The sequence below is a fragment of the Kitasatospora sp. NPDC056731 genome, assembly GCF_040687675.1.
Taxonomy (GTDB): domain Bacteria; phylum Actinomycetota; class Actinomycetes; order Streptomycetales; family Streptomycetaceae; genus Kitasatospora.
Window position 1 is genome coordinate 56235 of sequence record NZ_JBFBNR010000021.1, and the last position, 57671, is coordinate 113905.

Annotated in this window: 47 protein-coding genes and 2 pseudogenes (2 of these 49 cut by a window edge); 23 read left to right on the forward strand and 26 right to left on the reverse strand. The window is 72.5% G+C overall.

Going from position 1 to position 57671, the window contains the following annotated elements; translation table 11 throughout:
• Nucleotides 1-1903 carry the 5' portion of a PIG-L family deacetylase gene (locus tag AB0R04_RS22490; protein WP_363373842.1) on the reverse strand. It extends 32 nt beyond the left edge of the window, so the window shows 1903 of its 1935 coding nt (coding positions 1-1903); its start codon is at nt 1901-1903; the stop codon falls past the left edge of the window.
• A gap of 506 nt (nt 1904-2409) precedes the next feature.
• Between AB0R04_RS22490 and AB0R04_RS22495 the strand changes: the two genes are divergently transcribed.
• From AB0R04_RS22495 to AB0R04_RS22510, 4 genes are all read left to right on the forward strand, one after another.
• The gene (locus tag AB0R04_RS22495) at nt 2410-3264 is read left to right on the forward strand and encodes a phytoene/squalene synthase family protein (RefSeq protein ID WP_363373844.1); all 855 of its coding nucleotides are present in this window, start codon (nt 2410-2412) and stop codon (nt 3262-3264) included.
• Nucleotides 3265-3389: 125 nt separating this feature from the next.
• The gene (locus tag AB0R04_RS22500) at nt 3390-5609 is read left to right on the forward strand and encodes an MMPL family transporter (RefSeq protein ID WP_363373846.1); all 2220 of its coding nucleotides are present in this window, start codon (nt 3390-3392) and stop codon (nt 5607-5609) included.
• A 48-nt stretch (nt 5610-5657) separates the two neighbouring features.
• A complete protein-coding gene (locus AB0R04_RS22505; protein WP_363373847.1) occupies nt 5658-6326 on the forward strand; it encodes a hypothetical protein in 669 nt (222 codons plus the stop codon).
• 31 nt (nt 6327-6357) lie between these two features.
• Complete coding sequence (locus tag AB0R04_RS22510; RefSeq protein ID WP_363373848.1) at nt 6358-7413, forward strand: YncE family protein; 1056 nt, start codon at nt 6358-6360, stop codon at nt 7411-7413.
• 126 nt (nt 7414-7539) lie between these two features.
• On the opposite strand, the gene AB0R04_RS22515 is transcribed toward AB0R04_RS22510, so the two are convergent.
• The 4 genes from AB0R04_RS22515 to AB0R04_RS22530 all read right to left on the reverse strand — a co-directional run bounded on the left by AB0R04_RS22515 (nt 7540) and on the right by AB0R04_RS22530 (nt 12841).
• Nucleotides 7540-8841 (reverse strand): nucleotide disphospho-sugar-binding domain-containing protein, encoded by a 1302-nt coding sequence (locus tag AB0R04_RS22515; protein WP_363373850.1) that lies wholly within the window; start codon nt 8839-8841, stop codon nt 7540-7542.
• A gap of 227 nt (nt 8842-9068) precedes the next feature.
• A complete protein-coding gene (locus AB0R04_RS22520; RefSeq protein ID WP_363373852.1) occupies nt 9069-11141 on the reverse strand; it encodes a glycoside hydrolase in 2073 nt (690 codons plus the stop codon).
• A gap of 211 nt (nt 11142-11352) precedes the next feature.
• Entirely contained in the window at nt 11353-12099 is a 747-nt protein-coding gene (locus AB0R04_RS22525; protein ID WP_363373854.1) for a tRNA-dependent cyclodipeptide synthase, read from the reverse strand.
• Between the two features lie 196 nt (nt 12100-12295).
• Complete coding sequence (locus AB0R04_RS22530; RefSeq protein WP_363373856.1) at nt 12296-12841, reverse strand: hypothetical protein; 546 nt, start codon at nt 12839-12841, stop codon at nt 12296-12298.
• Nucleotides 12842-13659: 818 nt separating this feature from the next.
• Here AB0R04_RS22530 and AB0R04_RS22535 point away from each other — a divergent pair.
• From AB0R04_RS22535 to AB0R04_RS22565, 7 genes are all read left to right on the forward strand, one after another.
• On the forward strand, nt 13660-14304 hold the full coding sequence (locus tag AB0R04_RS22535; protein WP_363373859.1) for a sensor domain-containing protein: 645 nt from the start codon (nt 13660-13662) through the stop codon (nt 14302-14304).
• Nucleotides 14301-16232, forward strand: coding sequence for a DNA/RNA non-specific endonuclease (locus tag AB0R04_RS22540; RefSeq protein WP_363373861.1), 1932 nt, complete (start codon nt 14301-14303; stop codon nt 16230-16232). The genes AB0R04_RS22535 and AB0R04_RS22540 overlap by 4 nt, the downstream gene beginning before the upstream one ends.
• A gap of 53 nt (nt 16233-16285) precedes the next feature.
• On the forward strand, nt 16286-17362 hold the full coding sequence (locus tag AB0R04_RS22545) for a hypothetical protein (protein ID WP_363373863.1): 1077 nt from the start codon (nt 16286-16288) through the stop codon (nt 17360-17362).
• A 230-nt stretch (nt 17363-17592) separates the two neighbouring features.
• On the forward strand, nt 17593-17856 hold the full coding sequence (locus AB0R04_RS22550; protein WP_363373866.1) for a hypothetical protein: 264 nt from the start codon (nt 17593-17595) through the stop codon (nt 17854-17856).
• 80 nt (nt 17857-17936) lie between these two features.
• Nucleotides 17937-19382 carry an NADP-dependent phosphogluconate dehydrogenase gene (gndA, locus tag AB0R04_RS22555; RefSeq protein ID WP_363373869.1) on the forward strand — a complete coding sequence of 482 codons (1446 nt, stop codon included), beginning with the start codon at nt 17937-17939 and terminating at the stop codon, nt 19380-19382.
• Between the two features lie 134 nt (nt 19383-19516).
• Complete coding sequence (locus tag AB0R04_RS22560; RefSeq protein ID WP_363373872.1) at nt 19517-21244, forward strand: amidohydrolase; 1728 nt, start codon at nt 19517-19519, stop codon at nt 21242-21244.
• 321 nt (nt 21245-21565) lie between these two features.
• The gene (locus AB0R04_RS22565; protein ID WP_363373874.1) at nt 21566-22129 is read left to right on the forward strand and encodes a hypothetical protein; all 564 of its coding nucleotides are present in this window, start codon (nt 21566-21568) and stop codon (nt 22127-22129) included.
• 229 nt (nt 22130-22358) lie between these two features.
• On the opposite strand, the gene AB0R04_RS22570 is transcribed toward AB0R04_RS22565, so the two are convergent.
• Both AB0R04_RS22570 and AB0R04_RS22575 read right to left on the reverse strand, forming a co-directional pair.
• On the reverse strand, nt 22359-23954 hold the full coding sequence (locus AB0R04_RS22570; RefSeq protein WP_363373876.1) for an alpha/beta fold hydrolase: 1596 nt from the start codon (nt 23952-23954) through the stop codon (nt 22359-22361).
• Between the two features lie 215 nt (nt 23955-24169).
• Nucleotides 24170-24268: pseudogene (locus AB0R04_RS22575) on the reverse strand (oxidoreductase); the annotation flags it as partial.
• Between the two features lie 211 nt (nt 24269-24479).
• Between AB0R04_RS22575 and AB0R04_RS22580 the strand changes: the two are divergent.
• Together AB0R04_RS22580 and AB0R04_RS22585 are read left to right on the forward strand one after the other, a co-directional pair.
• Nucleotides 24480-25151, forward strand: coding sequence for a hypothetical protein (locus tag AB0R04_RS22580; protein WP_363373879.1), 672 nt, complete (start codon nt 24480-24482; stop codon nt 25149-25151).
• Between the two features lie 34 nt (nt 25152-25185).
• Entirely contained in the window at nt 25186-25596 is a 411-nt protein-coding gene (locus tag AB0R04_RS22585) for a PPOX class F420-dependent oxidoreductase (protein ID WP_363373882.1), read from the forward strand.
• A gap of 172 nt (nt 25597-25768) precedes the next feature.
• On the opposite strand, the gene AB0R04_RS22590 is transcribed toward AB0R04_RS22585, so the two are convergent.
• Entirely contained in the window at nt 25769-25948 is a 180-nt protein-coding gene (locus AB0R04_RS22590; RefSeq protein WP_363373884.1) for an FAD-dependent oxidoreductase, read from the reverse strand.
• Between AB0R04_RS22590 and AB0R04_RS22595 the strand changes: the two genes are divergently transcribed.
• Nucleotides 25921-26400, forward strand: a complete 480-nt coding sequence (locus tag AB0R04_RS22595) for a cytochrome P450 (protein WP_363374021.1) — start codon at nt 25921-25923, stop codon at nt 26398-26400. The genes AB0R04_RS22590 and AB0R04_RS22595 overlap by 28 nt on opposite strands.
• 56 nt (nt 26401-26456) lie before the next feature.
• On the opposite strand, the gene AB0R04_RS22600 is transcribed toward AB0R04_RS22595, so the two are convergent.
• Genes AB0R04_RS22600 through AB0R04_RS22610 form a run of 3 tightly spaced genes read right to left on the reverse strand, consistent with a single transcriptional unit; the run spans nt 26457 to nt 28918 of the window.
• Nucleotides 26457-27107: a dihydrofolate reductase family protein gene (locus AB0R04_RS22600; protein WP_363373887.1), complete on the reverse strand. Its 651-nt coding sequence runs from the start codon at nt 27105-27107 to the stop codon at nt 26457-26459.
• Between the two features lie 51 nt (nt 27108-27158).
• Nucleotides 27159-28019: an NAD(P)H-dependent oxidoreductase gene (locus tag AB0R04_RS22605; protein WP_363373890.1), complete on the reverse strand. Its 861-nt coding sequence runs from the start codon at nt 28017-28019 to the stop codon at nt 27159-27161.
• A complete protein-coding gene (locus AB0R04_RS22610) occupies nt 28016-28918 on the reverse strand; it encodes an EamA family transporter (protein ID WP_363373893.1) in 903 nt (300 codons plus the stop codon). Before AB0R04_RS22610 ends, AB0R04_RS22605 begins: the two co-directional genes overlap by 4 nt.
• A gap of 69 nt (nt 28919-28987) precedes the next feature.
• On the opposite strand from AB0R04_RS22610, the gene AB0R04_RS22615 reads away from it, so the two are divergent.
• Nucleotides 28988-29893, forward strand: a complete 906-nt coding sequence (locus tag AB0R04_RS22615) for a LysR family transcriptional regulator (RefSeq protein ID WP_363373895.1) — start codon at nt 28988-28990, stop codon at nt 29891-29893.
• 58 nt (nt 29894-29951) lie between these two features.
• On the opposite strand, the gene AB0R04_RS22620 is transcribed toward AB0R04_RS22615, so the two are convergent.
• On the reverse strand, nt 29952-31217 hold the full coding sequence (locus AB0R04_RS22620; protein ID WP_363373898.1) for an SMI1/KNR4 family protein: 1266 nt from the start codon (nt 31215-31217) through the stop codon (nt 29952-29954).
• On the opposite strand from AB0R04_RS22620, the gene AB0R04_RS22625 reads away from it, so the two are divergent.
• Entirely contained in the window at nt 31216-31464 is a 249-nt protein-coding gene (locus tag AB0R04_RS22625; protein ID WP_363373900.1) for a hypothetical protein, read from the forward strand. The two genes, AB0R04_RS22620 and AB0R04_RS22625, sit on opposite strands and share 2 nt — an antisense overlap.
• A gap of 72 nt (nt 31465-31536) precedes the next feature.
• Here AB0R04_RS22625 and AB0R04_RS22630 read toward each other — a convergent pair whose 3' ends face one another.
• Complete coding sequence (locus AB0R04_RS22630) at nt 31537-32166, reverse strand: TetR family transcriptional regulator (protein WP_363373902.1); 630 nt, start codon at nt 32164-32166, stop codon at nt 31537-31539.
• A gap of 68 nt (nt 32167-32234) precedes the next feature.
• Between AB0R04_RS22630 and AB0R04_RS22635 the strand changes: the two genes are divergently transcribed.
• The 3 genes from AB0R04_RS22635 (at nt 32235) to AB0R04_RS22645 (ending at nt 35991) form a co-directional block, all read left to right on the forward strand.
• A complete protein-coding gene (locus tag AB0R04_RS22635) occupies nt 32235-33716 on the forward strand; it encodes an FAD-dependent monooxygenase (RefSeq protein WP_363373904.1) in 1482 nt (493 codons plus the stop codon).
• A 172-nt stretch (nt 33717-33888) separates the two neighbouring features.
• Nucleotides 33889-34467: a TetR family transcriptional regulator gene (locus tag AB0R04_RS22640; RefSeq protein ID WP_363373906.1), complete on the forward strand. Its 579-nt coding sequence runs from the start codon at nt 33889-33891 to the stop codon at nt 34465-34467.
• A gap of 144 nt (nt 34468-34611) precedes the next feature.
• Entirely contained in the window at nt 34612-35991 is a 1380-nt protein-coding gene (locus AB0R04_RS22645) for a hypothetical protein (RefSeq protein ID WP_363373908.1), read from the forward strand.
• Between the two features lie 68 nt (nt 35992-36059).
• Here AB0R04_RS22645 and AB0R04_RS22650 read toward each other — a convergent pair whose 3' ends face one another.
• From AB0R04_RS22650 to AB0R04_RS22660, 3 genes are all read right to left on the reverse strand, one after another.
• On the reverse strand, nt 36060-36839 hold the full coding sequence (locus tag AB0R04_RS22650) for an SDR family NAD(P)-dependent oxidoreductase (RefSeq protein ID WP_363373911.1): 780 nt from the start codon (nt 36837-36839) through the stop codon (nt 36060-36062).
• Nucleotides 36840-36989: 150 nt separating this feature from the next.
• A complete protein-coding gene (locus AB0R04_RS22655) occupies nt 36990-37682 on the reverse strand; it encodes an SDR family NAD(P)-dependent oxidoreductase (protein WP_363373914.1) in 693 nt (230 codons plus the stop codon).
• A gap of 100 nt (nt 37683-37782) precedes the next feature.
• Nucleotides 37783-38619, reverse strand: a complete 837-nt coding sequence (locus AB0R04_RS22660; RefSeq protein WP_363373916.1) for a helix-turn-helix transcriptional regulator — start codon at nt 38617-38619, stop codon at nt 37783-37785.
• Nucleotides 38620-39500: 881 nt separating this feature from the next.
• Here AB0R04_RS22660 and AB0R04_RS22665 point away from each other — a divergent pair.
• The 3 genes from AB0R04_RS22665 (at nt 39501) to AB0R04_RS22675 (ending at nt 48009) form a co-directional block, all read left to right on the forward strand.
• A complete protein-coding gene (locus tag AB0R04_RS22665; RefSeq protein WP_363373918.1) occupies nt 39501-45704 on the forward strand; it encodes a hypothetical protein in 6204 nt (2067 codons plus the stop codon).
• A gap of 220 nt (nt 45705-45924) precedes the next feature.
• Nucleotides 45925-46893 (forward strand): thioredoxin domain-containing protein, encoded by a 969-nt coding sequence (locus AB0R04_RS22670; RefSeq protein ID WP_363373921.1) that lies wholly within the window; start codon nt 45925-45927, stop codon nt 46891-46893.
• 237 nt (nt 46894-47130) lie between these two features.
• Nucleotides 47131-48009 carry a thioredoxin domain-containing protein gene (locus AB0R04_RS22675; protein ID WP_363373923.1) on the forward strand — a complete coding sequence of 293 codons (879 nt, stop codon included), beginning with the start codon at nt 47131-47133 and terminating at the stop codon, nt 48007-48009.
• Between the two features lie 48 nt (nt 48010-48057).
• Here AB0R04_RS22675 and AB0R04_RS22680 read toward each other — a convergent pair whose 3' ends face one another.
• On the reverse strand, nt 48058-48525 hold the full coding sequence (locus tag AB0R04_RS22680) for an STAS domain-containing protein (RefSeq protein WP_363373925.1): 468 nt from the start codon (nt 48523-48525) through the stop codon (nt 48058-48060).
• A 166-nt stretch (nt 48526-48691) separates the two neighbouring features.
• Nucleotides 48692-49021, reverse strand: coding sequence for a helix-turn-helix domain-containing protein (locus AB0R04_RS22685; protein ID WP_363373927.1), 330 nt, complete (start codon nt 49019-49021; stop codon nt 48692-48694).
• Between the two features lie 368 nt (nt 49022-49389).
• On the opposite strand from AB0R04_RS22685, the gene AB0R04_RS22690 reads away from it, so the two are divergent.
• Nucleotides 49390-51549 carry a catalase gene (locus AB0R04_RS22690; protein ID WP_363373930.1) on the forward strand — a complete coding sequence of 720 codons (2160 nt, stop codon included), beginning with the start codon at nt 49390-49392 and terminating at the stop codon, nt 51547-51549.
• A 109-nt stretch (nt 51550-51658) separates the two neighbouring features.
• Here the strand turns inward: AB0R04_RS22690 and AB0R04_RS22695 are convergent, their stop codons facing one another.
• The 8 genes and pseudogenes from AB0R04_RS22695 to AB0R04_RS22730 all read right to left on the reverse strand — a co-directional run.
• Nucleotides 51659-52450, reverse strand: a complete 792-nt coding sequence (locus tag AB0R04_RS22695; protein WP_363373933.1) for a YhjD/YihY/BrkB family envelope integrity protein — start codon at nt 52448-52450, stop codon at nt 51659-51661.
• A gap of 262 nt (nt 52451-52712) precedes the next feature.
• Entirely contained in the window at nt 52713-53138 is a 426-nt protein-coding gene (locus tag AB0R04_RS22700) for an ATP-binding protein (RefSeq protein WP_363373936.1), read from the reverse strand.
• 144 nt (nt 53139-53282) lie between these two features.
• Complete coding sequence (locus tag AB0R04_RS22705; protein ID WP_363373939.1) at nt 53283-53648, reverse strand: hypothetical protein; 366 nt, start codon at nt 53646-53648, stop codon at nt 53283-53285.
• A 136-nt stretch (nt 53649-53784) separates the two neighbouring features.
• Nucleotides 53785-56094, reverse strand: coding sequence for a SpoIIE family protein phosphatase (locus AB0R04_RS22710; protein WP_363373941.1), 2310 nt, complete (start codon nt 56092-56094; stop codon nt 53785-53787).
• The gene (locus tag AB0R04_RS22715; RefSeq protein ID WP_363373943.1) at nt 56091-56657 is read right to left on the reverse strand and encodes a response regulator; all 567 of its coding nucleotides are present in this window, start codon (nt 56655-56657) and stop codon (nt 56091-56093) included. Before AB0R04_RS22715 ends, AB0R04_RS22710 begins: the two co-directional genes overlap by 4 nt.
• 169 nt (nt 56658-56826) lie before the next feature.
• Nucleotides 56827-57204 (reverse strand): STAS domain-containing protein, encoded by a 378-nt coding sequence (locus AB0R04_RS22720; protein ID WP_363373945.1) that lies wholly within the window; start codon nt 57202-57204, stop codon nt 56827-56829.
• Between the two features lie 37 nt (nt 57205-57241).
• Nucleotides 57242-57382 (reverse strand): annotated as a pseudogene (locus AB0R04_RS22725) (mandelate racemase); the annotation flags it as partial.
• Nucleotides 57383-57503: 121 nt separating this feature from the next.
• Nucleotides 57504-57671, reverse strand: partial view of a SigB/SigF/SigG family RNA polymerase sigma factor gene (locus AB0R04_RS22730; protein WP_363373948.1) — the final stretch only. Its footprint extends 807 nt past the window's final position; only the last 168 of its 975 coding nucleotides appear in the window; its start codon lies beyond the right edge, outside the window; it ends in the stop codon at nt 57504-57506.

Genomic DNA, 57671 nt, shown 5'->3' on the forward strand with positions numbered 1-57671 from the left:
TGGTGGGCGTCGTGCCCGCGCGGTAGTAGACGCGGCCGTCCGAACCGATCGCGAACACGTGGAGGACACCGCCGCCGTCGACGAGCGCGGCCGGGTAGTCGAGGACGGTGCCGCCGAGGTCCTGCCAGGTGCCGTAGCCGGAGTTCGGGGCGGTCTGGGCGGTGGTGCTCACGCCACCGCCGCGGTTGCGCTCGAACAGGACGACCCGTCCGCCGGCGGTGGCCGCCGCCGGCTCGCCCACTCCCCCGTCTCCGCCGAGGGGGGCCGGGGACTGGCTCCACTCACCGCCGGGCCGGGTCTGGTAGCTGACCAGCATCGCGCCGGTGCCGGCCTCGCGGTAGGCGAGTTCGATCCGGCCGTCCTGGTCGAGCGCGGCCTTGGGCGGGCTGGCCGGCCGGGCTCCGGGGATCGGGCCAGGGCCGCCGAAGGCGCCGTTCGGGGCGCCCTGCCGCCAGCCGAGGACTGCGGTGCGGGTGCTGGCGAACACTTCGATCGCCCCGACGCCGTTGCGGATCGCGGTGACCGGGTCCTGGAGGTCGGTGCCGCCCAGGTCCGTCCACGTGCCCGTCCACACCCCGCCCGGGGTGGTCTGCCGGATGCTGCTGAGGCCGCCCCCGCCGTTCTTGACGAACAGTTCCAGCCGCCCGTCCTGGTTGCCGGCCACCACGGGCACGCCGACCTGGTCCTCGTTGCCGAGTCCGGTGTTGGGGTTGCCGTGGTCGGCCCAGCTGTTCCACCACCAGCCGTTGGGCGCGCCCTGGGGCAGGGAGATGATGTGGTGATCGGTCAGGCGGCGGGCGAAGACCTCCAGCCGGCCGTCGGCGTTGGTGCCGACCGCGATGCCCGGCGCCAGTCGCCCGCCCGGGTCGGCCATCCGCACCGGACCGCCCCAACTGCCGTCCGCCTGACGCCAGTAGGTGTAGAGGGCGCCGGCCCGGACGACGAAGACCTGCGGTCGGCCGTCCTGGTTCAGCCCGGCCCAGGAGGTGCCCCGCGACCAGCGGTAGTACATCCGGGAGAACCAGGCGTCGGAGTAGTTCCCCGAGTGGTCGTGGCTCGCGTACTCGGAGACGAACACGCCCTTGGCGCCGGTCGTCGCCGGGTCGAGGTTCACCGGGGAGTCGCTGATGTTGTAGTCCCGGTAGTTCACCTGGATCAGCGGGCCGCCGTACAGCAGTGCCGCCTGGCCGGCGAACTTCGCGGCGGAGACGTGGTCCGAGTGGTCGCCCGAGTAGCGGCTGTCCGGGAGTTCGTCCTGGGCGCGGAGCACGGTCGGCTGGTACGTCACCATCAGCTGCCGCAGCACCTCGACGACGTCCGCCGCCGTGTAGGTCGACGGCCCGGACAGCGGGCTGCCGACCGGGACGACCGTGGTGTCGGTGCCGCCGGCCAGGACGGCGCCGAGCCCGGCATCATGCAGGTTGAGGAAGATCAGGTGCACCGGCCGGCCCTTGAGGACGTACCGTTCGACCTGCTTGCCCGCGACCGTCCACGCCTCGGCCGTCCAGTGCCCGACCTCGTCGGTCGCCGGGTCGGTGTCGCCGACCCCGGTCATCCGGGAGTAGGCGTTGATGGCGCCCATCTGGCGGTTCCAGGTGCGCAGCGGCTCGCCGGCGGTGTCCCAGCAGGACGTGGCGCACGGGTCGCCGGTCGCGTTGCCCGCGGTGACGAACACCGTGACGGACGGGGTGCCGTTGGCGATCGCGTTGGACAGGTCCGGGTTCATGAACAGGATGTCGTCGTCCTCGTGCGCGACGACCTGCAGGAACAGCGGCCCGGAGGCGGCGGCCGGGGCCGCCCCCACGGCCGCGGCCGCGCGGGTCGCGGTCCCCTTGGCCAGGACGGGCGCGGCGAGGGCGGTGAGCGCGACGGAGGTGAGGAGTTGCCGTCGTCCGATTGCCATGTGATTCCCCCCAATTCGAGATCGGCATGTGATCACGCCAAGGCGAGGTTAGCGCATTGTCGGGCAGGCAATGCCATGGGCCGCATTGAGCAAATCACCGGAGGAAAAAGTCAATTGACGCACAATCACGTCACTTCGTTCACTTCCTGCCCATTGGGCGCATTTCCGGAAGAGCCCGTTCCTGCACAGGTGAAATCGGACCAGCGGGCGATAACACGAAAAACTGAATCCAGCTCTGTGCAGCCGAGTGGGGGAAGGCCGGTCGCGTGATATGACGGCGTGTCACCAAATCCACGCCGATCGACCTGCGCGACGATGAGCCCGCTTCGGCGCCCCACCTGCGGGGCCACGCCCGGACGGCCCTTCAGGAGATGTGCGGCCGCCGGCTCGGAGCGGCAGTCCGACCACTCGCCGTAGGAGTTCCGTTGTATTTGGACCGCTGGTCATTGGACCGGGCCGGGATCACCGATCACACGTTGCGGGAATCGTACGAGTTCTGCCGTCGCATGTTGATCTCGGTGGACGGGCGGGCCTACTGGGCGGCGAGCTGCTGCGCGCCGCAGGCGGTGCGCCCGCACCTGTGGGCGGCGTACGCGTTCGGCCGGCACGCCGACCAGCTGGTGGACGGGGGTGACCGGCCGGGCCGGGCCGAAGAGTTCGAACGGTGGGCCGAACACCTCACCGCAGCTCTCGAAGACGGTGGCGACAGCAGCAGCAGCGCGGGAGATCCGATCACACGTGCGCTGACGCACACGGTGCACAGCCGTGGCATCCGCGTCGAGGACCTGATGGCCTACGTGGACGGCCTGCGGATGGACCTGTCCCCGGCCCACTACCCGACGTTCGCCGAACTCCGGCCCTATCTGCGGGCCGTGGGCGGCGCCCCGGCCCGGATCCTGCTCCGCGTCTTCGAGGATCCTTCACCCGCCGCCGAGCAGGCGATGACCCGGCTCGGGGAGGCCGCGCAGTTCACCGACATCGTGTGCGACATCGCCGAGGACCTGCGGATGGGCCGGCTGTACCTGCCGCTGGAGGACCTGGAGCGCTTCGGACTCACCCGCGACGACATCGCCTCGGAGCACAGCAGTGCCGCGGTGCGCGAGCTGCTGCGCTTCGAGGTCTCACGGGCACGGGAGCTGTGGGAGGAGGGCCTCGACGCCCTCGACCTGGTGCACCCGACCAGCCGTGCGGCCTGGCAGGCCGGAGCGGCGCTGCTGCGCGCGCCCCTGGACCGGGTCGAGCGTCGCGGCAACCAGGCGGTGGGCGCCAAGGCCTGGACCACGGCACCGCGCACCGCGGCGATCCTGGTCCGCAGCCTGCTGCACCCGCCGGTCGGCGCCGCAGTTGCGGCACGCCCGTGAGCGCCCACGAGGTCACACTCCCCACCCAGCCCGCACCCACCCACCCCGTACCCACCCAACCGGCACCCGCGCCGCCGCAGGCGCCGGGCCCCCTCTCTCGGCCTCCCCTCCTGTACCGGCTGGGCGTGTTCTCGGCGCGCCGGCGGGGGCTGGTCTGCGGTGTCTGGCTGCTGGTGGTCGCCGCGTCGATCGGGCTGCTGCCGCACTTCCTGTACTCGCTGCGCGCCCCCGTCGTCCGCGTCGACGGATCGGAGTCGGTGCGGGCGGACGGGTTGGCCGCCAAGGGCTTTCCGCTGCTGGGATCCGAGCAGCTCCTGCTGGTGTTCCACTCCGAGCAGCTCGATGCCACCGATCCCCGCTACGCCGACACGGTCGCGTGGACCGCGGCCGCGCTGCGTCACCAGCACGGCGTCCGGGCCGTGGCCGTGCTCCCGACCGCCGAGCAGGCGGCCGCCTCGCCCCCCGCGGACGATGTCGGCGCGCTGATGGCCGCCCTCTCGCGGCTGCGCCACGATCCTCACAACGCCTACGCCCTGGTCGGGCTGGGTGGCGACGAGAGCAGACGCCAGGAGCGGATCGGCGCCCAGCAGGCCCAGGTGGGGCGGGTGGCGCAGCACTTCAGCGACGGCGCGATCAGCGCCGCCCTGGTCGGCAGGACGCCGGTCAACGACGACCTGCGCTCCGTCGAACTCGCCGATCTGCGCGATGTCGAGGGCGTCGCCGTGATCCTGGCCCTGGTGGTGCTGCTGCTGGGCCTGGGCACGGTGGGCGCGGCCCTGGTCCCGGTGGTGCTGGCCGGCGCCGCCATCGCGCTCACCTTCGGTCTGATCGCCGCGGTGGGGCTGATCGACCCGACGCTGCGTCCCGACACCCTGCTGGTGACCGTGGTGACGGTGGTGGGGCTCGGCATCGGCATCGACTACGCGCTGTTCGTCGTCGTCCGCTTCCAGGAGGAGATCGCCGCCGGCGCCCCGCCGGAACAGGCCGCCGGCCGGGCGCTGGCCACCAGCGGCCGGACGGTCTGCTACTCCGGCGCGGTGGTGGCGGCCGCCGCGACGAGCATGCTGCTGCTGCCCTCCCGGGTCTTCCGCGACCTCACCGCCGGGACCTGCACCGTGACGGCCGTGGTCCTGGCCGCGACGCTGACCCTGCTGCCCGCCGCCCTCGCCGGGGCCGCCCCCTGGCTGGGGCGCGGCGCGCTGCCCGGCCGCCGTCCGGCCCGCCAGGACGTCGGCGATGCGGAGGGGCAGCCGTGGGCCCGCTGGGCGCGGCGCCTGATGCGGCGTCCGGTGCCCTACCTGCTGGTCGGCCTCGCCCTGCTCGGCGCTGCCGCGGCCCCGGCCCTGGGCCTGCGCCTGGGCGTCGACTTCGGACGCCACGCACTGGCCGGCACCCCCTCCGGCGCGGCTTTGGCGGTCCTGGAGAGCGACGCGCTCGCCGGAGCGGCGGGCCAGGTGACGGTCATGGTCCCGCACACCGCCGCCGGGCCCGCCCCCCAGCTGCCGGCGCTCCTGGATGCCTTGCGCGCGCAGCCGCAGGCGGCCGTCGTCCAAACCGTCGACAACGGCCGCGACCTCACCATGGTGGTCGTCGTCCCGGCCGTCGCCCCGGACTCTCCGGCGGGCGTCGAACTGGTGCGTCGCATCAGGGAGTTGACCGAGCCGCTGCGCCAGTCGGGCACCCCGGTCGCAGTCGGCGGGTTCGGCGCGCTGCTGCTGGACATCACGCGGGAGGTGTCCGCGACGGTGTGGTGGGTGATCGGCTCCGTGCTGGCGCTGTCCCTGTGCTACCTGGTCTTCGTGTTCCGCAGCCTGCTGTTGCCGCTGAAGGCCGTGGCGATGAACCTCCTGGCCACCGGGGCGAGTTACGGCCTGACGGTGGCGGTGTTCCAGCACGGCTGGGCCCAGGGCCTGCTCGGGTTCACCTCGACGGGCCGCGTGCAGGCGTATCTGCCGGTGATCGTCTTCGCCGTCCTGTTCGGACTGTCCATGGACTACGAGGTGTTCCTGGTGCGCCGGATCCGGGAGGAGTACCTGGCCACCGGCGACAACACCCGCGCCGTGGCACTGGGGCTGCAGCGCACCGCGCGCCCGATCACCACCGCCGCGCTGGTGATGGTGCTGCTCTTCGCCGGCCTGCTCGCCGACCGGGCGCTGGAGATCAAGGAGATCGGGTTCGCGCTCGCCGTGGCCGTCGCGCTCGACGCCACCGTCGTCCGCCTGCTGCTGGTACCCACCGTCATGCGCCTGCTGGGGGAATGGAACTGGTGGCTTCCGGCTCCTCCGATCCGGTTCCGCACCCGCGCGTCGCGCAGGGATGACGGCGCATCCAAGCACGGCCTGTGAGTATACGAACGATAATTGCCCCGCACTTCCCTCGAACCAGGAGACAGCATGCGCACCGGTCGATATGTACTGGCCCTTTCCGCAGCCGCCGTGGCGATCACCGTGGCCGGCCTGACCGCGCCGCCCGGCACCTTCGACTCCCACGCCTCGGCGCAGGCCCGCGCCGCCGCTGCCGCCGAGCAGGACCTCGCACTGTCCAACGGCCAGGCAGACGTCGAGCTCACCGGTCGCGCGCGCCTGACGCTGGACCAGGCCGGCATCCAGGAGAACCAGAAGGGCGGGGACACCACGGGGCTCGTCGAGGACGAGACCCACTGCTCCGGCGCCGGCGGCACCGCGAACCTGATGCCCGACGGCTCCCTCACCGGCACCGTCAGCTGCCAGGACGACGTCGTCTTCACCCCCACCGACGAGGCCGGTGCGGACAACGGGACCACCGGCCAGCAGGTGGAGGTGACGCAGATGACCGAGAACCTGGCCACCGGCGAGGTCGACGTGACGCTCGACGGCAAGAAGGTCCCCCTGCTCACCTGCCCCGACCGCTCCTCCGACGTCACCGTCAGCGGATCGAGCGCGCAGACCGACGACGTGGGATGCGACGTCACGCCCGGCGCCGCCGACACCTTCAACAAGAAGTTCGGGGTGAGCGTCTTCGAGCCGGGTGACGAGATCGCCCACGGCACCGGCAGCGCCACCGCGAAGACCACCACCAAGTGATCCGCACTCCCGACCCCGAAAGGCCCCCGCCATGACCGACCCGAGCACGGCCGACGACTCCCCTCGACCACACCGCTCCCGGCCACGACTGCGCCGCGCCACTCTGATCACCGCCGCCTTCACCGCCGCGGCCGTGGTCGCAGCCCTGACCTGGGGACGGCAGACCTCCGCCCAGGCAGCGGACGTCCCCATCGCCTACACCTACGACATCGACAACAGCCTCATCTACAAGTTCAACACCAAGGACCGCACCCTGGTCGGCGACCCGATCAGCACCGCCAAGTACGGCAGGGACATCGCCGTGACCAAGGACGGCAAGTACGCCGTGGTGTTCCTCTCGGTGGACCGCACGGTCGTCCGCTACGACGTGAAGACCGGCAAGCAGGCCGGGGACCCGATCAAGGTCGGCAAGGTCAGGGGGATGGTGATCAGCCCCGACGACAGCACCCTCTACGCCGCCGGCTTCAGCAACCAGATCACCCGGATCGACCTCAACGCCTGGACGGTGGGCACCCCGATCGGTGGGCTCGCCAGTACCGGGGACATGCGGCTGGCCATCAGCCCGGACGGCAACCGGCTCTACCTCACCTACACGTTCCGCCACCTGATCGAGGCCTTCGACACCACGACCGGCGCCAAGGTCACGCAGCCCGTCGACCTCAAGGACGAACTCGGCCGCCCGGTGGTCAGTCCGGACGGCAAGTACCTCTACGTCCCCATGATCCGCGCGGGCTCGGTGCTGGTCGTCGACGCCGCGACCGACCAGCCCGTCGGCAAGCCCATCAGCGCCTGCGACGGCCCGGCCTACATCGCCCTGAACTCCGACGGCAGCCGCGGCTACGTCTCCTGCTCGTCAGGAGACGCCATCGCCATCGTCGACACCCAGAAGGCCGTCCGGATCGGCGACCCCGTCAAGGTCACCCGGGACCCCCTCGGCTCCGCACTCACCCCCGACGGCAAGAAACTGTGGATCGCCCACGGCTTCGGCCACGCCGTCAGTGTCCTGGACACCACCACCAACACGATCGACGGCGCCCCGATCGACTTCCCCAAGAGCCGCGCCATGGTGGGCATCAACATCCGCTGAGCCCATACGCACACGCGCGCAGTCGGGATCGGTGGCCGCCCGGGCGACGAGATCGCCCCCGGCCGGGGCGGGCGGCTTCCCCCGGCCGGTCGACCTCCCCGAGCGCCCGGCGGCACCCCGCAGCGGTCAGCCGAGCGAGTCCACCAGTTCGGCGATCGCCGTCAACGGCTGGTGGGCCGCGAGTTCGGCGGCCAGGTCGGCGGCGTTGGCGCGGTAGGCCGGGTCGGCCAGGACCCGGTCGACGGCCTCGCGCAGCTCCGGCTCGCCCGGGCGCCCGGTGCGCAGGTCGACGCCGACACCGCGCCAGGCCACCCGGGCGGCCACCTCGGGCTTGTCCTCGCTGCCGCCCGCGACCACCAGCGGCACCCCGAAGGCCAGCGCGGTGTGGACACCGCCGTAGCCGCCGTTGCTGATCAACACGTCGGCGTGCGGCAGGAGCCGGTCGAACGGCAGGTAGCCGGCGGCCCGCACGTTGTCCGGCAGGCCGCCGAGCGCCTGCGCCAGCAGCTCGGGCCCGTCCGGGCGGACCGTGGCCGCGACCACCAGCAGGTCGGGGCGGTCGGCCAGCGCCCGCACCGCGGGGACCAGCAGCTCGGTCAGGTCGTCATTGGCCAGGGTGCCCTGGGTGACCACCACGACCGAGCGGTCGGACGTCAACTCCGGCCACCACTGCGGCAGTTCAGCCTCGACCCGGCTCTGCGGAGCCAGCGCGCCGATGTAGCGCAGCGAGGCCGGCGCGTCACTGCGCGGGTACTCGAACCCCGGGACGGTCAGCTGCAGGTAGTGGTCGGGCCCGGTGACGGCGGCGTTCGCCCGTGGCCCCGGCGGCAGTTCGGCCCCCACCCCGGCGAAGACCTCGGCCGCGTACTGCCGCAGCGGCTCGCCGCGCAGCGCCGCCTCGGCGTTCAACTCCCGGTTGCGGGCCAGCCCTTCCGGTCCCGCCTGGGGCGCCAGCGCGAGGCCGAAGGGCGCCGTGTCGACACTCTGCAGCATCGGCGGGGACACCCCGATGCCCACCACGGCCGGCCGCTCCTCGCGCGGATGGGCCAGCGCCAGAGCCACCGCGCCGTGGAAGAAGCAGTCACCGAGCACGACCGTGGCCGGGAACTCCGCCAGCAGCGCGCGCAGCGCCCGGTACTGCGCGGGCACCGGGTCGATGAAGATGTTCCGGGCGTCGAAGGCCAACCGCTGCGGCCCGGGCGGCAGTTCGGCCCGGCCCGGGAAGGAGTCGTTGATCCGGCGGTCGTCGAAATCCGCCTCCGCCGGCAGGGCGACGAAGCGCGCCCCGGCCTCCTCGGCGGCCCCGGCGAACCGCGCCCCGCCGAGGAAGACCACCTCGTGCCCGCGCGCCACCAGATCGGCGGTGATCGCCAGCAGCGGCGCGGTGTGCCCGTGCGCGGGCATGGCGGCAGTGATGATCCTGGACATGTGAAGCCCCCCAAATTCGTTCGTCGGCCGGTCCGTGCGCACCCCGTGGTCGTCCCCGCGCACCCGGCCACAGCGCAGGCTAACCCACCACGCCGCGTCCGCCCGACACCGGCGGGATGGCGGCGGGGCGCGCGGGGCGGCGGGCGGCGAGACCAGGCGGGACGGGCGGGGCCGCCCGTCCCGCCGGCCGTCAGCTCGTCAGCTCGTCAGCTCGTCAGCCACGGTCGTCAGGAGACCACGTCACCCGGGCAGAGCCGCTGGGTGCCCGGGCGTCCGCGCACGGTGGCGTCCACGCAGCCGCCCGGCAGGCCGTCGTGGACCGTGGTGCCGAAGTTGGCGGTGACGGTCAGCGTGCCGTCGCCGAAGACGGTCCGCTGCACCAGGTGGTCGCCGGTCAGCCAGCGGAAGGAGGTCAGCTGCCGGGTGCCGGCCGCCTGGTGCAGCGGCGCGAAGTACTGCTGCAGGGCGGCCAGTTCCCGCAGGTTCTGCCCGTCGCGCGGGTCCTTGTCGCTGAGCACGAAGTTGAGCGGGGTGTTGTCGAGCATCGCCAGCAGCGCGCGCGTGGTCTTCTGCTCCGGCAGTTTGCCGAAGGGCAGTTCCCAGCGTTCGACGTTGACCAGCGAACCGTGCAGCGCCGTCTCGTACAGCGGCACCCGGTACCGCGGGTCGTACATCGCCTTCAGGGCGGCGGCCACCCGGGCCTGGTGCTCGGGCTTGAAGTCCGTGGTCCGCACCGGCTTGAAGAAGGTGGCGGCGGCCTGTTCCGGGGCGTAGCCGCCCCAGGCGCCGTCGTCCTTGGGGTCCTGCGGCCCGTTGTCGAAGTGCCCGGACTCCATCGCCCACAGCCGCCCGTCCACCGGGGTGCCCGAGCCGTGGTCGAAGGCCAGCACCTGGTTGGCCCAGGAGCCGGCGGACTCCGAGCCCAGGACCAGCGGGGCGGGCCGGCCCGTGGACGCGTCGTACGAGCCGTCCGTCAGGCGCCGCATCCGGGCGAGCCGGTTGGCGCGGTCCTCGTCCATGGTCATCGCGTGGCCGGGGTCGAAGTCCCGGAAGAGCTCGCCCGCCGCGTCCACGTCGAGGAAGTAGCTGTCGGCCCCGTTGGCGACCAGCGAGCGGGTGCGGTTCGCCAGGTAGTGCTGCTGCGGCTCGGCCTGCTCGAACGCCTGCGAGCTGAGGTAGCAGCCCTTCTTGTGGAAGCCGGGTTGCGGCGTCCCGTCGGCCCTGAGGACGCAGAACCGGGGGTAGACGTCGTCCGGCCAGACGGAGTTGGGGGAGGAATCGTCCGTCTTCTGCTGGCCGTTGGCGAAGGAGTCGTACGGTCCGACCAGGTAGCCGGCGGCCTCGGCGGCCTTGACGTCCTCGCTCGTCATCGGGGAGTCGTCGGAGTCGTAGCCGAGCCAGAGCCGGGAGACGCCCAGTTCCTTGAGCCGGTCGAGGTAGGCGGGCCGGCGGGCGCCGCCCCAGGCGTAGGCGTGGAAGGCGCCGAGCAGCTTCGCGGTCTGCGGGTTCTGCTTGATCTTCTCGCTCAGGCTTCCCAACTGCCCGTGCTCCGCAAGCCAGTTGCGGTAGTCCACGGCCGGGGCCACCGGGGAGCCGTCGGTGAGGGAGAAGGCCACGGTGTACGCGCCGGTGCCGTTCCCGGCCGCGAACCCGTGCTCGGCCGTGGCCCGCAGCCGGCCGTCCTGGGAGGCGAACGTCAGCGACGTGCCGATGTCGGTGGGGACGATGTAGCTGACGCCGGCCCGGCCGGCGCGGAGCGTGTAGCCCCACATCGGCATGGACAGCTGCGAGCTCAGCTCCTGCTCCTCGCCGACCAGCGCCCCGTCGGAGGAGTTCCAGAACGGGTCGTCGACGGGAACGGACAGCCCCTCGCCGCGCGGGAGCTGGACCTCGGCGGCGGCCGGATCGGCGGCGGTCACCGGCCACCGCACCGAGGTGTCGCCGCCGCTCCCGGTGGGGGCGGTCCCGGTGAGGGCGGTCCCGGTGAGGGTGACCAGCAACCGGCCGTGATCGGCGCGGACTTCGGCCCGCAGGCCCTTCTCCGGGTACGACCAGGCCGCGCCGCTCGCCGTCCTGACCGGGTCGCTCGCCCTGCCCAGCCCCTGGTCGGCCGGAGCGGACAGCAGGACCACCCGCCCGTCCTCGGTCCGGGCCTCGGCCCGCAGCGTGGCCGCATCGATGGTGGCGGTGCCGCCGCGTACCGGCACGTCGACGCGCCCGTCATGGACCCGCACCCGCAGCTGCGAGGCGGAGCTGGCGCTGGCGCTCGCCACGGTTCCGGACACCAGCGCGGTGGCCACGGCGAGGACGAGAACAGCGCGCGGAACGTGCCGGCGGGCGGGGCCCGCAAAGGATGACGCATGAGTACCTGTGTGCATGACACAGTGATACGAAGGACTCCTAAGAAGTCCTTAAGAAACGACCCTTGACCACCGGTCATGCTGACGGCACCCGAGCTTGGACAGCTGCCCCGGCGGTCCGGCAGAGCGCCCGGCGGGATGAGGGGCGCCGTCAACGCCTCCGCAGATCGAGCGAGACGACGGTCAGCCGACGCAGTTCCTCCGGTGCGTCCGGGTGCCGCCCGTCGGTGATCTCGGAAAGGGTGCCGAACGAACCGGGGTAGACCATGACGGAAAGGCCTTCCTGGACAAGACACGCGAATATCGCGGACTCCTCCAGAAAGTACTGTGCGGACATTTCGACCCGCCTCTCCAGTTCTGCCTCGGCAAGCTGGCCGGAATACCTGGCATGAAAGCGTCGCCCGAACGCATCGACGGACTCCCGGAAGTTCCGGTCGGCCCGGCGGTAGTCGGCGAGGCCTCGATGGTGCTTTGCGTAGGAATCCCACCGCTGCACTTCGGAGCAGCGCAGGAACGTGAATTCGGTCCGCTCGCGTTCGGCCGCGAACAGGGCCCGGGTGTCGGCGATGAAGCGGTCGCCCAGGGCCAGCGCCCGGGAGAGCGCCTCGTCCTCCGGCAGTCCCTGGGTGGACGCCAGGGTGATCCGGTGGATGCTGTCCCCGACCAGCACCGTGCAGCGGGGGAACCGCCCGGCTATCCAGCGGAGCATCGCGGCGAGTTTTCCCGGAGCGAAGTTGCCGTTCTCCAGGCTGACGCCGAGGAAGCACTGGCCCCGGTCCGCCAGTCCGGCCCGCCGGGCCGGAGGGGAGACCAAGTCAACACTCGCCTTGTAGGAGGTTTTCGGCCGATTCTCGGAGATTCCTGATATGCCGACAGAAGTCTGTTCGTAAGGAGGCACGCGAAAACCCCTCCGGGCCATCGAACGAGTGAGCGATGATCGGTACGGGATCGAAGTTAGGTTTCGTCCGATCAACCGTCAAATCGCTTCAACTCGCCCACAGCACAGTGGCCGGGCCCGGAATGGACCGTGACTCCATCGGCCCGATGGCTTGAGGCCTCATGAGTCTGACGGTGTGTTGCTCGCCCGAGTTTGTTCAGTGTTCGGCAGCGCTGCGGAACTGCAGGGCGATCGCCCCCGCCTGGTGGATGTCCGTGATGCCGAGGACCGCGACGGAGCCCACCGTCGAGGCGTCGCCCCAGCGGCACACCACAGCTCCTCTGCCGATCTGGTGCCCGCACTGCATGGCTCCGCCGAGCGGGCCGGCGTCGACGTCCTGGGGGTCCTCGATCTTCGCGCCCGCGAAGAAGTTGGTGAGGCCCCAGGAAAGCGAGTGCGTGGCGTTTTCCCGGGCGAGCTTGGGATCCCACTGCGTAGTGGAGGCGTTGAAGACGAGGCTCGGCCGGGTGCCGTCCGGCGTGTCCGTATAGAACCAGTAACGCTCGGGGGTCGCGCCCGGCACCCGGGCCGACAGGCCGACTGCGGCCTCACCGGTGATCAGGTGGTAGCCGGCGACGGTTGCCGGAGCGTCGATGGTGCGCCCGGCCGGGCCTGACCGGGCCGCAGGGCCGTAAGAGGAGTCCGAACCCGCCTCCACGACCACTGCGATCACCCCGGCGCCGACGAGGAGGAGAGTCGCCACAATGCTGACGCTCCTGCGCCTTCTCCGCACCGCGGCGACGCGGGGCGCCTCTTCGAGGGTGCGGGCGACGGGGTTTCGCCAGGTGCCGGTGAACCGCCAGGCGAGGAGGACAGCGATCAGAGCGGGTATACCCCACGTCCCCATGGACTGTCCGATTTGGTACGCATGTGAATGCGTGTCAACAGCGAGAAGCACGTGGCGCATCGTAGCGGGCCCACTCGGCCTCGGGAGCAGGCGGCTGCCCTCCGTCCGTGGACGGACAAGCAGGCTGTACGCCTGCTCCGGGGGCCCGGCCTCCTACCTCCGAGCGATCCTCGGAGTCCGGTGGTCCTCCGGGCGTCCTGGCTCTTCACCGCCGAGGGTTCCGATCCGTCGGCCCTGCGCGGCACGGCACGGGTTGATCCAACTCTGACGCGCTGACTGGCAGTTGGTGGTTTCGGCGAAATGCTCAGACGGTCCTCAAATCCGACCGGAAGGTCTTGCCCCGCTGCGCTGGATGAGTGACGGTATGTCCCGGCTTCGTTTACAGAACGCAACCTGAGTCGCCCGGATGGCGGCGTGTCGTGGGGGAGATCAGCGTGGCCGAAGACGCCGACTACATCATTCCGCCGCCGTCGGGCCCAGGTGGTGATGGCCCGTCAGGCGCTGGGGCGGCCCGTCCTGCTGGGCCGCCTTCGGCATCCGGCGCGGCGCCGTCGCCGCAGTCGCAACCGCCGTCGCCGCGGCCGCCGGTTCCGCAGCACGCGCCGACGGCAGGCCCGGGGAGGCCCCGGCTCGCTCGGGTACCGCGCCACTGGCAGCTGATCGTGGCCGCGGTCGTGCCCTGCCTCGTCCTGGCCGGCATCGGGTGGTGGCTCTGGCCGCAGCAGCCGACGAGCCTGCCGCCGCACGTGGCCGCGGGTACGGTCCAAGCGGACCTCGTGAGCCCTGACGGCGTCAGTCGGCTGGCCGGGACGACGCTGGTCGCCGGCCCGCAGTCGGACCGGCCGCACGCCCCGCTCGCCGTGTCGCCGTCGGAATGCGCCGTCGCGGCGGGACCGACGACCCAGTCGGTCTACGGGCAGGCGTGGACCGCGTTCCTGTCGGCGACCTACCAGGACGCAGGGGCCACGGGCGCCTACACCGTGAACCAGGTCATCGGCGTGTTCCCGGACAGCGAGAAGACCGGCGCGGCCTTCCAGGCGCTCACCGACGGCCTCACCAAGTGCCCGTCCTCGACGGTCACCGACCAGGCAGGTCGTACCGCGAAGTGGGCCTACACGGCCCACCCTCCCACCGAGGTCGCCGTGGCGTGGACGGCGGCGCAGGACGGCGCACAGGACGGCGGCGCGCAGTGGGCCTGCCACCACCAGGCGCGGGTGAAGGGCACGAGTCTGGTCCAGGTCGCCGTCTGCCAGGCGGGCGACGGCCAGCCGACCACCGCGAAGCTCGCCGACGAGCTCACCGGGAAGGTGAGCGGATGACCGTGTCCCCGTACGGGCCGGCCGCCCGCCGCCGGCGAACCGTACGGACGACCGTGCGGACGGCCGTACGGACCACCGCACGGCGCGTCGTTCTCCTGGTGCTGGCGGCCGTGCTGGTGCCGGTCGTCGGCGCGGGAGCGCCCGCGTTCGCGGCCACCGGCGCTGCGGCCGTCGCGGCCCAGTCGGGCGCCGTCGCTGTCCTGGTCCCGTCCGGGGACGTCGCGGCCGCCTCGGCGGACCTCATCCGGGAGATCGAGGACTTCAACCGGCAGGAAGCGGAGATCGCGCAACAGGGCAAGGCCGTGGTCGCCGAGGCGGAGCAGATCACCAAGGATGCCGCCGCCCTGCGCAACGACACCGCGGCGTTCGAGAGCAAGGCCGCTGCCGCGAAGCAGAAGGCCGGCAGCTTCGGGACGCGCGCGGCGGCCTTGGCCTCCAGGATCGATGCCCACAACAACAAGCCGCACACCTTCCAACTGCCCGCGCAGGCCGCCGCGTCCAGCGCGTACGACGCCGAGGCGAGCGAACTGAGGGCCGAACAGGCCCAGCTCCAGGCCGAGAAGGGCAGCCTGGAGAGCGAGCAGTCCCAGCTCGGGCAGGAGGAGTCCAAGCTCAGTTCCAGGCAGTCCCAACTCACCACCGCCGCCAAGGCCCAGGAGGCGAAGGCCAAGGAGCTCCAGGCCAAGGAGCAGCAGCTCCAGCCCCGGGCCCAGCAGTTGCTCCAGCAGATGGCCCAGGCCACCCAGAGCCTCGCCGACAATCCACCGGACCCGGCGGCGGCGATGGACCAGGGCGGTGACGCGGCCGCCCCTCCGCAGCACCGCGCTCACGCCCCGTCCCAGAACCAGAGTCAGGGCCAGAGCCAGTCCCAGAGCCGGAGGCGGGGAGTCGACACCGTCGACACTGCCGACACCGCTGACACCCCCGGCACCGCCGACAGCCCGTACCAGCAGCCGCGCACCTCCGCCCTGAAGGCCTACGCGAAACAGGCCGGCACCACCGTCGACATGCGCCCGGGCACGGCGTACCTGCTGCCCGAAGCCGTCGGGCAGCTTCCCGCCGCACAGGCAGCGCAGCTCGGCAGCCCGTCCATCGCCTACGACGGGCTGGTCCGCAAACCCGACGGGACCTACACGGCCCTCCAGGTGCAGATGCCGGGGGCTGCCACGGCCCCCGCCCTGGAGGTCTTCAGAACCGCCATGGACCGCCGCGGCCGGCTCGTCGCGTACAAGGCCGGCGTGAAGCTCGTCATCGACGAGATCAAGTCCGTCCAACCGGCGCCGGAGCCCCCGGCGACCGGCCCCGGGAGCCCGTCGCCCTCTCCTTCCGGCAAGGCCGCCTGCCTGACCCGGCCCCGGGGGAGGGCGAGCGGCGGCGGATGGATCCTCAACACCGAGCAGCCCGTGCCCAGTCGTAACCGGACCGCGGGCCCGAGCCCCTCCGGCTCCCGGGCCCCCGCGCCGGCCACCAGGGCCGGCAAGGCGGAGGCCTGCCTGACGAACCCCCTGGTCAAGGGGGACGAGGCCGACGGCGACATCACGGGCTGGGAGGACGCGAACGCGCAGTCTCCCAGCGGCGGCCTCGCCCGCTGCCATCTGATCGCCAACGTCCTCGGGGGAAGGGGCAGTCACAAGGAGGACTGGATCAACCTCGTCCCGTGCTACCAGCTCGGGATGAACATCAAGGGGATCAGCATGAGGATGTTCGAGGCCAGGGTCCAGAAGGAGGTGAACGCGCTGTCCGCGGACGGGGACGCCGCCGTGTACTACGTGGTGACGCCCCTCTACCGGGACGACAGCAGCACGATCCCGTGGGGCGCGAGCATGAGTGCGACGGTCCAGCTGCCCGACGGCGCGTCATGGCCCGTCTTCAACGAGCAGACCCTCCTGAACGTCCCCTGGGACGGCGGGCCCGGTCTGGGGAACTGAGACCGGGCAGCCGGCAACCGGGGACCCGGGACCGGTACGGCTTGGAGGCCGGCATGACCCGCACCACCCCGCCGAGGCCGGATGACATCGAGGCGGCCTTCCCACGGCTGGCCCCGCTGGCCCGGACGGCGACCCGGCTGCACCCGCGGCCCGGATCGCCGTCCCCGCGGGAGAGCTCGGTCGGAGGTCCGCTGCTGTGGCCCGCCGCCGAGCCGTGGCCGCACTGCGAGGGCACGCACCGGGTGCCGGCCGTGCTGCCTGCGACCTCCCCGGCGGATGTCCGGCTGTTGCGCGAGATCCGGGCGGCCGCCCGGAGCCGGCCAGCGGGTGCCCGCTCCTACACCCCGCAGGAGCGCGCCGCGCTGGATCGGGCCGGCGCCGGCCGCCCGTGCCCGCAGGGGCCGGTCGCGATGCTGGCCGTGGCCCAGCTGTACGTCCGCGAGGTGCCCGACCTGCGTCCACCCGAAGGCGCGGACCTGCTCCAGGTTCTGTGGTGTCCCTTCGACCATCCCTTCGAGCACCCTTTCGACTACTCCTGGGAGAGCATGCCGAGGACCGAGCTGTTCTGGCGGTCCGCCACCGCGGTCGGCGAGGTCCTCACCGCGCCTCCGCAGCCGCCCGCGATCCAGTACGAGGACTACCTGCCGCAGCCGTGCCTGGTCTCCCCCGAGCGGGTCACCGAGTACCCCCTGGCGGTGGAGCTCGACCCGGACCTGCGCGCGCAGGTCCGGGCGTGGAGCGCCCGGCGGAAGACCGGTGCGGGGCCGGGCAGCGCCTACGACGGGGCGGAGGACGGGTACTACGACTGGGAGTTGTCCGTCGCCCCCGGTTGGAAGGCCGGCGGCTGGGCTCCCTGGAGCTTCACCGATCCCGCTCCGCAGTACTGCCGCGCCTGCGGTTGCCGGATGGACCCGATGCTGACCATCGCCACGAAGGAGTGGCGCGCGGACGTCCGCAGCTGGATCCCGTACGAGGACCGGGCCGGCGCGACCCAGGCCGGCGCGACCCGGGACGCCGTCCGACCCGACTCGGCGGCACCGACCATGATCACCGTCGGCGACGGGTACAACCAGCAGATCTACGCATGCCCGGCGGCCCCGGAGCACCCGCACGCCGCACTGCTGCAGTAGCCGACCGGAGCCGCCCCGCTGTGCCCGGGCCGACGCCCCGTTACCCGAACGGAGCATGCCGGGCCCGGCAACTCGGCCGCCCCATCGCGGGCAACGGGCGGCGGGAGGCGGCCGCGCCGGTGCGTGAACGTCGAGCGGCTGGTGGGGCGGTCGCGGACGCGGATCGGCAGAATCGGGGTGTGGGGGCGGCCCCGGCTGCGCCGCAGGCGGCTACGTGAGAGGACCATGCCATGCCCGACTTCCACCCGAAGCACGATCATCTGATCGTCAAGCCGATTGGGGTTTCGACCCCGCAGGACCCGGAGACGTGGACGGGCGAGGTGGTGGCGGTGGGGCCCGGCCGGCAGTTGGGGAGCGGCAAGCCGCACCCGGTGGACGTCAAGGTCGGCGAGAAGATCCTCTTCAACAGGCTCTCCGGATCGGAGATCCGGGTGGAGGGCGAGGAGTACGTCGAGCTTCCCGAGGACGAGATCCTCGCGCTCTCCGCTGAGTAGTCCCGACAGTCCCGATAGCCCTCACAGCCCCGACAGTCCCGAGCACCTGTGCCCCCGAGACCCCCTTGGAGATTCCCGCCATGACCGAGCAGGCACCGGCCCGGATCGGCGTCACCGGATTGGCCGTGATGGGCCGCAACCTGGCCAGGAACTTCGCCCGCCACGGCTATCGGGTGGCCGTGCACAACCGCACGCTGGCGCGGACCACGGCGCTGCTGGAGGAGTTCGGGCACGAGGGCGAGTTCGTGGCCGCCGAGACCACGGAGAAGTTCGTCGCGGCCCTGGAACGCCCCCGCCTGATCGTGATCATGGTCAAGGCCGGGGCGCCGACCGACGCGGTCATCGACGAGCTGGTGCCGCTGCTCGACGAGGGCGACGTGGTGGTGGACGGCGGGAACGCGCACTTCCTCGACACCAGGAGGCGGGAGGCGGCCCTGCGCGGACGCGGCCTGCACTTCGTGGGCAGCGGCATCTCCGGCGGTGAGCAGGGCGCCCTGGAGGGGCCGAGCATCATGCCCGGCGGCACCCCGGAGGCCTACCGGGTCCTGGGACCGCTGCTGGAGGACATCGCGGCCAAGGTCGACGGCAAGCCCTGCTGCACCCACGTCGGACCGGACGGCGCCGGCCACTTCGTCAAGATGGTCCACAACGGCATCGAATACGCCGACATGCAGCTCATCGCCGAGGCGTACGACCTGCTGCGGCACGGAGCCGGACTGCAACCCGACGCGATCGCCGAGGTCTTCCGGACCTGGAACGGCGGACGCCTGGAGTCCTACCTGATCGAGATCACCGCCGAGATCCTCGCCCACACCGATGCGGCGACCGGGAAGCCCTTCGTCGACGTCGTGCTGGACCAGGCCGAGCAGAAGGGCACCGGCCGCTGGACCGTCCAGAGCGCGCTGGAGCTCGGCGTGCCCGTCAGCGGGATCGCCGAGGCGGTCTTCGCCCGGGCGCTGTCCGGCAGCGTGCCGCTCCGGCAGGCCGGCCGGGGGCTGCCCGGCCCCACCGAGACCTGGCTCGACAGCGCGGCGTCGGACCGGTTCGCGGACGACGTCGAGCAGGCGCTGTACGCCTCCAAGATGGTGGCCTACGCCCAGGGCTTCAACCAGATCCAGGCCGGCAGCGCGGAGTACTCCTGGCAGATCGACCCCGGCGAGATGGCCGCGATCTGGCGCGGCGGCTGCATCATCAGGGCCCGGTTCCTGGACCGGATCAGGGCCGCGTACGAGGCCGACCGGGAGCGCCCCACCCTGCTGACCGACGCGCACTTCCGGGAGGCGCTCGGCTCCGCGCAGTCGGCCTGGCGACGGGTCGTCTCGGCGGCGGTCGAACTCGGGGTGCCCGCCCCCGGCTTCGCGACCGCGCTCGCCTACTACGACGGCCTGCGGGCGGGGCGCCTCCCGGCCGCACTGGTGCAGGGCCAGCGGGACTTCTTCGGCGCGCACACCTACCGTCGCGTCGACCGGGACGGGACCTTCCACACCCGCTGGGAGGTCGAGGGCCGCCCGGAGGAGCAGCGCTGAGACACCCGGGACACCTGGGACACCCGCAACCACCGTGCGGGAGCGACATACGGACAGACCGGCGCCACAGAAGGTGATTCCGCGGTCACCACGGGTAGGAGCGTGGCGCAAACCCCTACCTCCAGGAGACCCGCATGGCCCAGCAGGCCGACCTCATCCTCCACGGCGGCGAGATCGTCACCGTCGCCGAGAGCGCCGAAAGTGACGCCCGGCCCCCCGAGGCCGTGGCCGTCAAGGACGGCACGATCGTCTTCGTCGGCCCCCGGCAGGAGGCGCTGGACCAGTGGAGCGGCCCGCACACCGTCGTACGGGACCTTGAGGGCCGCGCCCTGCTGCCCGGGTTCGTCGACGCGCACGGGCACCTCGGCGGCATCGGCCTCCAGGCCACCATCGCCAACCTGCTGGCCGCGCCGGACGGCGACGTCACCGGGCTCGACTCGCTGAAGGACAAGCTGCGCGCCTGGGCCGGGAGCACGGTGGGCGCGGACTCCGAGTGGATCGTCGGGTTCGGCTACGACGACGCGATGCTCGCCGAGGGCCGCCACCCCACCCGCGAGGACCTCGACGAGGTGTCCAGGGACCGCCCGGTGCTCGCCATCCACCAGTCCTTCCACCTCGGCGCGGTGAACAGCCTCGGCCTGAAACGGCTCGGCTACTCGGCCGCCACGCCCGACCCCGAGGGCGGGGTGATCCGGCGGCGCGAACTCGCCGTCCCGCCCGCGCACGGCGAGCCCGACGGGGTCCTGGAGGAGAAGGCGTTCACCCCGGCCTCGGACCTGGCGCTCGAGGGGCTGCCCGAACGGGCACTGCTGATGCTGTTCATCACCGGCGCGGCCACGGCGGCGAGCTTCGGCTTCACCACCGTCCAGGAGGGCGGCACCACCCTCGCCAACCTCAAGGCACTGCGGGACACGGCCGACGCCGTGCCGTTCGCGGTCGACGTGGTCGCGTACGTGAAGGCCGGCGAGGCGGCTGCCTCCGCGCTGGACGACCCGATCGGGGTGAGCGACGAGTACGTGGACGGCGTCCGCGCGGCCGGGGTGAAGCTGGTGCTGGACGGCTCGCCGCAGGGCCGCACGGCGTGGCTCACCGCGCCGTACCTGACGCCGCCGGCCGGGCAGCCCGAGGACTACTGCGGATACCCGGCGGAGCCGGACGACGCGGTGGTGGCCAAGCAGGTCAGCACCGCGGTCGAACGGGGCTGGCAGGTGCTGGCGCACGTCAACGGCGACGCGGCGATCGACCAGTTCCTCCGGGCGGTCGAGGCGGCCGGGCCGGGCCGGCGGCCGACCGTGGCCATCCACGCGCAGACCGCCAGCGAGGACCAGGTCGAGGCGTTCGCCCGACTGGGGATCGTGCCGTCCTTCTTCTCCATGCACACCTACTACTGGGGCGACTGGTACCGCAGGACCGTCCTCGGCGAGGAGCGGGCGGCCACCATCTCCCCCGCCCGCTGGGCACTCGACCGCGGCCTGCGCTACACCTCGCACCACGACGCGCCGGTGGCGCTGCCCGACTCGATCGCCGTGCTGTCCAGCCAGGTGACCCGGCGCACCCGGACCGACGGGGTCGTCCTCGGGCCGGAGCAGCGGGTGTCGGCCCTGGATGCGGTCCGCGCGATCACCCTCAACGCCGCCCACCAGTACGGCGAGCAGGACCGCAAGGGCAGCATCGAGGTCGGCAAGCTCGCGGACCTGGTGATCCTCAGCGCCAATCCGCTGACGGTCGACCCGGAGGCGATCCGCGACATCGAGGTCGTCGAGACGATCAAGGCGGGAACGACCATCCACCCGCCGGCACCCGCCGCCCGGGCCGCCGCGATCCCGACCACCGCGCCCACCCCGCAGTGGGGCTGCTGCTGAGCGTCCGGGGCCGGGCCGGGAAACTCCGAGGTCCCCGGCAGGGTCAGGCTTTGGCGTCGCTGTGGCGGCACCGTACCGAAGCGGCCGAGCGGGGGCTGGGAGCGCCCGCTTACCGCACCACGAATCGGTGCCGGCGCTGTCGAAGGCGGTGAGCGGGCGGGCGAGCGGGCGATCCGGAAGCTGCCGGTGGATCTGCCGATCGGCGGCGCGCCGCGGACCTAACGTTCGGTGCGGCGCCGGACGCAGCGGGACGGGCGCCGCAGGAAACCCTCCCGCTACTTCGTCAACTCCGCTTTTCCCGGAAGGACTTCAAGCCCACCCATGTCCAGACTCCGCTCCCGGGTCGCCGCCCTGGCCGCCCTCGCCACGATCGGGTTCGGCGCCCTCACCACGGGTACCGCCGACGCCGCCCAGGCCGCCGCCCCCGCCGCGGCTCCGGCCGCCGTGGCCGCCGCGCCGTCCGAGCCCACCCACATCCCGATGAACAGCCTGCTGAACCGCAACCAGGCCTGGTACTCGCCGAACGGCCACATCATGCTGGCCATGCAGGGCGACGGCAACGTCGTCCTGTACCGCGACACCACCCCGATCTGGGTCGCCAAGGGCGCCATCCCCAACGGCAACATCCTGGTCATGCAGGGTGACGGCAACCTCGTCGTGTACTCCGCCGCCAACACCCCGCTGTGGGCCAGCAACACCGGCGGCAACCCCGGCGCCGAGCTGGCCGTCTACAACGAGGGGGCGATCGCCGTCCAGCTGAACGGCAAGATCCTGTGGACCAGCGCCCCGGCGGCGCCGACTCTGCCCAAGTGCCCGCCGTGGGGCCCGCCCTACCCGGGCCAGGTCACCTGGCCGTGGTGCCCGACCTGGCCCTTCCCGAGCTGACCCCCACCCCGGACGGTCACGCGACCGGCCCGTGCCCCCGCCGCCCGAACGGCGGCAGGGGCACGGGCCGGTGCCCAGGAGGTGCTTGGCGACGAGCCCGCCGACCGAGTGGCCGATGATCACGGGCGGGGTGTCGAAGGACCGCACGACGCGCGCGTAGTGATCCATGAGCACGCCGAACGACTCAGAACTCGCGCAGATCGGCGGAGTGGGGGCTTCGACGGTGCCCCTAGTTGCCGCAGGTCAGGTCCTTGGCGGGCAGCCGACCGGTGGTCAGGTAGCGGTTGACGTCGGCGCTCGCGCAGGACGGACCGGCCACCACCACACCGTGGCCCTCGCCGCCGGCCACCGTGATCATCCGTGCACCGTGCAGCGCCCTCCGCATGCCCTGTGCCATGGCCAGTGTCGCCTGCGGGTCCCACTGGTTCTGCACGATCAGCGCGTTGACGTCGTTGTTCACCACGGTGGCCGGCTCGCCGGCCGCCCGCTTCCAGAACGCGCACGGCTGGATGTTGGCGCCCAGGTCGCCGGCCAGCGGGTAGCGGGCCTTGTCCCGGATCGCGTCCCGGCGGTACTGCTCGGGGTCGCGCGGCCAGTCGCGGGTGTCGCCGCAGAAGACGGCCCACACGACGGCGGCCCGGTTGTTCTCCGGGTCGACCGGGGCAACCAGGTCTGCCGGGTCGACCGGGTCGGCGGCCCGCGCGCCCGCGCCCTCGTCGGCGGCCCGGACCGGGGTGGCGTCGGACACCGCCGCGCCGGTCACGCCGGTCGCCCCGGCCGAAGCGGCCGAAGCGGCCGAAGCGGCCGGCCCGCCCGCGGCTGCGGCCTTGAGCGCGACGATCCAGGGCGTGACGGCCTCGACGCGGACGAACTCGGCGTACCTGGACCGGATAGCGTCGCCACTGAGCACCCCGCCCTCCACCGGAACGGGCGTGCGGTCGGCGTGGGCGATCAGGTCCCAGTACGCCTTCCGGACCTCCGCCGCAGTCGCGCCCAGCCCGTACGCGGTGTTGCGGGCGGCGGCCCACTCCGTCCACCGGGTGAAGGCGAGTTCGGCCCCCGCCGACCACCCCCGGAACATCCCCCGCCACGCGAGCGCCGGATCGAGCGCGCTGTCGAGCACGAACCGGTCCGCGCGCCGGGGGAACATCTGTGTGTAGACGGCGCCCAGGTAGGTGCCGTACGAGTACCCGAAGTAGGAGATCTTCTGTTCCCCCAGCACCGCCCGGACGACGTCCATGTCCCGGGCCGTGTTGCGGGTGGTGATGTGCGCCAGCGTGTCCCCCGACTTGGCCCAGCACTTGTCGGCCACCGTCCGGGCCCGGGCCACGTCCTCGGCGAACTTCCCCTCCACGTACGGGCGTTGGTAGACCTGCTCGTCGGGCGTCAGGCCGCAGCTGACCGGCGAGCTCTGCCCGACCCCGCGCGGGTCGAAGCCGACCAGGTCGAACCGCTCCCGCACCTGCGCCGACAGCAGCGGCTGCATCTCCACGGGCAGGCCCAGCCCCGGGAAACCCGGGCCACCGGGATTCATCAGCAGCACGCCGTGCCGCAGCTTCGCGCTGCCCGCCTTGATCCGCGATATCGCGAGGTCGATCCTCCGGCCCCCGGGGTTGCCGTAGACCAGAGGAACCTTGACCTTCGCACACTCGAACCCCGCCGGCCCGCCCGCGTCGCAGCGCTCCCAACGGAGCTTCTGCTGCGCGTACTGCTGGAGCGGGTCCCCGCCCGCCGCGAACGCCGTCACCGGGGTGAGCGCCGCGATCACGGTCGTCACCGCGCCGACCGTCAACAGGGAGATCGTTCGTCCGTCTCGCAGCGCCATGCCCGTCCTCAGTGCAGAATCGGTGTTCTCGGATCGCCTCCAGTCTCCGTTCGGGCGCTCTCGTCCCCCGTACGGCGCAGGGATGGGTTCATGATCAGACTTGCGGCGTACACCGACGGGCTGACGTAAGGCCAGAGTCCCACCTCCCGCCGGCCGCCGGTCAGGGCCGACGGCCTGTCGCCCGCCTGCCGGCGCTCGCGCTGCGCACTCCACGGCCCGCAGCCTGCGACGTTCTCTCGCAGGTGTGCCACCGACGAGGTGCCGCGGATCAGCAGGGTGTTCGGCGACCGCCGCAGCAGCCAGGCCAGGGTGATCCACCCGTCGCGGCGGTCGCGGATGGTGGTTGTCGATTGTGCGATGTCCTGTCGACGCCGCCTCGCCCTGTCGGCGTGCTGCTCGCCTGGGCGTCGGGCATGGTACTGCACGGCCCCAAGGGAATGCCGTACGCCGCCTGCACCGTCCTACACGGAGGCTCCAGCGTGAGTACCATGCGCAACGTCATCCATTACTAGGGAGTGAACGGTTGTGACCAGCCAACCAGCCAGCACGCTCCGTACGCGGCTCGTCGATCAGGCCGCATCGGATCTGGAAGAGAACCGTCGGCGTCAGCAGGAACTGGCCGAGGAGGTCAGGATGCTGAAGCAGGAGGAAGCCCTCCTGGTCGACATCCTCCACCTCGCCGAACGGTACGAGGGCCTGTCGGAACCCTCGCCCCTGCCCCAGCAGGCACAGGACGAGCCCGTGCTCACCGGGGCGAAGCGACGCCGGGCGTCCGCTGCGGCCCCCGCCCGCACACCTTCGCCGCGTTCGCCGCGTTCGGCGCGTTCGGCGCGGACGGAGAAGACGGCGAAGCCCGCGAAGGCGGGAAAGGCGGGGAACACGGCGCGGACGGTGCGGGCGGGGAAGCCGGCACGGGCCGCCGCGGCGGGGAAGTCGCGGCAACCCCTACTCGGAGAACTCCTGTTGTCCCTGCTCAGCGGTCACGACGAACCGCGCCTGGCGAAGGAGCTGCGGGACGAACTGCTGGTGAAGCACTCGGACCGCACCCCCACCCCGCAGGTCGTGCGCAACACCCTGGAGTCGCTCGTGGCCAAGGGGAACGTCCAGCGCCACAAGCAGCAGCGGTCCGTGCTGTACACCCTCGCCGAGTCCGGCCGGCACGCGCTCGCGACGCAGGAGGGCGCTCAACAGCCTTGACCTCAACCGTCCTTGAGCTCCTAGGGTCGTCCGCATGATCTTCACCGAGAGGGAGCGCGAGTACCTGCTCGCCCAGCCACTGGCCCGACTTGCCACCATCGGCCCCGACGGCCGTCCGCAGATCCGCCCGGTGGGCTTCAGGCTCAACGACGACGGGACCATCGACATCGGTGGGCCCGCCATGGCCCGCAGCCAGAAGTACCGCAACGCGCAGGCCCGCCCCGAGGTCTCCGTCCTGGTCGACGACCTGGCTCCGGCCGATGACCCGGTCGCGGGCGGGTGGGGGCGCGGGGTCGAGATCCGGGGCCGGGCCGAGGTGCTGACCGTCGACGTGCCGCCGGTGGCGCCCGACCGCTTCAGCCGGGACATCGTCCGCGTCCACCCCCGCAGGGTCATCACCTGGAACCTGGAGGAACGGGGGTCCGCCGCCCGCGACACCGGGTGACGAGGGGGCGGAGTTCGTCGTGGATGCGGTCCGCGTGGACGGCGTACGTGTGTCCACCGGCCTCGCGTATGACAGTCACGTGCCTCGCCCATGCGGTCACGTGACTGTCATACGTGTGAGGAAGCCGGCCGTACAACGCGACCAGCCGCTGGCGGTGGCGGATGTCGTCGCCTCAGGTCGCGAGGGGCAGGTCCAGGATCCGGCGCGCGGCGCGTTCGCCGGTGGCGAGCGCGGCGTTGGTGGTGCTGTAGGCGAAGTGGTCCCCGGCCAGTTGGACGGGGGAGGCCGGATCCAGGCTCGCGGTGAAGGCGGCGAGGTCCCGGTATCCGCCGGCCGGGCGGGCGAGGACCACGTTCTCCCAGCGACCTCCCCGCGCTCGTCCTCACCCACCGCGTCGTCCAGGAGACCCTCCGGCTCTACCCGCCGATCTGGCTGTTCCCCCGCCGTACGGGCAGTGCGGTGGAACTGGGCGGCCACCGGCTCCCACCCGGGGCCCAGATCTTCTACAGCCCCTACGCCCTGCACCGGGACCCCCTCTGGTACCGCAACCCCGACGCGTTCGACCCCGACCGCTGGGACCCGCAACGGCACCCCGCTCCCCCGCGCGGCACCTACCTGCCCTTCGCCGCCGGTGTGCACGGCTGCCCCGGCGGCGACTTCGCCCTGGCGGAGCTCACCCTCCTGACGGCGGCGGTCACGGCCGCCTGGCGAGTGGACCCGGTCCCGGGCAGCCGCCCCCGCCCGATGGCGGCGGCCACCCTCGGCCCCGCGCCCCTCACCGCGACCGTGACCGCGCACCCCTGAGCCCGCTCCTGGCAGGCCGTCACCCGGGCGTCGGCCGCCCGGGGCGGGCCCTCACGTCACCTCCGCCAGAACAGGTGGTGCGTCACCCCGCTCGGGCTGGGCACCACCTCCAGGTGGAACCGGTCGAGCAGCTCGTCGGGTGACTCCCAGAGCCGTAGCCCAGGGCCGAGCTTCACCGGCGACACCGCCACGTGCAGGGTGTCGACGAGGTCGGCGGCGAGGAACTGCCGGATGGTACCGACCCCGCCACCGAGCCGGACGTCCTTGCCCTGCGCCGCCTCCCGCGCCCGTGCGAGGACCGTGGCCGGGTCGCCGTCGACGAAGTGGAACGTGGTGTCGGAGAGCGTGAACGACGGACGCCCGTGGTGGGTCATGACGAACACCGGAGTGTGGAACGGGGGTTCGTCACCCCACCAGCCGCGCCACTCGTCGTCCTGCCAGGGCCCGCGCTGGGGCCCGAACTTGTTGCGGCCCATGATCTCGGCACCGATGTTGCGCGCGAAGTCCCGCGTGAAGTAGTCGTCAAGACCCCGGCTCCCCCCGGGAGCCGTCCGCATGGGCCAGCTCGCCGTGGCCCCGGCCCAGGCGAACAGCTTCTCGGGATGGTCGTGGCCGAACGGCCGATCGAAGCTCTGCTGCTCGCTGGCACCGGCACCGACGCCGTCACTGGAGACGTTGAAGTTCATGACTCTGAGCAGTTGGTCCACGTGTTCCCTCGTCAGATCTCGTCGCGTCACCGTGCGGCAAGACGCCGCACATCATGACGTCGCAGCGGACGCGGCCGAATCGACATCGGCCCGAATCTTTTTCTCGATCTTTTTCTCGGGGCCCCGCTCATCACTGTGCTCCTCCGCAGGAGCGGCAGGGCGGTGGGGGGCGCGGGGGCTTCGCTGGAAGCCGCTGCGGGCCTCGACACCCGGCAGGAGACGCTGGTCCGGTCCGTAGTCCTCGCGGGGGTGGAAGTACAGCGGTTCGACGTCCTCGATGCGGCGCAGCCGGTGGGCGTAGGCGTCGAGCAGTTCGCGGCGATCCTCGTCGGTGGCCTGGCGGGGGGCGAAGGCGACGAAGGGCGGCAGGGGGGTGAAGCCGAGGTAGTGGAAGACGCCGTTGTTGACGGGCCAGAGCAGGTGCTGGATGTCGCCTTCGATGCCGTCGGGCGCGTAGGTGGCGGCGGAGGTGCCGGTGGTGCAGCAGATCATGGCCCTGCGGCCGAGGAAGACGCCCTTGGCGTGCTTGCGGCCGCGGCGGTAGGCGAAGCCCCGGGACATGACGCGCTCGACCCAGCCCTTGAGGACGGCGGGCATCGAGAACCACCAGATCGGGAACTGGAGGATCAGCAGGTCGCACCATTCGACCTTGGCCTGCTCGGCCGCCACGTCCGGCGGGTGGGTGCCCGTCTCGTACTGGTGCTCCTGCTCCACGTCGATCTGCAGGCGTTCGGGGTCGCGGCGGGTGTCGGTGAAGTCCTCGGCGTCGGGGACGGCCTTGAAGCCCATCGCGTACAGGTCGCTGACCTGCACCTCGTGCCCCTGTGCACGCAGGGTGGCCACGGCGGTGTCCTTGAGGGCGGCGTTGAAGGAGGCGGGGTCGGGGTGGGCGTGGACGATGAGGACCTTCACGAGGCGCTCCTGCTGTCGGTGACGGGGGTGATGGGGGCGGTGGTGACGGCGACCGCGTTCGCTCCGACGATCACCAGCATGGCGAGCCAGGACGCCGCGCCGAGGTGCTGGCCGAGCACGACGAGACCGATCAGCGCGGCGAAGACCGGGTTGACGCTCATGAACACGCCGAAGAACTGCGTGGGCACCCGCCGCAACGCCAGCAGATCGGCCAGGAAGGGCACCGCCGAGGACAGCACGCCGGCGGCCAGCGCGCAGGCCAGGGCGGCGGCGGTCGGGGGACGAAGGCACAGCACCACGATGCCGACGGGCAGGTAGAGCAGCCCCGAGAGCGCGGCGGCGGCGGCCGAGCCCTCCAGCCCGGGCAGGCGGCGGCCGACGACCCGGTTGAGCAGGATGTAGCCGGCCCAGCACACCGCCGCGAGCAGGGCCAGGGCGATGCCCGGGTAGTCGGTGGAGGGCGAGGGCCGGGCCAGGACGACCACCGCGGCCGCGGCGGCCACCGCGCACAGGGCGTCGATGCGTCGGCGCGAGCCGGCCAGGGCCACCGCGAGCGGGCCGAGGAACTCCAGGGTGACGGCCAGCCCGAGCCCGATCCGGTCGATCGCCGTGTAGAGGGACAGGTTCATCACGGCGAACACCATCGCGAGCCCGAGGACCGGACGCCACTGCGCCACCGTGAACGACCGCGGCCGCGGCCTGCCGACCGCCCACAGCACCCCGGCGGCCACCCACTGGCGGACGGCCACCACACCCGCGGGACCGATCACCGGGAAGGCGAGCGCCGCCATCGAGGCTCCGGCCTGGTTGGACAGGCCGGAACCCAGCATCAGCGCCACCCCGGCCAGGCGCCCGTCGCCCTGGGCGGTGACGCCCTCATGAGAACCCTTCAGCACCATGCCCTCCACAGTGGAGCCGGCGCAGCCATACGCAAAATGCATTCACCGACCCATTGATACGCTCGGCGTATGGATGAGCGACGACAAAGTCCCGCCGATCTGGAACTGAAGCACCTGCGCTGCCTGGTCGCCATCATCGACACCGGCAGCTTCACCGACGCCGGCCCCGAACTGGGCATCTCCCAGGCCGCCGTCTCCCGCAACCTGCACGCCCTGGAACAGTTCCTCGGGGTGCGGCTGCTGCACCGCACCAGCCGCACGATCGCGCCCACGCCGGCCGGCGTACGGGTCCTCGCCCGCGCCCGCGTCCTGCTCGCCGGCGCCGACGACCTGGTCGCGGAAGCGACCGCCGGCCACGCCCGACTCCACCTCGGCCACGCCTGGTCCGCCTTCGGCCGCCACACCACCGACTTCCAGCGCCGCTGGCACGAGCGCCACCCCGACGTCGAGCTGCGCCTCGTCCGCCACAACTCCCCCACCGGCGGGCTGGCCGAAGGCATGTGCGACCTCGCCGTCGTCCGCGCCCCGCTCGACCTGAAGCCCTGGTCACACGCCCTGATCGGCCACGAACACCGCATCGTCGCGCTCGCCTCCGACGACCCTTGGGCCCGCCGGCGCAGCATCCGCCTCGACGAGATCCCCGCCCGCACCCTCGCCATCGACCGCCGAACCGGCACCACCGCCCTGAACCTGTGGCCCGAGGACCAGCGGCCCGCCGTCATCTACACCCACGACATCGACGACTGGCTCGCCGCCATCGCCACCAGCCGCTGCATCGGCGTCACCCCCCAGGCCACCGCCGCCCAGTACCGCCGCGACGGCATCGTCTACCGCCCCCTGCGCAACGCCGCCCCCGTCCCCGTCCACCTCATCTGGCGCCGCCAGGACCCCCACCCCGCGACCCACGCCGCAGTCGCCCTCGCCATCGACCTCTACGGCGAGAAACCCGACTCCTCGCCACCCCCGCGAAAGTGACAGCGGCGATCCAGCAGGGCCGCCTCACTCTCCCGGGCACACGAGATCCGCGACAGGGCTACGGCAGGGGGCCGAGGTCGCCTTCGATGACGGTCTCCGTGATCAGGGGGCGCTCCCACAGGGTGAGGAGTTCGTTCGCGAGGGCCATGATCGGGCGCAGGTCGTGGTCGCTCGGGGCCTCGATGGCGGCGGCCGACAGGCCGCGGGGGACGGCGCCGGCGTCGAGCAGGCAGCGCCAGTCTTCCGGAGTCAGCTCCAGGAACTCCAGTCCGGTCAGCCGGGTGACCTCCCGGGGGTCGGCGAGCGCCCCGGGGCCGGCGTAGAGGGTGCGGAGCCGGGGCAACCCGATGACAGGGGTCAGACTGACCGGTTCGCCGCGCCACCCTCCGAGGGTCAGGACCTCCAGGTCGGGGTGGGCCGCCGCCTCGATGCTGTTGGGGACTTCGCCGTGGAGCCTCGCCACCACCGGCATCGGGTCCAGGCTCCGACCGGAGTACCAGCTCCGGTCCGGGTCCCGCACCAGGTCGGTGAGGGACTCGGCGAACAGGCAGGCGCCGACGCTCCGCTCGTGGTCGAGCACGATGAGCTGCCCGAGGTGGCCGCGAGGGCCGGGGGTCAGGTCGACGACCACCAGGTCCCCGCCGCCGTTGTCGCCGATGACGATCCACCCGGGCGAGCCGACCAGGTCCTGCACGGCGGCGTCGGGCGGGGTGACGCACGCCTCCGTCGCCGCGTGCTCCCAACGGAACGAGGAGCGCGAGCGGTCGGCGATGACGAGCCCGTCCAGGGAGCTCAGCTCGAAGCCGAGCGCGTCGCCGACGCGGTCGGACGCCTCCCAGCACGCCTCAGCGTCCTCGACGTCCTCGTCGTTCTCGTCGTTCTCGTCGTTCTCCGTGTGCTCCCACCACCGCGCGGCGGTCACCCGGTAGAGCACCTTGATCTCCTCGGGCAGCGCCACACCCAGGCGGGCCTCCGCGGCGGCGATCTCCTCCTCGGTGGCGCCGGTCTCGTCGGGCATCCGCTTGCGCAGCGTCCGCTCCAGCAGCTCCAGGTCCACGGAGGGGGCCGGCGCCGCCCCGGGCACCGGCTCGGGCAGGCGCCGCCACGGCTCGGGCACCGCGCCCTCGACCAGGGTGAGCGCGCCGGGGTGGGCGTTGCCGATGCCCGGGTCGACGGCCGGGCCGTGGTCGAACAGATGGAGCGCCGCCTTCCCGCTCGCCGGTATCTCCACGGCGAAGGCGACATCACCGGTCCCGGCCTCAATGAGCGCGGCCCGGACGCGTTCGATCGCGTCGTGCTGCTCCTGGTTGTCCGACACCAGCATGGCGCGCCCGGCCTTCGGGTACCGCATCCTCACCGGCACGCTCCACCCGTGCCGGCCGATCAGCCCCGCCACCTCGCCGCCCGGCGCGGCGAGCGCCTGCGCGTGGTCAGCCCGCAGGAGCCGCAGCAGGGGCTCCCAGGTCGCGAAGTCGTACAACGAGGACGACGAGGACGGCAAGGACGGCAAAGGCGACGAGGACGGCAAGGGCGACGACGAGGACAACGAGGGCCTCCAGCAGATCCGGTGATCACGGCAGTGGCGATTATGACGCCCACCCCCGACAGTGCGGAGTGCTCCGGGAGGCCGATGCGCCTGGGCGCTACCCGTGCTGCCCCAGTCCGTCGCGCAGCAGGTCGAACGCCCGCTCTGCGGCGCGGACGGCCTCCGGGTAGCGGTCGTCGGCGGACGCGCCGCCTGCCAGGCATTCCTGGTTCAGGACCGCCAGTTCCCGCTGCACCACGATCACCTGGGCGGCCACCAGGCGTGCGTCGAGCGGGTCGACGCCCGCTTCCAGCAGTGCCTCGGCCAGTGCGTCGCTTCCGCGCACGGTGTAGCGGATCATCCGCGCCGCCAGGCTCTCGGTACCGACGATCATGCGGAGGAAGGCCATCACCTCGGGGTCGTCGCACAGGCCGGTGTTGGGGTCGCGGCGCGCCAGGGCGTCGAGCATGGCGGCGCGCAGCGCCTCCAGCGGCGGCTGGCCGGCCGGGCGGGCGCGCACCGTCCGGGCCGCTTCGCTCTCGTGGTCGGCGAACCGCTGGAGTACGAGGTCCTCCTTCGTCGGGAAGTAGGCGAAGAGGGTTCGCCGGGAGACCTCCGCCGCCTCCGCGATCTCGGTGATCGAGACCTGGTCGAAGCCCCGGTCGAGGAAGAGGCGGATCGCCGTCGCCGCGATCGTCTCCCGGGTGCGTTCCTTCTTGCGTTCCCGCAGGCCCATCTGCTGATTCATGCACTCAGTCTACCTCGTGGTAGACTGAGTGCAGAATTGCACCCAGTTTCTTCTTTCGGGAGGTCATCGTGCGAACCGAGGTCATCGTGGTGGGGGCGGGCCCGACCGGGCTGATGCTGGCCTACGAGCTGACGCTGGCCGGGGTGCCGGCCGTCGTCGTCGAGAAGCAGCGCACCCCCAGCACCCAGTCCCGGGCGGGCGGGCTCCAGCCGCGCACCGCCGAAGTACTCGACCTGCGCGGGCTGCTGGAGCCGCTGCTCGCGCAGGAGCCGTCCGAGACCACCGGCGGGCACTTCGCCACCCTGCCGGTCGAGCTGGACTGCCGGCCCTGGCGCACCCGGCACCCCCACCCGGTCAACGTTCCGCAGGTCCGGCTGGAGGCCCACCTCGAACGGCTGCTCGGCGAGCGAGGCGTCCCCGTGCTCCGCGGCCACGAGGTGACGGCGGTCACGCAGGACCCGGAGGGGATCACAATCACGTGGCACGCGGACGGCACCCCCGGCGGCGGTGAGGCCCGGGACGGAGGTAAGATCCGCGGCCGCTACCTCGTCGCGTGCGACGGCGGGCACAGCACGGTCCGCCGGCTGCTGGGCGTCCCCTTCCCCGGCCGGGAGCGCCGGATGTCCGCCGTCGCGGCCGACCTCACCCTCGCCTCCCGGTCCGAGACGGTCCCCACCGAGCGCAAGCACTTCAGCCAGTACACCCGCGTGGCCGGCGGCTTCCACGCGATCCTGCACCCCATCGGCCCGGACCTGTACCGGATGCTGTTCGGCAGGCTCTCCGGACAGGGCCCGGACCGCGAGACGCCGGTCTCGGCCGACGAGGTCCGCGAGGCGCTGCACGCCGTGTACGGCCCCGACACCGAACTGGGCGAACTGCGCGCCGCCTCCCGGTTCGGCGACGCCGTGCGCCAGGTCGAGCGCTACCGCGAGGGCCGGGTGTTCTTCGCCGGGGACGCGGCGCACATCCACATGCCGATCGGCGGCCAGGGCGTGAACCTGGGCCTCCAGGACGCGGTCAACCTGGGCTGGAAGCTCGCCGGCACGATCCGCGGCTGGGCGCCCGACGGTCTGCTCGACAGCTACCACGAGGAGCGGCACCCCGTCGCCGCGCGCGTGCTGCGCCACACCCGGGCCCAGGCCGTGATCATGAATCCCGGCCGGGACGAGGAGCTCGGCACGGTCCGCGAGCTCGTGACCGAGCTGCTGGGTCTGCCCGACACCAACCGGTACGTCTCGGGCATGATGTCCGGCCTGGGCCTCCGGTACCCCGGCGTCGGCCCCCGGCTGATCGACCTGGACCTGACCACCGAGGACGGCCCGACCCGGGCGAGCCGGCTGATGCGCTCCGGCCGGGGCCTGCTGCTCTCCCTCGACGGCAGGCGACGGTCGGTCGGCGACCGGTCCGACCGGGTCGAGCACGTCCTGGCGAAGACCGACGAGGACGTGGACGGCGCCGGCGCCCTCCTGGTCCGCCCCGACGGCTACCTCGCCTGGACCGACACCGACGGCACCCCGCTCGACACGGCCCTCGCCCGCTGGTTCGGCTGAGGCCCCGGGCGGTTCGTCGGTACGCCGCGGTCCACGGCGCACCGACGGACCGCCCGTCGCGCTGTCGCCACCTGCCGCACGGGGCATCCGCCGGTTCCACGGAGGCCTCACGTCGGGAAGAGCGCGGCCGCTCTATCTGGAGCATTCGATCCAGATAGGCTACGGTGAAACCATGGCAAGGACCCGGGAGTTCGACACCGAGGCGGCGGTGAGCCGCGCCATGGAGCTGTTCTGGACGCGCGGCTACGAGGCGACCTCGGTGCGCGACCTGACCCAGCACCTGGGGATCGGGCAGGGGTCCCTGTACGCGGCGTTCGGCGACAAGGCCGGCCTGTACCGGGCCGCGCTGGACCACTACCGCGCCACCCTCGCGGCGGATGCGCTGCGCAGCCTGGAGGAGGGGACGGATGTCCGCTCGGCGATCCGCACGATGTTGATGGAGCGGGTCCGCATCGCCGCCGAGCACGGCGGTCGGGGCTGTCTGGCGGTCAATGCCGCCTGCGAGCGCCTACCGGGGGACTCGTCGATCCGGCGCACCGTACGGGACATGCAGGATGTCAGCCGGGACGCGCTCGCGCAGGTGCTGCGGGTCGCGGCGGAACGGGGTGAGATCGCGGCGCGGCACGACCCGCACAGCCTCGCCGCCTTCTTCGTCACCTTCCTCAACGGGCTGCTGGTCTCCTCGAAGATCACACCGGACCCCGAAGCCCTCGAACCCGTCGTGGAGGTCGCGCTCGCCGCCCTCGACTGACTTTTTCATGCCCGAAATCTGTATCGAACGATCCAGATAAGGGGTCAGATCCCGCATCCGGCGCTCCACCTCTGCTCCACCGAAACGCTCCCTGCTCCATCGAAGCGCGCCATCAAAACGCTCCATCGACACTTCGGAGGACCCGTGCCCATCGCACCCACCCCGAGTACGCCCGCCCTCGGCGGCAGCCGCTGGAACACCTTCCCCGCGGCCGGCACCGCCCTGACCGCCCGTGACTTCTTCACGGCCACGGAGCCGCTGCTGCAGGGCGTCATCGATGACAACGCCCTCACCGCCGCCGACGGCGAGGTGCTGGAGACCCAGATCCGCGCGACCCTCGCCCTCGGGACCCGGGAGACCTCCCTACCGCTGGCCATCGGCCCGGGCAGCGCCCCGGCCGCTCGCGAACTGGGCGCGCAGGCCGAGGAGATCGGCCATGAGCTCGCCTCCTGGGCCGCCGCGGCCCTGGAGCGGCTGCTCGCCGACCGGATCGCGCTGCCCGCCGGCCCGCTGATCGTCCGCAGCCACTGCTACGGCCACCTGCTTACCCCTCCCGCGACCGACCTGCTCCTCGGCCGCCGTGGCGGACCCGTCACGATGCAGCTCTACAACGAGTGGCTGCACCAGGCCGTCCTGCTGCGCGACGCCCTGCTGCCCTTCACCAACTGGCAGGACGTCCCGCTCCTGATCACTCCGACCGGGCTGCGGCACATCGAACCGGCCCGGGACGCGTTCCTCACCGAACTCCTGGTCCGCCGGATCCGGCACACCAGCATCGTGGCCTTCGCCCGCCACGCCGTCACCGGCAGCCCCGGCACATCCGGCACCTCCAGCCCGGCCGGCTACGGCTTCGAGGCGAGCGGCGGCACCGCTCTGCCGGCCGTCCTCGACCAGCCGCCCCTGACCGCCCCCCGGTACCTGCTGACCTGGCGCCCCGACCCGGCCGCCGACGAAACCGTCACGCACGTCGCCGAGTTGCGGGACTACTACGCCGCGCCGCGCACCCTCGTCGAGCACCTGCCGCCCGCCACCACCGCACCGGGGCCGCTCACCGGCCGCATCACCGGCCGCATCGTCGCCGGGCCGGTCGCCGACGGGGCCCGCACCGCCGCCATCGAGCTCACCCACGACGGCGCCACCGCCCACGTCGACCTCGGCCAGGCCCTGCGCGGCCACCGCTTCGCCCACCGGCCGGACGGCGCCGCCAGCGCCGACGCGCTGCCCGCCGACGCACCGGCCACCGACCCGCCCGCCGCCACCGACGTGTGGACGTCCCTGCGCGCACCGGGGCTGGTGTGGACGGTGGCGGGCGACGCCGTCCTGGACGCCACCGGCCAGGACGACCTCGTCGTCCTGGCCCTACTCGGCCGGCTCTACCCGGAGAACGTCACCCTGCACCCCGCCGACCGTCCCGTCACCCACCCCACCGACCGCACCACCGACCACCCCGCCGACCGGGCAACCGCCTCCGGCAACAGCCCGAGCCGACTGGTGGCCCGGGTCGACCCGCCGCGGACCAGCTGACACCCGCTCCACCTGGAAGGGGCCGCCCCTCGGTAGCCGACACCCGGCCACCGAGGGGCGGGTACGGGTCAGCCGGCCCGGTAGCGGGTGGCGAGTTCGGGGCTCTGCGCGCCGAACGCCGCCAGCTCGGCCCGGAAGACGGCGTCGAGAAGGCTCGCGTCCTCCACGCCGGGCGCGCACACGACTTCGCCGAGTTGCAGGCCGCGCAGGGCCGCGGTGACGACGTCCTCGGCACTCATCCTGGGTACGGCGCTCAGATCGAGGCCCTGGCGCTCGTGGAACTCGGTGGCCACCACCCCCGGACAGACGACCTGAACCTGGACGCCGGTGCCTTCGAGCTCGGCCGACAGCGTCTGGCTCATCGCGACCAGGTGGGCCAGGGCGCCGGCGTAGACGGCGCGGCGGGGCAGCTGGGAGTGCGGGGCGGGGCCGCTGAAGGCGATCATGCCGGCCACGTTGATGATCGCGCCCCGGCCGCGCTCCTGCATGCCCGCGACGGCGGCACGGGTGAGCAGGGTGGGGGCGAGGACCTTGACGTCGACCAGTTCGCGGGCCAGGTCCGCGGGCAGGTCGGCGAGCGGCATGTAGTGGGCGACGCCCGCGTTGTTGACCAGCAGCGTCAGCGGTTCGGCCGCGCAGATCCGCGCGACGGTGTCGATGCCCTCGCCGGTGGACAGGTCGGCGGCCACGGATCGCACCTCGACCCCGGTGTGGGCGGCGGCGAACTCCTCCAGCCGCTCCCGGCGCCGGCCGACCAGCACCAGGTCGTAGCCGTCGCCGGCCAGCCGCTCGGCGAATGCCCTGCCGATTCCGGAGGTGGCGCCGGTGACGAGTGCGAGGTTGCTCATGCGCGTCGTTCCCTGTCGGTAGTCGGCCGTGACGGCCGGAGTGCGGGTCTCGCGGCGTCACGAGGGCGCTGCCTGCGGCTGGTCGGTCGTCAGTGGGGCGAGACCCCATCGGTCAGCCGTGTGACCCCGCGGTCACGACGGTCACGACAGTCACCACGGGACGGGGCCCTCCTCCTCGAAGAACCCTCCGGTGGGGCCGTCGGGGGCGATGGTGGCCATCCGGACGATGATCTTGGCGCACTGCTCGGCCGACACGGCGCCGCGGGGGTTGAAGTCGGTGGCGGCGGATCCCGGGTGGACGGCGTTGATCCGCATGGTCGGGAAGGCGTTGGCGTACTGGACGGTGATCATGTTGACCGCGCTCTTGGACGAGCAGTAGGCCACCATCGGGAAGGTCGCCTCAAGGCTGGCGGGGTCGCTGCAGCGGGCGAGGGAGCCGCCGCTGCTGCTGACGTTCACGATGACGGGGTGGCTGGCAGCCTTCAGCAGCGGCAGAAAGGCGTGGGTGACGCGGACGAGGCCGAAGACGTTGGTGGCGTAGACCGTCTCCAGGTCGGCGGCGGTGATCTCGGCAGGCGGGTTCCACCTGCCCGAGATGCCGGCGTTGTTGACCAGGACGTCGAGCCGGCCGGCCTCCTCGCAGATCAGCTGCGCGGCGGCCTGGACGGACTCCTCGCTGGTGACGTCGAGTTGTACCGCGCGGGCGCCGATCTGTTCGGCCGTTTCCCGGCCGCGTTCCAGGTCGCGTGCCCCGAGGTAGACGGTGTGTCCGGCCCCGGCCAGTTGGCGGGCGGCCTCCAGGCCGATCCCGCGGGTGGCTCCGGTGATGAGTGTGGTCGTCATGGCGTGCTGTGAAGGCGTCGGGCCCCCGTGATCCGGGGCTCCTCGCGCCTTCACCTCCTTTCCGGGTGGGTGGAACCGCACGGTCGCGCCGTGCGCGTTCCTACGGTGTGCTCAGGGCTGTGAGCCGTTCTCTGCTCTCCTCGTCGGCGGCGGGCATGACCGCGAGGAACTGGTCGCGTTCCTGGGCGACGGTGAGGACCTGCCAGTTCAGCCGGACCTCGCCGACGACCGGATGCAGGACCCGCTTGCTGCCGAAGTTCCTGCCGGAGACTCGGTAGGTGGTCCACCAGTGCTGGAAGTCGGAGTCCTCGGCGCTCAGCTCGGCGACCAGTTCGGCGAGCCTGGGGTCGCTGGGGTAGCGGCCGGCGTCCATCCGCAGGTAGGCGACGCACTCGCCCGCCGACAGGTCCCAGTCCGGCAGGCGCTCGCGCGTCCGCGGGTCGAGGAACGTCAGCCACAGGTAGTTGCGGTGCTCCTCGGGGACCGCGGCGAAGTCGAACAGCAGCTCGGCCGCGAGGTCGTTCCAGGCCAGGATGTCCATGAACCGGCCCAGGACCACGGCGGGCGTGGTCCGCAGATCGGCCAGTACGGCCAGCACCGCGGCGGGCACGACCTGGTGCCGTGAACGCCGCTGTCGGCGGGCCGGGGCCAGGTCGGCCAGCTGGCGCAGGTAGTCACGCTGGTCGTCGTCCAGCAGCAGGGCGCGGGCCAGTGCGTCCAGGACACTGCCGGACGGTGCGGGCAGCCGGCCCTGTTCGAGGCGGGTGTAGTAGTCCACGCTGATCCCGGCCCGCCCGGCCACCTCCTCCCGGCGCAGCCCGGCCACCTTGCGGGACCGTTCGTACACGGGAAGTCCGACCCGTCGAGGCGAGACCTCGGCGCGCCTGGCACGCAGGAACGTGGCGAACTCCCGGCGCTTGTCGTTGTTCGTGCTCACACCGGCCACTGTGCCAGGGCGCCGCGCGAGCTGGGAGGACATGTTTTTCCCTGGAAGAACGTGTCCTCCCAGCCTGCACCACCGGACGGCTCTCGATCTGCCGGACGGTGCTCGTCGATGCCGAACAGAACCGGCAGGCCGCGCGGGCGGCACGGCCGGGCCGAGGTCGGACCGGGCCGGGCCGGGCGTCGGGTCCCGGGAACCGGGTGCGCCACGGGCGGCGGTCTGCGGTGTGGCCAGCCGGGTGAACCTTCGCCAATTTGTCCGTATCGCCTCGTTTATCACATTTTTTTAAGAAAAACTGACTGCCGAACAGCCCGGCTTGTCCTGCCCTGCTGCGCGGCGGCCCCGTGCGTCCAGTACTCGCCGACGCCGGCCGTTCGTCCGACAGGCCCTGGGAGCACCGATTCACCAGACACCGGCAACAGACGCGGCCACTGATCCGCCCGACGATGCGTCCGACGATGCGCACGACCCGGTGTGCCGAACGGTGCTGCCCGACCGAGGCCGCCGCCGATCGCGGCTGACGCTCCGCCGGCTCTCCCCCGGACCGGTCCGGACGGTGCGGCGCCCCCGGCGCGGGCGGGCGCCACCGGACGGACCGTAGGTCCGACTCCACCGCATCTCCCAGACCTGTGTACCGGCAACTCGGCCGGCCCCCTTCTGTTGCTCCCTCAACGCGCCGCCACACCGTCCGTAACCCCCGTTCCGCTTCTCCGGGCCGACGCGGCCCCTGCGCAGGATCGAAAGGAATCGTCATGAGGCGCTGTGCGACCACACGCACGGCCCGGGACCGCCGCCGTGCAACCCCATCCGGCGTACGACGGCAGGGCGGGGCGCTGCGCGCCCGGTCCCCGTACGGACCCGAGGCACGCGCGGCAGTGGCCGGACTGCTCGGCATCGTCGCGAGCATCGGGCGACTGGCCCGCAGGACCGCCGTCGCGCTCCTGCCACCACGCGAAGGCTCCGCCGCCGAGGCGCTGCGGGCCTTCCGCGCCGCGCTCGCCGTGCTGGTGGCGGTCGCCGCGACCGTCACCTCGCTCACACTGCCGGCACACGCCGCCCCGGCCACCCCGCGTGCCCCCTCCACCGGGAAGCCGGCGGGCCGGCAGCAGCCGGTGACGTTGGAGAAGACCGGAACCGACCTGGCGACCGGCAGCAGCAGCACCACCACCCAGGGCGACACCGTCCAGTGGGTGGTCTCGGCCACCAACCCGGACGGCGCCCCCGCCAACACCGTGATCACCGACGTGATCCAGGGCGGCCCGGGCAGCACCCCGCAGACCCAGTCCTACGTGCCGAACTCGCTGAAGGTGCCTCCGGGCTTCAGCAGGCAGTGGTCCACCGACGCCGGCACCTCGTTCACGTCGACGGACCAGGGGGCGGCCACCAACGCGATCCGGGCGACCAACCCGGTGTTCGCGTCCCCGGCGACCGGTCAGGTGGTGCAGATCCCACCGCCGTTCACCCCCATCAACACCGCCACCGGCGGCGACGGCTTCACGCCGATCCTCTATACCGCCACCATCAACGGCATGCCCACGCCCGAGGTGTGGAACATCTACCACCACGGCGCGTCCAGCCAGGCTGCCGTGGTCTGCACGGACCTGCTGACGAACGGTCCCTGTCCCCTGCCGGACGGCACACCGGCGTCCTGGCCCCAGCCGCTCAACTCCGCGGCCGTCGGCGGGACGAGTGGGGACCTCGGCAGCACCCGCACGCCCACCTACGTGCAGTCCGGGTCCAAGCTGTACTACGCGGCCGTCAGCCGGGTGACCTTCGCCGAGATCGGCGTCGGCTGCATCGACCTCCAGGCGCAGAAGAGCTGCGGCTTCGTGCCTCTGCAAACCGGCTCCGGCAGTGTCGTCGGCGGTGTGGTGGAAGCGCCGAACGGTCTGATCTACGCCGTGTCCGGCACCGGTGAGATCCTCTGCTACGACCCCACCGCCAACGCGTCCTGCGGGACCTTCTCCATCGGCCTGCCCCCCAACGAGGGCCAGGGCGGCTTCACCGGGGACTACTCGGGCACGATGACGGTCATCAACGGCAAGATCTACGTCAGCGACAACGAACCGGTGCCCAATCCCACGGTGATGTCCTGCTTCGACCCGACGACGAACGCGGCCTGCACCGGCTGGACCACGCCCAAGGTCCTGGTCACTCCGACGGCCGGCGGCGCCGCTCGCGCGGACAACGTCTTCGCCACGTACGACTCCGCAGGCACCGCCATCGGCGTCTGCTCGGTGGTCGGCGGCGTGCTCGCGGAGACCAACCCGCCGGTGGGCACCGTGGTCTGCTTCGACTTCGTCGGCAACCCGATCGCCGCGGCACCGGGCCTACAGACGCTGGTCAGCACCAACGTGGCCTCGGGCGAGAGCAACTTCCAGATCCCGCTGACCATCACCGCCCCCAACGGGCACCTGGACACCGAGTTCCCGTACTGGATCTACCTGGGCAACACGCCGACTCTGAACAGCACCGAGTACTGCTACGACTGGACCACTCAGTCGCCGTGCGGCTCGTTCGGCAACGCCGGCGTCGTCAACGGCCCGCCCAACGTCGACGGCGGCTACACCAGCCCCTACGGGTTCGCCTACGACGGCCAGTGCAAGTACAGCCTCGGCGACGTCGGGTTCCTGTTCTCGATGGACCCGACCACCGGCGCCTCCCCGTGCCTCAAGACCAAGGCGCAGGGCAGCCTCGACCCGAGCGCGTACTACTGCGACGGCAAGACGGGGCACGTGACGTCGTACGGCACGGTGAGCCTCGTCGACATCGATCCCACGACGGTCAACTTCGCGCAGTCGTCGGTGACCGTGAAGGACTCGAACGGCGCGGCCCTGGGCACGTTCCCCTTCGACACCACCACCATGAAAGCCGACATCTCGTCCGTCCCGATCAGCGCCTCACCGATCCAGGTCGTCGCCAACCTCACCCTGATCAGCGGGGCGTCGTTCACTCCGGACAACCAGCCGAAGATGCAGGTGACGTTCGTCGGCGACCCGCCGCAGGTCTGCTACCAGACCAAGGTCAGCGAGGACTGCACCGTCACCTCGGTGAGCGACCAGGCCACAGCGACCACCAACGGCATGGCCCCGGTCACGTCCAACACCGTCACCCTCCAGGTGACTCCCGGGCCGTCCTGCAAGCCTGAGCTGACCGTGCTCAAGGAGGTCTGCACCTCGGCGAACCCGGGTGACTGCGGGCCCGGCGGCAGCGGCCCCTGGGCGAGTCTCACCACGGTCGCACCGGGTGGTACGGCCTACTGGCGCATCACCGTCACCAACCCCGGGACGGTCCCCGTCACGGGCATCACCCTGACGGATGCCGTCACCCCCGCGTGCGCCACAGCGGCAGGAACGTTCAACCTGGCGGCGGGGGCCAACAGACAGGTCTTCTGCAACCTCCCCAACGTCACCGCCCCGACGACGAACGTCGTCACGGCGACCTTCCCGGGGCCCGGCGGCACCCCCATCACCACACCGCCGTCGGAAGCGACCGCCAACGTGCCGTCGCTGGCCATCGTCAAGGAGGTCTGCACCTCGGCAACGGTCGCCAACTGCATCGAGGGTGGTAACGGCCCCTGGGCCGGCGTCACCACCGTTCCGCCCGGCGCCACCGCGTACTGGCGGATCACCGTCACCAACACCGACGGCGTCGACATCTCCGGCATCACCCTGACGGATGCCGTCACCCCGGCGTGCGCCACGGTCGCCGGAACGTTCAACCTCCCGGCAGGGGCGAGCACCCAGGTCTTCTGCAACCTCCCCGGCATCACCACCTCGACGACGAACGTCGTCACGGCGAGCTTCCCCGGCCCCGGCGGCACCCCCATCACCACACCGCCCGCCGAGGCCACGGTCGACGTTCCGTCGCTGGCGATCGTCAAGGAGGTCTGCACCTCGGCAACCGCGGGTGACTGCGGGCCCGGCGGCAACGGCCCCTGGGCCGGCGTCACCACCGTCGCCCCCGGCGGCACCGCCTACTGGCGCATCACCGTCACCAACACCGGTGCGGTGAACATCTCCGGCATCACGCTCAACGACGCCGTCACCCCGGCATGCGCCACGGCCGCCGGCACGTTCGATCTGGCAGCGGGAGCGAACAAGCAGATCTTCTGCAACCTCGCCAACGTCACGAAGCCCACCACCAACGTCGTCACGGCCACCTTCCCCGGCCCCGGCGGCACACCTCCGATCACCACACCGCCCTCCGAAGCAACCGCCAACGTTCCCTCGCTGGCGATCGTCAAGGAAGTGTGCACCTCGGCAGTCGCCGCCGACTGCGGGCCCGGCGGTAGCGGCCCCTGGGCCGGCGGCACCACGGTTCCGTCCGGTGGCACCGCCTACTGGCGGATCACCGTCACCAACGACGGCCCCAGCGACATCACCGGCATCACCCTGACCGACCCCGTCACCCCGGCGTGCGCCACGGCCGCCGGCACCTTCAACCTGGCGGCAGGAGCGAACAAGCAGATCTTCTGCAACCTCGCCAACGTCACCCAGGCCACCGCCAACGTCGTCACCGCGACCTTCCCCGGCCCCGGCGGCACGCCCATCACCACCCCGCCCGCCGAGGCCACCGTCGACGCTCCGTCACTGACGATCCTCAAAGAGGTCTGCACCTCGACCACTGCGGCCGACTGCGCCAGCGGTGGTAGCGGCCCCTGGGCCAAGACGACCATCATCCCGTCCGGTGCCACCGCGTACTGGCGGATCACCGTCACCAACACCGGGACGGTCCCCATCGCGGGCATCACCCTGACCGATGCCGTGACCCCGGCGTGCGTGACGGCCGCCGGCACGTTCAACCTGGCGACGGGGGCGAACAGGCAGGTCTTCTGCGACCTCGCCAACGTCACCACCTCGACCACCAACGTGGTGACAGCCACCTTCCCCGGCCCCGGTGGCCCTCCCATCACCACACCACCGTCGGAAGCAACGGCTGACGTTCCGTCGCTGGCGATCGTCAAGGAGGTCTGCACCTCGACAACCGCCGCCGACTGCGGATCCGGCGGCAGCGGCCCCTGGGCCGGCATCACCACCGTCGCACCGGGCGGCACCGCGTACTGGCGGATCACCGTCACCAACACCGGTGCGGTCCCGGTCAACGGCATCACCCTGGCCGACCCCGTCACCGCGGGCTGTGTGACGGCGGCCGGCACGTTCAACCTGGCGCCGGGAGCAGACAAACAGATCTACTGCAGCCTCCCCAACGTCTCCACCTCGACCACCAACGTCGTGACGGCCACCTTCCCCGGCCCTGGCGGGACCCCCATCACCACGCCGCCCTCCGAGGCAGCAGTTGACGTTCCTTCCCTGACGATCGTCAAGGAGGTCTGTGCCTCCACCACAGCCGCGAACTGTGGGCCCGGTGGTAGCGGCCCCTGGGCCGGCGTCACCACCCTCCCGCCCGGCGGCACCGCCTACTGGCGCATCACCGTCACCAACAACGACGGCGTCAACATCACCGGCATCACCCTGGCCGACGCCGTCACCCCGGGCTGCGCGACGGCCGCCGGCACCTTCAACCTGGCGCCGGGAGCAGACAAACAGATCTACTGCAACCTCCCCAACGTCACCACCTCGACCACCAACGTCGTCACGGCGACCTTCCCCGGCCCCGGCGGCACACCTCCGATCACCACACCGCCGTCGGAAGCAACGGCCAACGTTCCCTCGCTGACCATCAACAAGGAGGTCTGCACCTCGGCAACCGCCGCCGACTGCGGATCCGGCGGCAGCGGCCCCTGGGCCGGCATCACCACCCTCCCGCCCGGCGGCACCGCCTACTGGCGCATCACCGTCACCAACACCGACGGCGTCAACATCACCGGCATCACCCTGACCGACGCCGTCACCCCGGGCTGCGCGACGGCCGCCGGCACCTTCAACCTGGCGCCGGGAGCGAACAAGCAGATCTACTGCAACCTCCCCAACGTCACCCAGTCCACCACCAACGTCGTCACCGCGACCTTCCCCGGCCCCGGCGGCACCCCCATCACCACCCCGCCCTCCGAGGCAGCAGTTGACGTTCCGTCCCTGGCGATCGTCAAGGAGGTCTGCACCTCTTCAACCGCCGCCGACTGCGGGCCCGGTGGTAACGGCCCCTGGGCCGGCGTCACCACCGTCGCACCGGGCGGCACCGCCTACTGGCGCATCACCGTCACCAACACCGGTGCGGTCCCGGTCAACGACATCACCCTGACCGACACCGTCACCCCGGCATGCGCCACAGCCGCCGGCACCTTCAACCTCGCAGCAGGGACGAACAAGCAGATCTTCTGCTCCAGCTCCCACCTGACGGAGTCGACGACGAACACCGTCACGGCCACGTTCCCCGGTCCCGGTGGGACGCCCATCACCACCCCGCCCTCCGAGGCCACGGCGAACGTTCCCTCGCTGACCATCAACAAGGAGGTCTGCCAGTCCGACGTCCCCGGTAACTGCGCCGAGGGCGGGTCCGGTCCGTGGGGCAAGGAGACGACTCTCCACAAGAACGACGGCAAGGAGGACTGTGACCGCGACAAGTGCAAGGCGTACTGGCGGATCACCGTCACCAACACCGGCACGGTCGACATCAGCGGCATCACACTGAACGACCAGCAGGAGGCCTCCTGCGTCGTCGCTGCGGGGACGTTCAGTCTGGCCTCCGGGCAGGAGAAGAGGTTCTTCTGCTCCAGCGTCATCACGGAGGACACGACCAACACCGTGACGGCCTCCTTCCTGCCGCCGAACGCCGCGCCGGGTACCCCGCCGATCACCACTCCCCCGTCCTCCGCGATCGCACGCTGCGCCCCGCCCTGCGACAGGGACAAATGCAACGAGCACAAGCCCGAGCCGGGTGACGGCCACGGCCACGGCGGTCACGGCGACGGGATGGAGGTCGGCCACGGACCGGAGCCGGCCGGCTACCCGCAGCCGGGTGGCGGCAACGTCTCCGGCCCGAACGGCGGGATCCTGCCGCACACCGGCGCCGCTGTGGTGCCCTTCACCCTCACGAGCGCGCTCCTGGCGGGCCTCGGCGCCCTGCTGGTCGTGGTCGTCAGGGTTCGGCGGAACCGGAAGGGAGTGAGGAGCGAGTGATCGCAGCCTGACCGAGGTCTGATCGGCCCCGACCGGTGGCCCGGGAACACCCGTTTCCGGGCCACCGCCCTGTCGTGGCGTTGCTGCGTTCGCATAATTGCTGATTGACGATCGGTACGGTGAGCAGCTCATCGCTCGGCTCATATCTATAAACAGGGGGGGGAACAGGCAATCACTCGGCATCCGGCCGTCGAGTGTCGAACCGATTGGAACGAATCCCATGGCCTTCTGGGACGACGAGGATGTCCCCAATCCGACAGATGACTCCCCCGCGCCGTCCGATCGGCGGCAATCCGTCCGGACCGGGTCGGCGCACCGGACCCGCAAGCGCGTCCTGCTGGCCGTCACCGTGGCGGCCGTGGTCGTCGGCAGCGGATTCCTGTTCCGTTCGGGGTTCGGACCCGACCACGCCGAACCCCCGTCCGGGTCCAGCGGAGACTCGATCCCGGTCGGCTACCAGCAGGCACCCGCCACGCTGGTGGTCTACGAGGACTACGACTGCGCTGCCTGCCGGAAGTTCGCCGAGCGGTTCGACCCGACGCTCCGCCAGCTGGTCGCCGAGAATCGCCTGGTCATCCAATACCACCCGGTGACGACCGACGGCCGCAAGACCTCGGCCCAGGCCGCCAACGCGGCGGCGTGCGCCCAGGACGCGGGAAAGTTCACCGCCTTCCGCGAGGTGCTCGTCGCGGCCGGCAAGCAGGACCCGGACGCGAAGCAGGACCTGCGCTCGCTCGCCGACCGGGTGAGCGAGCTGCGGTCCGCGGCGTTCGACCGGTGCGTCGACGACGGCACGCACGCGGGCTGGGTGAGCCGCGAGAGCGGCACGTTCGCGAAACAGTTCCACACGGACGCACCGGTGGCCGTGCTCAACGGCGACCGGGTCGAAATCGACGGTGACGAAGCTGCCACCAAGCTGTGGAAGACGGTCGAGGACCTCGCGCTGAAGGACCCTGGCTTCCACCCGCCGGTGAGCACCCCGTCGCACCCGCGCGCCTCGACGGGCCCGGCCGCCACCGCCTCGGGCTCGGCGCACGCGGCCCCCTCCGCCTCGGCGGCCCCTTCCGCCTCGGCAGCCTCCTCCGCCTCGGCGTCCGCCTCGCCCAGCAGGGCGAGGACGGCCGAAGCATCCGGGCGCACGGCGGCGGCTTCCGGCACCAGGGAGTCATCACACGCTTCCGACGACTGACGACCAGTCGCCCCGGCCGTTGTCACGCGACGGAACACCCCCGCCCGGTTCAGCGCCGCGCGTCACTCCCGGTCAGGACCGACCCGGCGGCTGAGGGCCACTGCGAAACGGCGGCCCGGAGTAATTCTTCCGGTAGACGCGGAAGGGCGGAGAGGTATTCCGTCCCCTCCGTGGGCAGAACTCGCACCGAATAATTCGGGTTCAACGTTCAGAAACCAACCAGCGAACGAGGGGAACATGAGCCGGGCAAATCGAAATGGAAAGCTGATTGCACATGAGCGCAGGCGCGCGGAACGCGCGGCACGGGAAATTCTCGCGAAGCGTCGACGCCGTTTCATGGCATTCGGCCTCGTGCCCGCCGTCGTGACCTCTGCGGTGATCACAGGGGTCGTCGTGCAGACGTACCGGTCCCAGGACGACCGGCCCGCGCTGGCGCCCCTCGGAACGGTGGCCGGAGGCAAGGCCATCGAGGTGGGGGCGGAGAAGGCTCCGGCCACCCTGGAGGTATACGAGGACTTCCGCTGCCCCGCCTGCCAGGCGGCCGAGGCGCGCCTCGGCGAGGTACTGCAGAAGTACGTGCAGTCCGGCCGGCTGCGCCTGGAGTACCACCCCCTCGCGGCCATCGACGCCGGCCTTGGTGGGAAGGGTTCGCTGCGAGCGGCCAACGCCGTCGCGTGCGCGCAGGACCTGGCCAAATTCGCCCATTACCATGCCGTCCTCTTCTCCAACCAACCCGAGGAGAAGAACGACAGGTTCGCCGACCGTGCGGAACTCCTTCGGCTCGCCGAAAATGTCCCCGGACTGCGGACCCCGGCTTTTGAGCAATGCGTCAAAAAGGGAACGCACGAGGCTTGGGTGCGCACTGTCACGGAGGAGTTCCGCGATCACAAATTCCGGGGGACGCCGGCCATGCTGCTCAACGGCAAGCAGCTCGACGGGCATGCCGGTGGGGCCATGGCCTCGAAGGAGGCGTTCGAGGGCGCGGTGCTCGAAGCCGTCGCCGAGGCCGGCGGGCCCTCACCGTCGCCCTCAGCGTCACTCCCCTCTTCGCCTGCGCAGCCGCCCGAGCATGCGGCCCGTCCGCGTTCGACGCCGAGTTCGGCCCCATCGCCCTGATCCGTACCGGCAGGCCCGCGCCAGGGGGGAGGGGGAGTCGGCGTGCGGCTATGGGTCTGCGTTCCCGGTGTGCGGGGGGTCGGCGGGGCGTTCGGTGGCGGCGGGGGTGAAGAGGCCGGTCGTCTCGGTGATCGCGAGCAGGCGCTCGACCTGGGTGCTGGCCGCGGTGATCGCGAGGGTGCGGTCGGTGCGGTGCGCGGTGCTGCGCAGGCCCAGCAGAAGGTTGAGGCCGGAGCTGTCGCAGAAGGGGACGGCGGACAGGTCGACGTCGAGCCCGGTGCCGCTGGCCTGCAACGCACGTCCGAGGGTTTCGTCCAGGCCGCCGACGACGTCGAGGTCGATCTCGCCGCGGACCGTCGCACGGACCCGGTCCCCTTCGACGGCGAGCCGGACCAGCAGGCCCTTGGCGACGTGCAGGTCCGCGGGCAGGCTCCCGTCGACCGGGGGCGGCGGGGGCGGCACGGGGGGTGGAGGAGTCGGGGCAGCGGAACGCGCCACGGGCGGCTTACCGCGCATGGTCTCTTCTCCTGCCTGTGAGCCATGGGACGACATCTCCAGCGTCTGCCGAATCCCTTCTCACGTCAACCAATACGTGAACGGAAATTCGTCAATGGCAATGCGTGCAATCGGGTTCGGCCATGCGTGTCATCGGCCTGTCATCGGCGTGCCATCGGCGGCGTGGTCAGCGCAGCAGGACGGCCAGTAGCTCCGCCAGCGTCGGGCCGCTGTCGGCGGGGTGGCGCAGCTGCTTGCCGTCGATGACGCGGTAGACGTTCGAGCGCCCGACGCGGTGGTGGCTGAGATAGCCCGCCGCTTCGAGGTCGGCGATGATCCGCTGGACCGCTCGCTCGGTCAGCAGGCAACTGGTCGCGATGTCGCGCACCCTGATGCCCGGGTCCCGGGCGATCTGCACCAGGACGCGCGCGTGATTGGTCAGGAACGTCCACTGGCGCCCGATGGCCGGCTGCTCTTCCACGCCCTCAGGATAGGGCGGTCGCGTTGGCTGAGACATGAGAGGAATTCGCGTGCTCCTTCCCGCTTTTCGTGGTCGCGGCGCGGTCTCGCGCACGGCCTGCATCCGCTCGCCGAACTCCCCCTTGTCGTCCTACCGCAACAGGACGATGGCATCGTTCGACATTGCTCGTCTCCTCATGCAGAGGCTTCCCCTCCCGACTCCGGCGTGTCCCCCGATGCCCCTCTGCCAAACACCGCGCTCAAACACCGCGCGCCCCTGCCGAACACCGCTGACCTCCTGCTGTGGCGCCGACGGCCGCTCGCGCGCGGTTTGCCGGGCCGCCCATCGGGCAGCCGCCCCGCCGACACGAGCCGGGGGCCGACGGCCCGGCCGCCCCGCGCCGTTCCCAGGACGGAGACCGCGACATGCCCATCAACCCCGAAACCCCCCAGCCCGAGCCGCCCGCCGACCCCGACCCCGGACCCGGACCCGACGCCAAGAACGCCACCGACGCCAAGGACGCCGCACTCGACGCCTTCCGCGCCCCGGACCCGGACGGCCCGCTCACCACCGACCAGGGTGTGCGCGTCGACGACACCGACAACTCGCTCATCATCGGCGACCGCGGCCCCACCCTGCTGGAGGACTTCCACCTCCGCGAGAAGCTCACCCACTTCGACCACGAGCGCATCCCCGAACGCGTGGTGCACGCCCGCGGCGCCGGCGCCTACGGCTTCTTCGAACCGTACGAGTCGCTCGCCGGGTTCACCTGCGCCGACTTCCTCCAGGAGGCCGGGCGCCGCACCCCGGTGTTCGTACGTTTCTCGACCGTGCAGGGCCCGCGCGGCTCCGCCGACACCGTACGGGACGTCCGCGGCTTCGCCACCAAGTTCTACACCCGGCACGGGAATTACGACCTGGTGGGCAACAACATGCCGGTGTTCTTCATCCAGGACGCCGTCAAGTTCCCGGACTTCGTCCACGCGGTGAAGCCCGAACCGCAGAACGAGATCCCCACCGGCGCTTCCGCGCACGACACCTTCTGGGACTTCTGCTCGCTCCAGCCCGAGTCCACTCACATGCTGATGTGGGTGATGTCCGACCGGGCGATCCCGCGCAGCTACCGGATGATGCAGGGCTTCGGTGTGCACACCTTCCGCCTGGTGAACCGGGACGGGCGCGGCACGTTCGTCAAGTTCCACTGGCGGCCGCGGCTCGGCGTCTGCTCCCAGGTGTGGGACGAGGCCCAGGTCACCGCCGGGCGGGATCCGGACTTCCACCGCCGGGACCTGTGGGAGGCGATCGCGGCGGGGGACTTCCCCGAATGGGAGCTCGGTGTCCAACTGGTCACGGCGAAGGACGAGTTCGCCTTCCCCTTCGATCTGCTGGACCCCACGAAGCTGATCCCGGAGGAACTGGTGCCGGTGCGCCCGGTGGGGCGGATGGTCCTCGACCGCAACCCGCAGAACTTCTTCGCCGAGACCGAGCAGGTGGCCTTCCACACCGCCAACATCGTGCCCGGAATCGACTTCACCAACGACCCGCTGCTCCAAGGCCGCAACTTCTCCTACCTGGACACCCAGCTGATCCGCCTGGGAGGCCCCAACTTCGGCCAGCTGCCCGTCAACCGCCCGCTGGCCGACGTACGGACCAACCACCGCGACGGCTACGGCCAGCAGGTCGTCCACTCGGGGACGAGTTACGCGCCGAACTCGGTGGGCGGCGGCTGCCCGTTCACCTTGGGCGGCGGCCACCTGCCGGAAGGGGTGTTCCAGCACTACCAGCAGCGGGTCAACGGCAGGGCGATCCGGCGGCGCAGCCCCAGCTTCGCCGACCACTACAGCCAGGCCGCGCTGTTCTGGCGCAGCATGGCGGGCTGGGAGCAGCGGCACATCACCGCCGCGTTCGCGTTCGAGCTCGGCAAGGTGGGCGACGAGGAGGTGCGGCGCCGGATGGTCGGCAACCTGGTGCGCGTGGACCCCGACCTGGCGGCGGAGGTCGCCCGGCGCATCGGCGTGCCCGAACCACAGCCGTCGCCCGAGGAGCGGGCGGCAGCGCGGGACGGCGACGAGTCGGCGGGCCCCCGGGTCTCCCCGGCGCTCAGCCTGGAGAACCTGCGCTGCAGCGGCATCCGTACCCGCAAGGTCGCTGTGCTGGCCGCGCCCGGGGTCGACGGCGGCCAGGTGCGGGCCGCGCACGAGCGGCTGGGCGCGCAGGGCGCCGTCGTGGAGACGCTGGCCGCGCACGGCGGTCACGTGGCCGCCCGTGGCGGTGGCCCTCTGCCGGTGGACCGCCCGCTGCCCACCACCGCCTCGGTGCTGTACGACGCGGTGGTGGTTCCGGACGGCGCCGGGCCCGCGCTGGCCGCCGATCCGGACGCCGTCCGCTTCCTCGCCGAGGCGCTGCGCCACGGCAAGCCGGCGGCGCTGCTCGGCTCCGGCGTCGAACTGGCCCGGGCGGGCGGTTACGACGCGCCCGGGAACCTGGCCGGCGTCGCGCTCCACGACCCGCAGGAGCCGGCGGATCCGGCCCTGTGGGACGGCTTCGCCCGGTTGGTCGAGCGGCACCGCTTCCCGGACCGCTGACCCCGCAGCGGCGCCACGTCCGTGCCCGGCCGCCCGCGCGCCTGCCCGCTGCGCCGCGCCCTAACCCACCCGCGCGCCGTAGCACCGGCCACCCGGCCTGGCGCCGGCGCTACGGCGTGCGGCGGGCCTGGACCACGGCGCGCCCGGCCAGTGCGCCGCCGTAGACGGTGTAGCCGACGCCGATCAGCCAGGACTGGACGATCAGCACCGTCCCGACCGTCCCGTAGGAGACCGCGTTGGACACCAGCAGCGGCGCGAAGACCAGCCGGGAGAAGAGCCGCAGACCCGCCAGCGCCACCATGGTCGCGACGGCTCCGGGCAGCAGCTGCCTCGGCGGGACGCGTCCGGCGAGCAGCAGGTGCTGAAGCCACCAGAACAACAGGAGGCCGCCGACGGTCGTGACGGCGATGCGGAAGGAGGGCTGGACGGCCGAGTGGTGCCAGGGCATGCCGCTGGAGGCGGCCAGCACGATGTACCCGATCAGCCCGGCCAGACCCAGGGTCTGGCGCCAGACCGCGTGCCACGGGCCGCGGTCGAGCTCCCACACGCGCTCGTAGACGCCCTGGACGGACGCCATCAACGAGACCCCGAAGACCGCCAGCGCGGCCAGGCCGAAGCCCGTGGTGGTGCTGAGCACCTGGCCCCGGGAGGCGAAGAGCCGGTGGACGGCGTCGGCGCCCGGCCCGCTCAGGCCAAGGCCGTCGGTGATCCACTCGGAGATCCCGCTGCCGCGCGAGGGGAAGGCGGCCGCGATGACGATCAGCAGCGGCACGAGGGTCACGAAGAAGAGCGCCGCGAAGGCCATCGAACGCTGGAGCAGTTCGATGGTGCGGCCGTGTTCCCACACGCCGACGACGGCCGCCCGCAGGACCTGCCACCAGCTGCGGGCGATCTCCGTCAACCGGCTCCGGCGGCGCACGCCGCTCAACCCAGGACGCCGCACGGCGACGGCGACGGCGGGGACGGCGACGGTCGGTTCACTGCCACTGGATCCTCGCTGTGCTCGACGCCCACGGACGGACCTGCCCCGTCAGGATGCCACCGCGCGGGGCGCGTCCGGCGCTCCGCCGTCGCGACCGGCGCCCGGCGCCGCCGGGTGGCCGCGCACGGACACCGCTCCTCCAGGACGCAGAACACCCGCCGGGCAAGCCGCCGGCAGGCCGTCAACTCACGGGCAGCCGCAGGTCACACCACACCGTCTTGCCCGTCCCCGAGGGGTGCCAGCCCCAGCGCAGGGTGAGCCGGCTCAGCAGGAACAGGCCGAGGCCTCCCGGTTCGTCCGGGCGGTGCGGGGGCCGGGGCAGCGGCGGGCGCGGACTGGTGTCGCTGACCTCGATCCGCAGCCGGCCGGTGGCGCGGATCAGGAGCAGCGTCCCGGGCTCGCCGGCGTGGCGCAGGGCGTTGCCGACGAGTTCGGAGACCAGCAGGACGGCGTCCGCGACCAGCAGCGGGTCGGCGACGTCGGCCAGGAACTCGGCGGTGAAGGCCCGGGCGTCGGCGGCCGCCCCGGGGTGGGCCCGGAGCGGCAGCCGCTGCGCCCACGGCCTCGTGGGGAACGGGCGTCCGGGGGAAGGCCGTGGTCCGGTCATGCGGTCGCGTCCTTCCCCGGCCCGGTGAGGGGCCCGTGGTCGTCGTGGGATCGGCTCCGGGGGCGTCGCGTCTCAGTGGCCGAACAGGTGGCGGATCCGGCCGCCGCGTGGGGGCTCGACCGGTAGGCCGACGTCCCGGCCGCCCTACTGGGCGGGGCGGTCCTCCGGCGGCGCGGGCTGCTCGCCCCCGTCGGGCGGGAGGGACCGCTCGGGCGGGTCCGGCCGCACCACCGGCTGGGACCGCTGGTGGGCCTCCCGGTGCGCGGCCGGCCGGACGGGGCGTCGGGTTCGCCGGGACCGCCGGGCCGTCAGCACCATCAGGGCCAGGCCCAGGCAGAAGAGCAGGGCGAGGGCCAGCCCGGCGAGGAAGATGCCCAGGCTGTCGAGCGCCGGCAGGCGGATGCCGAGCACCGTCGCCTGGTAGTCGGGCCCGCCGGAGAGGTTGTCCGCGATCAGCAGTCCGGCGAAGGCACCGGCCGCCGCCATCAGCAGGAGTCCTAGCAGCAACATGGGGAGTCCTCTCCGTCGTCCGGTTCCGGTCGCCCCCGCAGGGCCGCGCCTACCCGGGCGGGCCCGCGCCTAACGCCGCGCTTCGCAAGCCCGCTCCCGCTCGGGGCGAGGGGGCCGGGGTTCACGCGGCAGGGGGCTACCGGCTCTGGACGGCGATCAGGCAGGTGTCGTCGTCGGTGTCGGCGGGGCTGAGCTCCAGCAGCCGGTCGAGGTAGCGCTCCAGGTCGGGGCCGGGGGCTCCGGCGGCGCGGATCAGCTGGTCGACGGACTCCTCGACCGGGCGGTCCCGGCGTTCGACCAGGCCGTCGGTGTAGAGGACCAGGACGTCGCCCGGCGGCAGGTGGGCGGTGTGCTCCTCGTACCGGGCGTCGTCCAGGGCGCCGAGGAGCACGCCGTGCGGCAGCGGCAGCACCTGGGCGCCGTCCGCTCCGACCAGGATCGGGGGCAGGTGCCCGGCCCGCGCCCAGCGCAGTTCGCCGACGGCCGGGTCGATGAGCACGCAGACGGCCGTCGCGGTGATCTGGCCGGGTTCGCGCAGGGCGACGGTGTTGGCCCACTCCAGCATCCGGGCCGGGCCGGCCCCGGTGACGGCGAGGCCGCGCAGCACGTGCCGCAGGGCGACCATGCCGGTGGCCGCGCCGACGCCGTGCCCGGCGACGTCCCCGACGGTGAGCAGCACCCGCTTGTCGGGCAGCAGCAGCACGTCGTACCAGTCGCCGCCGACCCGGTCGTACTGGGCGGCGGGGCGGTAGCGGACGGCGGCGCGCAGGCCGGCCGGGCCGAGCGGGGGCGGAGCGGCTGGCAGGAGGGCCTGCTGGAGCCGCAGCGCCAGTCGCTCGCTGTCGGCGGTCTCCTGCTCGCTGTCAGCCAGGCGTGCCCGGGTGGCACCGAGTGCGACCTCCGTACGGTGCTGGGCGGACACGTCGTGGAAGGCGCCGCGCACACCGGTCAGCCGGCCGTGGTCGTCGAGGACGGGCTCGGCGATCACCCGGGTGTACCGGTGGGTGCCGTCCTGGTGGGCCAGGCGGACGACGGCGGAGGCCGTCCGGTGCCGGCGCTGGACGGTGTCCAACAGGCGCCGGATCGCGGGCTCGTCGTCGGGGTGGGCGTGCCGGGCGAGTTGGGCCAGCGGGACCGGGTCGGTGTCGGGCGCCAGCCCGTAGATCTCGTACAGGCCGTCGCTCCATCGGATCCGGCCGTCGGCCGGGCACTCCTCGAACCCGGCCACCCGGGCCAGCCGCTGGGCCTGGCGCAGCAGGACGCTCTGCTCGGCCTCACCGGCCCGCGCGCTCTCCGTCTGCCAGCCGACCAGCACGCGACCGCCGACGGGGGCCGCCGCGAGCAGGACGGTGGCGGGAAGCGCGAGTTCGCCCTGCTGGAAGACCAGCCGGACCCGCTCGCCGGGCAACGGCGCCCCGGTCTCGTGCACCCGGATCAGCCGTTCGAAGAGGCCGCCGGCGCACGCGGCCGGGTAGACCTCCAGGAGCGAGGCGCCCTCCAGCGTGTCCCGGGGGCGGCCCAGCGGATCGCGGAAGTGCGCGTTGGTCCGCAGGAGCGTGAAGTCGGCGACCTCTCCTCGGCGGACGACCGGCTCCAGCAGCAGGGCCGGGGTGGGCAGGCCTTCCAGGAGGGCGGTGTCGTCGCCGGGCGGGACGGGGACGGGGGTGGGGGCGGCGTCGGCCAGGAGGGTCGCGCAGAGGTCGGCGAGGGCGTGGAGCCGGCGGCGTTGGGGCCCGCCGAGCACGGGGGCGGGTGCGGGGGCGGGGCCGGGTGCGGGGCCGGGTGCGGGCCACAGGACCTCCAGCGCGCCCCGGCGGCGGCCTGCGTCGATCAGCGGGAGGACGGCCCGGGCCGAGCCGGCCCCCACCGACGGGCCTGCGGCCTCCGGATCGCCGGGCCACAGCTCCGCGCCGCCGACCACGGCACGCTGGGCCGGGGTGGGGACGCCCGGTGGCACCCGGCTCCAGGCGTCGGCCTCGGCGGCGGGCAGCCCGGCGTGCGCGGCGAGGGCGAGCGCGCCGCCCGGCAGCCGCAGCCACAGCGCGACGGCGTGCGCGCCGAGCGCGTCCGCCGTCTGCTCCAGGACGGCTTCGGCGGCGCCTTGCAGATCGGCGACGGCGGCCAGCGCGGGCGTCACGGGGTCAGGCGTCACGGGGTCGGACAGCGAGGAACCGGGTAGCTGGCCGGGTTCCTGGCCCGACACCCCGGCGATGTCGGCGGCCAGGGCCGCCACGGGCACGGCGGCCTCCCGGGCGAGCCTGGCGAGTCGGACGGCGGCTTCGGCGGGGAGCAGGCCGAGGCGCTCGGCCAGGATCCCGGTGGCCAGGTCGACGACGGCGAGGGCGCGGGCGTCGGCTTGCACCCGGGCGGCGGTGCTCTGGAGCCGGCGCACGGTTTCGGCGAGGGCCCGGGCCGTGGTGTCCGAGGGCTCGTGCCCGGCGGTCATGGCGTGTCCAGCCAGTGCTGCATCCGGCCGAGCAGGTGTCGGGTGTCGACGGGTTCGGTGACGTGGTCGTCGGCGTCGGCGGCGAGGCTCTTGTCCTGGTCCCCCGGCATGGCCTTGGCGGTGACGGCGCTGACCGGCAGGCGGGCGCAGCGCTCGTCGGCGCGGATGGCGGCGATCGCGGTGTAGCCGTCGAGGCCGGGCATCATCACGTCCATCAGCACGAGGTCGGTCTCGGGGTGGGTGCGTAGCAGGTCGAGCCCAGCGCGGCCGTCGGGGGCGTGCAGCAGGCGCTTCCAGGTGCCGGAGCCGCCCTCGGCCCGGGCCTGGCCGCCGGGCTGGCCCTCGCTGCCGACCTCGCGGGCGACCCTGGTCACCTCGCCGGCGAACGCGGACAGCTGGTCGGCCATGGTGTTGAAGACCGTCGCGATCTCCCCGAGCACGCCGGGCCGGGTGGGCGCGGGCCGGGTGGCGAAGTCCCCGTCGCGCACGGCGGTCGGCCCGGCGAGCAGGTGCCGCAGGGCCTGCTCGGCCGGATCGGCGCCGGGTGCCGGCCGCTCGTCCATCCGTTCCACCGCCCGGGTCCGCCGCACGCCCGGGGTGCCCGACCGGGCGCCCCGACCCCGGGGCGGCGGGCCGCCGCCCTGCTCCCACTGTGCCACCGGAGGGCGAAGGGCGACAGGCAGGACAGGTGTCGGGCCGGCGGGCCGGGGCCCGGGGCGGCGGGCCGCGCGTTCACTCCGGTGGCGCGTCCCGCAGCACGAAGACCTCGACGGCCCCGGTCAGTTCGAGCATCCGCAGGACCAGCGGGCGGGGGCGGGCCAGTTCGATCCGGCTGCCTTCGGCGGCCGCGCGGGCGTGGGCCCGGAGCATCGCGTTGAGCCCCGTGGAGTCGCAGAACTCCAGGCCTGCGCAGTCGAGCACGATGACGGTGAGGGGCGCGGCCAGGGCCGCGTCGAGGGCCGTGTGCAGGGCGCCGACCGAGTCGAGGTCGAGTTCGCCGTCCAGCGCGAGGACGGTGCCGTCGGCCCATGGCCGGGCCCGTGCGGTGAACCCGCCCGGCCCCGGGGCACCCGGCGCCGGGGCACGGCCAGTCGGTGGTCGGCGGGTCATGGTGTCGGCTCCTTCCGTTACCGGCCGGTCGGGCGGTTCACGCCGTACGGTACGCATCCGCTCGGGCGGGTGCGGGGCGCAGCCCGTGGCCGGGGGCGCCGTCCGCGCCGGGGGTGACGGTGCCGCCCGCCGGGTCGGGGGTGCCGTCGAAGGGCAACCGCTCGACCCGGACGTGGTCGGAAACCTTCGGGGACACGGTGTTCCTCCTTCATCACGCTTCATCACGCTTCGCCCAGAGCGGCCCCCCACAGCGCGGCTATCCGCTGCGGGGGGCCGGAAACGCCCGGGAGGGAGGGAAATCAGCGCGGCGCCTCGGGTTCAGCGGCTCCCTCGTCGTCCGCTCCACAGTCGTCCGCTCCCTCGGGTTCGGCCGGACCTGCGGGTTCGTCCGCCCAGCCGGGGGCGTCGCGGTCCTCCAACTGCTCGCGCAGGCTGGTGAGGGTGGCGGTGAGCAGGCGGGAGACGTG

Bases quoted from the DNA above. Each gene is read 5' to 3' on its own strand.
- AB0R04_RS22565 (WP_363373874.1), top strand. From the start codon at position 21,566: ATGTCCAGACTCCGCTCCCGGGTCGCCGCCCTGGCCGCCCTCGCCACG.
- AB0R04_RS22675 (WP_363373923.1), top strand. From the start codon at position 47,131: ATGAGCCGGGCAAATCGAAATGGAAAGCTGATTGCACATGAGCGCAGG.
- AB0R04_RS22505 (WP_363373847.1), top strand. From the start codon at position 5,658: ATGCGCACCGGTCGATATGTACTGGCCCTTTCCGCAGCCGCCGTGGCG.
- AB0R04_RS22670 (WP_363373921.1), top strand. From the start codon at position 45,925: ATGGCCTTCTGGGACGACGAGGATGTCCCCAATCCGACAGATGACTCC.
- AB0R04_RS22510 (WP_363373848.1), top strand. From the start codon at position 6,358: ATGACCGACCCGAGCACGGCCGACGACTCCCCTCGACCACACCGCTCC.
- AB0R04_RS22550 (WP_363373866.1), top strand. From the start codon at position 17,593: ATGCCCGACTTCCACCCGAAGCACGATCATCTGATCGTCAAGCCGATT.
- AB0R04_RS22690 (WP_363373930.1), top strand. From the start codon at position 49,390: ATGCCCATCAACCCCGAAACCCCCCAGCCCGAGCCGCCCGCCGACCCC.
- AB0R04_RS22710 (WP_363373941.1), bottom strand. From the start codon at position 56,094: ATGACCGCCGGGCACGAGCCCTCGGACACCACGGCCCGGGCCCTCGCC.
- AB0R04_RS22560 (WP_363373872.1), top strand. From the start codon at position 19,517: ATGGCCCAGCAGGCCGACCTCATCCTCCACGGCGGCGAGATCGTCACC.
- AB0R04_RS22625 (WP_363373900.1), top strand. From the start codon at position 31,216: ATGGCGCGCCCGGCCTTCGGGTACCGCATCCTCACCGGCACGCTCCAC.
- AB0R04_RS22640 (WP_363373906.1), top strand. From the start codon at position 33,889: ATGGCAAGGACCCGGGAGTTCGACACCGAGGCGGCGGTGAGCCGCGCC.
- AB0R04_RS22680 (WP_363373925.1), bottom strand. From the start codon at position 48,525: ATGCGCGGTAAGCCGCCCGTGGCGCGTTCCGCTGCCCCGACTCCTCCA.
- AB0R04_RS22630 (WP_363373902.1), bottom strand. From the start codon at position 32,166: ATGAATCAGCAGATGGGCCTGCGGGAACGCAAGAAGGAACGCACCCGG.
- AB0R04_RS22650 (WP_363373911.1), bottom strand. From the start codon at position 36,839: ATGAGCAACCTCGCACTCGTCACCGGCGCCACCTCCGGAATCGGCAGG.
- AB0R04_RS22585 (WP_363373882.1), top strand. From the start codon at position 25,186: ATGATCTTCACCGAGAGGGAGCGCGAGTACCTGCTCGCCCAGCCACTG.
- AB0R04_RS22615 (WP_363373895.1), top strand. From the start codon at position 28,988: ATGGATGAGCGACGACAAAGTCCCGCCGATCTGGAACTGAAGCACCTG.
- AB0R04_RS22685 (WP_363373927.1), bottom strand. From the start codon at position 49,021: ATGTCTCAGCCAACGCGACCGCCCTATCCTGAGGGCGTGGAAGAGCAG.
- AB0R04_RS22705 (WP_363373939.1), bottom strand. From the start codon at position 53,648: ATGTTGCTGCTAGGACTCCTGCTGATGGCGGCGGCCGGTGCCTTCGCC.
- AB0R04_RS22700 (WP_363373936.1), bottom strand. From the start codon at position 53,138: ATGACCGGACCACGGCCTTCCCCCGGACGCCCGTTCCCCACGAGGCCG.
- gndA (WP_363373869.1), top strand. From the start codon at position 17,937: ATGACCGAGCAGGCACCGGCCCGGATCGGCGTCACCGGATTGGCCGTG.
- AB0R04_RS22545 (WP_363373863.1), top strand. From the start codon at position 16,286: ATGACCCGCACCACCCCGCCGAGGCCGGATGACATCGAGGCGGCCTTC.
- AB0R04_RS22540 (WP_363373861.1), top strand. From the start codon at position 14,301: ATGACCGTGTCCCCGTACGGGCCGGCCGCCCGCCGCCGGCGAACCGTA.
- AB0R04_RS22610 (WP_363373893.1), bottom strand. From the start codon at position 28,918: ATGGTGCTGAAGGGTTCTCATGAGGGCGTCACCGCCCAGGGCGACGGG.
- AB0R04_RS22495 (WP_363373844.1), top strand. From the start codon at position 2,410: ATGTTGATCTCGGTGGACGGGCGGGCCTACTGGGCGGCGAGCTGCTGC.
- AB0R04_RS22515 (WP_363373850.1), bottom strand. From the start codon at position 8,841: ATGTCCAGGATCATCACTGCCGCCATGCCCGCGCACGGGCACACCGCG.
- AB0R04_RS22620 (WP_363373898.1), bottom strand. From the start codon at position 31,217: ATGCTGGTGTCGGACAACCAGGAGCAGCACGACGCGATCGAACGCGTC.
- AB0R04_RS22720 (WP_363373945.1), bottom strand. From the start codon at position 57,204: ATGACCCGCCGACCACCGACTGGCCGTGCCCCGGCGCCGGGTGCCCCG.
- AB0R04_RS22655 (WP_363373914.1), bottom strand. From the start codon at position 37,682: ATGACGACCACACTCATCACCGGAGCCACCCGCGGGATCGGCCTGGAG.
- AB0R04_RS22715 (WP_363373943.1), bottom strand. From the start codon at position 56,657: ATGGACGAGCGGCCGGCACCCGGCGCCGATCCGGCCGAGCAGGCCCTG.
- AB0R04_RS22570 (WP_363373876.1), bottom strand. From the start codon at position 23,954: ATGGCGCTGCGAGACGGACGAACGATCTCCCTGTTGACGGTCGGCGCG.